This is a genomic window from Natronomonas gomsonensis, from assembly GCF_024300825.1.
Classification (GTDB): Archaea; Halobacteriota; Halobacteria; order Halobacteriales; family Haloarculaceae; genus Natronomonas; species Natronomonas gomsonensis.
Map to the genome: position 1 here is coordinate 1214115 of NZ_CP101323.1, position 56526 is coordinate 1270640.

Sequence of the window (56526 nt, forward strand, 5' to 3'; positions counted from 1 at the left end):
AGGGGAGGGCGGTGACCGTCGACGCTCTCTTCGAGCGCACCGTCGAGTCGATTCTTCGGGGCGCTCACGACCGCCTGTTGCACCCCGAATCGAGCGTCGAGATTGGCGACTTCCGTTCGGCGGTCGCCGCGCGAGCGCGAGCGTGGCTCTCGGAATGACGCTCCATCTCAGATGGGAAGCACCGAGAACCCGAAGACGTAGCCGGAGACGATGTCGGCGGCGAACAGCAGGAAGACGACGACGGCAGCGTAGTGAAACCAGCCGCTGTCGAAGCGCTGACTCCCGCGGTGAAACACGAGGGCGGTAAGCAGACTCACGGGGACGATAGCGAGCATCTCGCCGACCCAGATGCCGGGGTGGATGCCGTACTGGACGGCGAGGCTGATGGTGACGAGTTGGGTCTTGTCGCCGAACTCGGCGACACCCATCACCGAGAGCGCCGTGAGGTAGCCGCCGGCCTGCTCGACGACCCCTTCGTCGTCGAGACCCGGACCGTCCCCGGGAGGGCCGCCGTCGGTACGGGCCACCGGGTCCCCGGAGTCGCCATCACGGTGCAGTGAATAAAGAATCAGCCCAGCGAAGACGACGAACAGTCCGGCCGTGATGGCGTCGAGGTACATCTCCGGGAGCGCGTTCTTGAGCGCCTCGCCGAGCAGTATCTCGAGGGCCGTCCACCCGCCGAAGGCGGTGGCTGCTCCGGCGACGACCCAGTAGGGGTTGTACCGCGTTGAAAGCCCCGCAATGACGAACTGGCCCTTCTCGCCGGGAAGTGCCAGCAACTGCAGCAGGAATGCGGTCGTAAGTACCTCTATCCACCCGGCCATCGTCCGCGCTTCGAGACGACGCCGTATGAAAACACCGAGATGACGCAGGGGCAGTGTTCGGGGGCACTCGATCGCCTGTTCAGCAGTATTTAACCGGTGTCCTGAGAAAAGGACCCCATGGAAGTCAAGACGGTAGACGATGCGGGGTTCTCCTTCCGGCGAGCCGCGCTGTACACGGCCATCACGGCAGCGCTGGTCGCCATCGTTCTCGCCCCGACGCTCGTCTACAGCGAGTATCCGCGGTTCCTCAACACCCTGTTGCTGGTGGGGCTTCTCGGACTCGTCGGGCGGACGTTCCTCTCGGCGCTGCTGTCGTTTCGCGGCGCCAACACCCCCGAGTTGACGCGCTCCGACGAGGACCTCCCCGCAGTCAGCGTCGTCATCCCGGCGTACAACGAGGAGCCGGTCCTGCCCGACACCATCGAGGCCGCGAAGAACCTCGACTATCCGGCCGAGAAACTGGAGGTCGTTCTCTGCTATGAGGCCGACTCCGTCGACCGGACCGCCGAAATCTGTCGGGACGCCGCGGCCGACGACCCGCGTTTCAAGGCCGTCGAGCGGGACGAACCGGGCGGTGGGAAGGCCAAGGCGATGAACTACGCACTGCAGTACGCCAGCCACGACATCATCGCGATGATAGACGCCGACCACTGCTACAAGCCCGACGCCCTGCGGCGGGCGATTGCGTGGTTCGACTCCGACGACGACATCTGGTGTATCAAAGGGCGTTGTTACGGGACGAATCCGGACGATTCGATTCTCGCATTGCACGCGACCGTTGAGCGCCACATCGCCGAGAAGGCCGACCTCTTCGCCCGCGAGGTCATCGGCGGCTACACCATCTTCGGCGGCGGACAGGCGTTCTTCCGCCGTGAAGTGTTCGAGGAGTTGGGTGATTTCGACGAGGACATGCTCACCGAGGACATCGACATGTCCTCGAAGATTCACGCCGCCGGAAAACGGCTCGTGATGGACCCGAGCATCATCACCTTCGAGGAGAACCCACCGACGCTGGATGCGTGGTGGAGTCAGCGAAAGCGGTGGGCTCGCGGCTGGATGCAGGTCGCCGCTCGGTACCTGCTACGGCTCCCCCGGAACCCCCACGTGTCGGCGCGAGTCAAGGCCGATTCGATATACACGCTGGCGTACGCGATTCTGCCGGCGTTTATCGTCATCGGGCTGCCGCTGTTCCTCATGGGGTGGGTCCCGAGCGTCGAGACGGCGACGTACGTCCCCTACTCGGCGCAGCTGTGGACGCTCATCGGCATCTCGCCGATGGTCGTCGCTGCCATCGTGTTCTTTCAGGATTACCGCGAGGGACTCTCTCACCAACCCCGAGAGTACCTCGCGGCCGTCACGTTGTGGTTCTATCTGGTCTTCCAGACCGCGGTGTTCGTCACCGCGTTCATCGAGGAGTTCGTCGTCCACAAGCCGAGCGTCTACGTGACGACGACGCGAAGCGACGTGCCGTCCGACGACTGAGTTCGGTCGCTACTCGTGGCCGCGCCGTCGTGGCCGTCGAAGTCGCTCGCCCGACCGGCCTTCGCCGTCAGCGGTGACGTGGATGCGCCACTCGTTGGCATCGGAGCGAACCGCCTCGTAGGACCAGCCACGCTCCTCGAGTCGGTCGTACAACGGAATCGGCGCCGCCGCCGCAAGAATCAGGAGGTCCTCGCCCTCGGAGCGGTCTTCGAGAGCGTCGAAAACTGCCTCGACCGGCCGGTCCTCCCGCTCCCGCAAATCGACAACGTCCATCGACGCGATATTCTGTTCCGAGGAAGCCGCGGCATCAGACTCCGAATCCGCTCTCCCCCCTGCTTTCGTCCGCCGAGTGAGTGCTTGCATACGCGGAGGGTCGTCTGCGATACACATAGGAGAGGCCGCTGTGTCTCAGCCGCTGGGATGTGATTGACTGACTATTCAATCAGTTCACAACCCTTTTGACTGAACGGTCAGCTAGGTACGGTAGAAAATGTGCGGAGCCTCCACCGCAGAACCACACGATGACAGACGGGTGAGGTCCTGATGGACGACTCCCGCCTGGACCGACTGGTGGCGGCGATTCGCCGGCGAGTCGGGATGGTGTTCAAGAGCCGCGAGGAGTTCGACCTCACCTCGGGGAGCATCGGCAAGCCGCTGTTCTATCTCTCCTTGCCCATCGTCATCACGAACCTGCTGCAGACGGCGTACAACCTCGTCGACACCATCTGGTTGGGCCGCTACAGCACGGAGGCGCTGGCGGCGATTAGCTTCGCGTTCCCCGTCGTGTTCTTCCTCATCTCGCTTGGGTTGGGTATCTCCATCGCCGGAAGTATTCTCGTGGCACAGAACACCGGCGCCGGCGAGGACGCCCGAGCGGAGTTCGCCGCCTCCCAGACGGTGACGTTTGCCATCATCGCGTCGGTGCTGTTGGGCGGGTTCGGCTACTTCGCCGTCGGCGACATCCTCGAGTTACTCGGTGCCTCCGAGGAGGTGCTACCGGGGGCGACGGCGTACCTCGAAATCATCTCGCTGGGGATGGTGTTCATGTTCGCCTTTTTCGTGTTCATGTCGCTAATGCGAGGGTACGGCGACACCATCACCCCGATGCTCGTCATGCTGGTGACGGTGGTCGTCAACCTCATTCTCGACCCGTTTCTCATCTTCGGGTGGGGTCCGTTCCCGGAGTTGGGCGTCGTCGGTGCCGCCTACGCGACGATATTCTCCCGGGCGATGGCGACGGTCATCGGGATGGCAATCATGTTCCGCGGCACGCGAGGCGTCGAGATACATCTGTCCCAGATGGCCCCGGACTTCGGCTACTTCAAAAAGCTCCTCCGAATCGGGGTACCGGCGTCCGTCGAAGGCACCGGCAACGCCATCGCAGTCAACCTGATGTTGGTCATCGTCGGGACGTTCCCGACGGTTGTCGTGGCCGCATACGGCGTCGGCGTCCGGATGTTCTCGGTCATCTTCCTGCCAGCCATCGCCGTCGGCCGGGGCGTCGAGACGATGGTCGGACAGAACATCGGCGCGGGCGAAGAGGATAGGGCGGCATCGGCGTCGCACTTCGCGGCGCGCTCGATGTTCGTCGTCCTCGCGGGCGTCGGCGTGTTGACATGGCTCGGCGCCGGCAACATCGTCGCGGTGTTCTCCGACGACCCCGAGGTCGTCGAGGTCGGACGGCTGTTCCTCCGGTACGTCGCGCCGACGTTCGGCTTCACCGGCATCTTCCAGTCATACAAGGGCGGGTTCCGCGGAGCAGGACGAACTCTGACCGCCGCCGTCGTCTCCATCGCCATGCTCGGCGCCATCCGATTGCCCGTCGCCGCGTTGGCCTCCCAGCGACTCATCTACGAGGGGACACTGCTCGATGTCGTCGTCTCGACGCTGCCGGCAGTCGTCGCCGACCCAATCGGTGCGCTGTTCAGTGCCATCGCTACCTTCTCGATGGGATATGAGGGAATCTGGGTGGCGTTCGCCGTCTCGAACGTCGCAGGGGCGACCCTCGCGTTCGGGTGGTACATCCGCGGTGGGTGGCGCGATGCCGACCTCACCGAACGGGGCGGGCCGCCCACCGAATCAGCCGAATCGCCGGACCCGGAACCGCCTGTCGACGACTAATCGCTGCTGGAAACCGTCAAAGAATACGTCTGTCTCGTACGGCACCCCCGGCGACCGAGACGGCGGGTGCACCCCCGAACCCCCCGGACGAGGGACGCCGTCTCGCTCCGTAGCCCGACAGCCAGAATCGGCGGCAACGGTTCGACTGTGACTGTCGGGTGGCCCCACGCGGCGCTGTGGCCGCGTTTCCGTGCCGTTCCCAACCCTATCACGTCGACACGCGGCGACAGTCGCCGTCGACGCGTGCGATTACGACCCGATACCGCGTTTGGTCCCGAACAGTGACGGCCCCGATGCGCCGTCGTATGGGACTTCACACGAGTACATATGTTCTGCAGTAATATAAAATTTATGCTGCGCATAATCTCTTCGATTATATGCATTCAAATAATCAGTTTCGGACTGGCCACCCACAACGGTCGTTCCCATCGGAGAGCCAAAGAAAGCGTCTGGCAGCGACAAAATCGGCCGTTTTGGTTATTCGTCGTCGACGAGGTCTCCGAAGACGGCCTCCGCGTCGGCAGGCGTATCGAAGTCGTGGAAGTGTTCGCCGCGCTCTTTCGAGAGGATGTTCAGCGCTGCTGCAGCGCCGTCGCCGACGGAGATGGCGGCCTGCCACTCCTCGGGTCGGACCATCGCACCGGTCGCGTAGGCGTTCTCCACGCTCGTCTCCATGTCGACGCCGACATCGACCACGTCGCCGTCGAAGTCACAGCCCAGTGACTCCGCGAGGTCGCGGTTGGCGCCCGTCGCGAGGACGACGTAGCGAGCGTCGTAACTCCCGTCGTCGGTCTCGATGACGAAGCCGTCGTCGGTCGACTCGACGCCAGTCACTTCCTCGCCCTGCCGGCGGTCGACACCGAAATCGTCGACCTGCTGGCGCGCGGTGGCCATGAACTCGCTGCCGCCGACCGACCCGACGCCGAGGTAGTTGAACAGATGCGCTTTGTGCATCCACGTCTCGTCGGTGTCGAGCAGCGTCGTTTCCAGCCCGTTCTTGCTGGCGAACAGCCCCGCGCTCAGTCCCGCAGGACCGCCACCGACGACGATTACGTCAGAGTTTCCTGATTCAGTCATGATAATCTCCGGCCGAACGTCGAGCGGAGCGCCAAGCGCCACCGACGCCCGAAACCGTCCGATATCTCCGTCCCGTAGCAACAAAAAACCAGCAGGGAACTCCGTACAATCAGGTAACGGTCGAGTCACGTGGCGACGAAAAGCGACGGCGACAGACCAAGCACCCGAGATGGACGCTCCGGCCTACATCCGGGAGGCTTCCTTGGCCTCCTCGGCGTGTTCCAGCGCGAACGTCAACTGTGCGCGGTGGAGCGCTTCGAGTTCGTCAGCGTCCCCGTCGGGGAGTTGGGTCGTGACCTCGACCCCGGGGAGTTCGGTCTTCATCTTCGCGCCGCCGCTACCGTCGAGGAGGTCTTCGAAGTCGAAATCGGACATGGTCACTCGGAGGGAGGGCCCTCGTCGTCTTAGTTGGTGGTGTCCGACCACCTCGTGAGGGTCGGTTCGGTTTGAAACGGTGTCAATCAGATAGAGTAGGAGTGAAACAGCGGCTATCTGACACGGTTGGGTGTCGGGGGGAATCGAGGGGTCCCTCTGAAGCCTCCGCTTTTTTTATACAAGCGAAAGAGTTCTCTCACTATGGTCACAGCACCTGCCGGCACGGACCAAAGCGAGTCCCTCGACCGAGAGGCACTCATCCCCGATGTCGGTAGCGAGGTATCTATCCTTCACATCGAGGATGACGCCGCTTTCGCTGAGTTAGTCTCGAACTTCCTGCAACGAGAGCGTGACTCCTTCGAGGTCTTGACCGAAACGGACCCTCGGGATGGCATCAAACGGGTCGAAAACGAGCGCATCGATTGTGTCATCTCGGACTACGATATGCCCGAAATGAATGGGTTGGGTGTCTTGAAAGAAGTCAGGAAAAAGCACCCACAACTCCCGTTCATACTCTTTACGGGAAAAGGCAGCGAGGAAATCGCCAGCGAAGCGATATCAGCGGGAGTCACCGACTATCTACAGAAACGCAAAGGAACCGAACAGTACGGGATGCTTGCCAATCGCGTCGAGCAGGCCGTCGCTCGCCGGCGCGCCGAAAAGCAGGTCGAACGCGGGTTCAACGCTATCGAAACCGCAAACGAGGGAATCAGCCTATTGAACGACACCGGCGAATTCATCTACGTCAACGAGGCCTACGCGAAAATCGTCGGCTACGAGCGAGATGAATTGCTCGGCGAACACTTCGAGACGATTTACCCGGACAACGACATCGATTTCGTGTACGAAGAGATGATTCCCGAGGCAAAGGAGGGTGAGTGGACAGGAACGACGGTTTACGAGCGGAAGGATGGTGACGTGATTACCGTCGAGCATTCGATTTCCTACACCACGGGTGATACGATGATTTGTACTATCTCCGAGAGCGATGAGGAGGTGCGCGAAGCGCTGTCGCTCCGCGAACAGGCGATGGACGAAGCCCCGATTGGAATCGTCATCACCGATGCCGACCGTGAGGACAACCCAATCATCTACGCAAATGACGGGTTCGCGGAGGTGACGGGATACTCACGCGAGGAAACGGTAGGGCGGAACTGTCGCTTCCTGCAGGGTGAAGAGACTCGGGAGGAACCGATAGCCGAAATGCGAGACGCCATCGACGCCGCGGAGTCAGTTGCCGTCGAACTGCGTAATTATCGGAAGAACGGAGAGATGTTCTGGAACCGGGTGACGATTGCGCCACTGTTCGACGACAGTGGAGACGTCGATTACTTCGTCGGCTGTCAGGAGGACGTGACCGCGCGCAGAGAGATAATGGCGGAGTACGGCTCGCTTGGCTCAGTTCTCTCTCACGATTTGCAGAATCCGCTGCAGACCGTTCGTGGACGGCTGGAACTGGCTATCGAGACTGGCAACATTGACCACGTCGAGGAGGCGATACCGTCGGTGGACCGGCTGGAGGCGTTGACCAATGACATCGCGAGCGTGTTACAAACCGGGACTATCACCCCGAAACGCGATTACGTTAGTGTTGAGAGAGCCGCCGAGTCGGTTTGGGAGTCCCGTGAAGATTGTCACGACGAGAGTTCCCTCGAGGTTGTCGATTCCCCGGCGGTGACTGGCAATCGTGGCGCGATTGGCCGGATGATGGATAACCTGATTGGTAACTCAATCGAACACGGTGAACCACCGGTCACGATTCGAGTTGGCGGCTTAGAGGACGGATTCTACGTTGAAGACGATGGTCCCGGAATTCCCGAGGGGAACCGCGAGAAGGTGTTCGAGCAGGGGTTCTCGACGAAAGAGAGCGGCGACGAAACCGGCGTGGGGATGACGAGCGTTCGGCAAATCGTATTAGCACACGGCTGGCGGATTACTATCACGGATAGCGAAGCGTTGGGCGGCGTCCGATTCGAGATTCGGACGGAGTGAAACCGACCGGCTGAAAAGCCGTAACCATAGCTCCCTTATGGGAAAGTGATTCGGCTGTCGCTGTCTCGGCCGGCATATACTGATAGACGTGGGGGAACGCATCTGAAGTGGTTTCGGGGATACCGCTTCCGACCAGCAAGACGATTCGATGTCCGGCGGGAATCGCTGACGCAGTCGGGAAGCAACACATCGTCGGGCGGTATCACGTCGTAGGTCGCTTCGCTCCGTTCGAATGCTCCGTGTCGGCAGGGGGCGGGTCCTACTCGACGTTATGTTCGTCAAGCCGGTCGCGAACTATCGATTCGAGACCGCGGTCAGCCTCGATAGCAGTGATGAGTGCTCGGAGTAGACGATTGTACGCGGCTGGGCGCTCAATCATCGCGACGTGACCGGTGCGTTCCATCCGGCAGAACACGCTTTCGGGGAGCCGACTCGCAGTCCCGCGTGCCACATCGACCGGAACGATTCCGTCGGCAGGGCCGTGGATGACGAGCGTGGGTACATCGACTCGCTCGATGTCGGGGCGTCCGTCGTATCCCCAAAACGCCTCGGTAACGGTCGTCCACGCCGAGCGGTGTCGTGGCAAGGGGTTCGACTGCAGGAAGTCCTCAACGACGGCCTCGTCTGTTCCCTCGTGAAAGCCAACGCTGTAGGCCAACTGGCGAATGAGCGCGTCGCTCGTTGGGAGGCGATACAGGCGCAAAGCCAGAAACAGTCGTAACAGCGGCTTCTCCCATGCCGGCGTGAGGTCGTGGTCACCACCAGCGTGCAGAACGAGGCCAGCCGTCGGGTGGCGTTTGGCATACTCCAGAGCGATGGCTGTGCCGTAACTGTGGCCGTGGACGATGGGTCGGTCAATATCGAGCGTATCGAGCAGATGCCTGAGGTCGGCGACGTGCCCGGCGAGCGACTGTTCGGGACGCGTCGTGGAGTTCCCGTTTCCGGCCAGTGCATACGTCACCAATTCCTGCTCGCCCTCGAACGCATCCAGTTGCGGATACGGGTTCCACAGCGAGCCGAGGCCACCGTGAACGAACACGACCGCTGGACTCGAACCACCCATATGAACCGCCTCTAACTCGACCGATTCGGAAACCTGCACCCGACGCGAATCCGGTATCGAGTTCCGGACGTCAGCGAATCGGACGTACCCGGGAGGGAACGGTGACGTGGACATAGGTGGTTCAGAAGGAGAACTTGTCACGCACCGATTGAAGAGCGAGCCGAGAGAGCAGGCGAGCGGGGCCACGCTTGGGTAGTTCTCGAATCGTTTCGGTTGAGCCCGGTGGATTACCACCGCCGATGTGAAGCTCCCAGCCCGTCTCGTCGGCAAAGCGGTCGACCGCCGCTTCTACGTCTTTCTGTACCGCTTCGGCGTCCATCGTCATCGGTGTCCCATCCCGCATCACGAGTTCCCCGTCGACGATAACCGTCTCCACGTCGCCCGGCGCGGCGTTGTTCACGACGTGCGCAGGTACGTTCGTCAACGGTGTGAACTTCGGCTTGTCCACGTCGAGAAGGACGACATCCGCCCGCTTGCCCGGTTCGATGCTTCCGATCTCGTCGCCGACACCCAACGCACGTGCGCCTTCGATTGTCAGCATTCGCACCAGTTCCATCGACGAGTATTGGCCGGTCGTCCGTTTGACGTTGGCCGCAAGGCGGGCCTGTCGGGCCTCGCCGAACATGCTGTAGGAGTCGTGCCAGTAGTGGTCGTCGATGCCCAGCCCGACGTCGACACCCGCATCCCGTAGTTCCGGGACGGGCGTCCACTGCATCTCGGCGTCCGGGTTCCAGTAGCAGAACACCGACGGGCAGTGTGCCACGGACGCGTCCGCCTCGGAAATTCGTTCGATATCCGCCTCGTCGGTGACGCGGAAGTGAGCCGCAACCAGGCGTTCGTCAAGCACTCCAACATCATTGAGGAGGCCGAGCGAGTCCGGCCCCCCGTTTGCTCGTGCCATCGTATTGCTCGCTTCGAGTTCGAGCAGGTGAGTGTGGACGAGCAAGTCAGGGTACTCAGCAGCGAGATTGGCGGTACGCTCCCACAACTCGCGCGTACACGACCAGTCGTCGTGTGGGCAAATCGTCGCCCGGATTCGTCCATCGTAGGTATCGTGGTGCGTTTCGATGAACTCGCGAGCGCGGTCGAACTGCTCGTCGACGGGAACGTCCCAGAAGAGGTCCGTGACGGTCGGGCCGAAGAAGCCACGGAGGCCCGCTTCGCCAAACGTCTCCGCGCCCGCAGTTGGGCGCACGTCCATCGAATTAATCGTCGTGACACCTCCGAGGAGGAAATTCAGGGCGGCGAGTTCGTAACCGGCCTCAGCCAGATAGTCAAAGTCACCCTCGCCGAGACGACCAAAGATGGCCGTCATACTGCCCATCATCTCCAGCAAATCGAGGTCGCTGAACGCACCGATTAGCGGCGTCAGTTCGAGGTGGGTGTGGGCGTTAACCAGCCCCGGCATCACCAGTCTCCCGTCGCCGTCAATCGTGTGCGTGGCTTCAATCTCTCCATCGCCGTCCTCGGACGCTCGTACCTCAGTAATGCGGCCGTCGTCGATGAGTACCGTCCCGCGTTCGTACAGACAGTTGCGCTCGTCGACCGTGAGAACGAGCGCATTGGAGATGGCAATGTCAACGGTCATCCCGTGTCGTCCTTGAGGTGGCAGTCGCGTCAATGCTTGGTAATACGGTTTCGTTATTCTCCTTGACTCCGGGTCAATCGAGGCTGGAATCGGTTGATGTAGAACAGTCACTGATTGCTTGAGACAGCGTTGTGCTACGGGGAAGAATCACGTAGTGATGGACGAATGACGATATTCCATGCATCAAGGTCCAGCCAACTCATCTTGCTCCTCTCCACCTCGATGGGTCGAAACCCCGTGTCGATACTCATCTTGACGAGATTCGGGATTTTTCCAGTTATCGACCTTCTCCCAATCGGCAGGTTTCACTTCGTTTTTTGGCTTCCCGAGGCTCATGGAGGTGTACCCTTTCCATCGGTCACGACCTTCGGGAGAGAGGTCGTTATATCCGGATATCTGCTGGTAGTTCAAGCTCGCACTGTAGACCTTCTCGATTTCCTCCTCGGAGAACACGTCCTTGATGTTCCGCTTGCCGTTCGTACTCGGTATTTCGTACTTCGGCTCCCATTCCGGAGGATCTTCATCGAGGTGTCGCTGATACTTGAATAGCCGCTTAATGGCCTTCTGTGTCCCCGATGCGTGGCTCGCAGAACGGTCATCATCGAGCAGAATTCCCTCCATGTATTCGTTCGCTTCGGAGTGGGTAAACGAGGTTTTGAACTCGTTGTGATTCCACACGAAGCGTGCGAAGTGGTCCGTTCTGTATAGCGTGTCTTTCGCTGTGTGTTCGGAGTATCCTTCGAGGGATTTCGGATTCTTTCCGCGCTCTAACAGCCAGTTAGCGAAGCCTCGGCGGGTGACTTCCCACGTCTGGAGTTGTTTGTCACGCAGTACTTCGGCGTCGTCTCGCGTTGTCAGCGGCAGGTTTTCGAGGTCCATTTGTAAATTTTCCCTGACACGTTACAAAACCGCCAGAGGGTGGCGGAGTAGAGTTTACACCCTACTTTCTTGTCCTAACGTGTTCTGATTGACGCGGAGAGAAAACAGCCGAAAACCGCGATACGTGAGCGGGTTTTGAATGCTCCGTCAGGGATTCGAACCCTGGTCCTTGCCGTGAGAGGGCAAGATGATTGGCCGGACTACACCAACGGAGCGTTCGTCTGAACGCATCGAATCGTATCGGTGATGGACGTATAACCGTTACGTTTCACCCCTGCCGTGAGCCGGTTTCTCACTGAATCGTCACGGCATCGACCGCGTCGCTGACCGATTCGAACCCGACAGGTGTCGCGGGGGCGTTCGGGTCCGAAACGCTCATTGGCAACATTCCAGTAGGGACAGCCATCACCGAACGCGCCAGCAGTTCGAACGGAGGCGGTCAGTCGCTCTCATGAGGAGCTTCTCGCTCGATAGCACCGATTCGTCGACGACGGAGCGGCCGTTCTTCGATGGCCCCTCGAAGCAGACGCGGGCCGAGCGACACCTCACGGAGGCGACCGGAAGCGACACGACCGCGATTTCAGTCGACTTCGAGGCGGTGCCGACCGAACTGCTGGCCGCGATGCGACGGGTGAACACGGAGGCGAAGTCGTTCTCCGACGACGCCCGACGGCGATACAGACACGGCGACCACGACGGTGCGGCGCTGAACCGAAGCCGAAAAGAGGCGCTCTACGAGGTGAAGCGGCGACTCCTCTATACGCTCTTGCCGTACGCCTCCGGCGTCGAAGCCCAGACCATCGACAGCCGGGAGTACTACTCGTTCCGTTTCGACGCCGCCGACCACGAGCCGTATCACGAAACAAATCGTCCGGACGGGAACCATCACGCAGGATGGCCGGACGGACGCGTTCCCGGGTTGGGGTCGGTCGCCCTGGATGCGACGCTTTTGAACTACGAGTACGGCTTCCATACGCCCGTCGAGTCCTTCGACAGACTGTGTGCGGCCGCCCGCATCGTCCACGGTCACGACCGACGCGATGGCCTTCCCGGGAGAGAGGAATCCCGGTGGGCAGAGTACGAACCGAACACGGAACTCGAAACGGGGTACACCTTCGAGGACGCGGGTCGACTCCTCGCGTCGCTCGTCGACGACCAATACGACCCCGCAAACTATCTCCCCCGCGGAACGACGTTCCGGTGACGCCGCTCGATTACTGAGACCCGCTCTCGAAGGGGAGACGGACAGTAGACAGGCGGGACAGACAGCGAAGAGCAGTTCGGGGCGGGTGTGAGAGCGTGATTGGACGGCTCTACAGTGCCTACAGCGGCGGCAGTCCTCACAACGCTCTACGCGGGGCCGTCTCGACAGTTCTCGGCTGACGCCGTCGGTAAGCGAAAGGAACGACGAGGGGCCCGACGAACCGGAGTGTATCGCCAATCGAACCATTGAGTGTATTTGAAAGGCATTAAGATACATTCAGCGGTAAACTTATCTGTGTGGCGGTGTTACACACACATAGACGGCGAGTCGGGACGAGGCACCCACCGGGCCAGGATTCGACACGGCATAGGCCCTCGGTACCGACTCGAATCGGACGATGTGAACGCCCGAGCACACGACTCGGCCACGACGGAACGACAGTCATGAACACACACGATACGGAGGCCGCCGGTCGGTGCCCGTCCTGCGGCGCGACGGTACCGAACGCATTCGTGCTCATCGAATACGAGGCCGACGACGAACGTCGGATGTACGCCGAGTGTCCAGCGTGTGAGAACGTCGTTCGACCGCGGCCGAGCGACTCCAGCCGATAACACAGATGGTTACAGGACCACCACGGACGATACTGCGACTACTCGACGAACAGGGGCAACTGCCAGTCACGGCCATCGCTGAGGAACTCGAACGCCACCCGGTCACCGTCGACCGGCAGTGTTACGACCTCCAGCGGGATGGCCACATCAGGATGGCGACCAGCGGCGGGGCCTACACCCTGACCGAGAAGGGACGAAAACGGCTTTCAGAAAGTTCCAACTCCGCGGACCCGGTCCAGTAGCGCTATCGGACTTCCTCGAAGTCCTTGTGACCCCGGATGTCGACGCCGTCGTCGGTGACGGTGGCGAGGAAGACACCGTTACCGGAGCCGGTGTCGCGCTCGACGGCCGCCTCGACCGCACGGGCGCTGAGCGAGGTGGCTTCTTCTGTCGAAAGGTCCGGCGTGTAATCGTTCTCGAGAACACCGTACGCCAGTTGCATCCCGCTTCCGGTGACCGTGTAGTCGTCGGCCATCACGCCGCCGGCAGGGTCGATGGAGTAGACGTGACTCCCCTCGTCGTCGACGCCGCCGAGGATGGGCCGGATGGCCCGGAACGGCCCGCCGCGAGCGAGGTTGCCGGCAAGCGTCGACAACGCCGGAATGTCCATCGGTTTTCCACGGCGCGTCTCGTAGAGCGAGGATTCCGCCCGAAGCGAGCGGATAAAGGACTGGGCGCCGCCGACCGAGCCAACGAGCGTCAGGGCGGCCGTCGGGTGAATCTGTTTGACCTTCTGGACATCCTTGTTGGAGACGAATCGGCCGCCAAGGGAGGCGCGCATGTCGGTCGCGATGACGACGGCGTCCTCGGTTGCGATGCCGACGGTCGTCGTTCCGGTCTTGTTGACCGTCTCCTCGTCGCCGGGGGTTGACTCGAAGTCCCCGAGTTCGGGTTCGTACGGTGAACGAGCGTGGTCCTCGCCGGTTCGGGGGAGATCATTCATCGCTCTCACCGCCGATTTCGGCGAGGTGTTCTTCGACCGTCTCGGTCGATACGGTCTCGAAGGACTCCGTCTCGGCGTCGATGGTCGCGATTTCGACCCCGTCGGCCGAGAGTTCGTCGTTCGTGGCGGCCAGCCCGCGCAACGCCAATCCGATACCCTCCTCGAGGTCGAGGTCCTCACTGTAGCCCTCTTCGAGGACGGACTGAATCGCCTCACGGTCGCCGCCGACGGCGGTCGCCTGCCACTCGTAGGGCGTCCCGCTGGGGTCGGTCTCGAACAGTCGCGGCTCGCCGTCGGAGATACCGCCGACCAGCAACGCGACACCGAATGGGCGGGCGCCGCCAGTTTGGGTGTACTGCTGGATGTGGTCGGTGACCGACTTAGTCAGCGTCTCTATCGGTATGGCCTCGTCGTAGCGGAGGCGTTCGGTCTGTGCACGTCGCCGCGCGAAGTCGATGAGTTGCCGCGCGTCGGCGACGTGGCCGGCACTCGCGATGCCGACGTGGTCGTCCGCCTTGTGTAACTTCTCGACTGACGACCGTTCCATCAGCGGCGAGCGAACGCGCCGGACGGCGCCCAAGACGACGCCGTCGGGGGTTCGGACGCCGACGCTCGCGGTGCCGCGGGAGACGGCCTCGCGAGCGTATTCGACCTGATAGAGGCGCCCGTCGGGAGAGAAGATGGTGATTCCCCGGTCGTACGCCTGCTGCTGTGAGTTTCCTTGCATTGTGATAGAGGGCCACTGCGGCCTTCACCTCGGGTTATGGCACCGGGTATATATACGTACCTCATAAGAGGTCAGCCTTGCCCGGACTCGATTCGGCACTTAGGAACCTTTCGGCCGCGACAGTCGTCGCGGACTCAGTCTCGTCGTCGGAAGGTGAGGACGGTACGGACGCCGTCGGCACCGTCGGTCGTCTCGGTCGTGATGTTCGGCCCGAGAACGTCCTCCTCGTCGACGACGCCGTAAAGCACCTCACGAAGGGCGTCGGCCTCCGGTCGCTCCTCGAGGAGGGCAACCCTGACCTGGCCGCGGTTGTCGCTCACGTCGGCGACCTCGTAGCCGCCGGTTTCGAACGCCTCCCGGAGCGCATCCAGTTGGTCGGACATGCCACCCCCTTCGCCGTCGGTACACAAAAGCCTACAGGCCACACGGAACCGCTCAGCGACCCTCCGCCAACCGCTCGGCCGTTCGCTCGGGCAGTCCCACTCGCTCGGCGAACTCCTGTGCGCGCTCGACGGGATAGGCCACGCGACGCAACTCGACGGAGTCCGCATCGGTGTCGAGAATCGCATACGCCGCCCGCGGGTCGTTGTCCCGCGGTTGGCCGACGCTTCCCGGATTGACGACGAGACGACCGTCTACCGTCGCCTCGTGTTGGACGTGGGTGTGTCCGAGTACAATACCGTCGTAGTCGTCGAGATACGGCCGCATCTCCGGGAATTGCCGCGGACGGACGTACGAACCGCGGCGCTCCTCGTCGGGGTGGCTGTGAACGAGGAGGTAGTCGCCGCCGGCGATGTCGACCCGAAACGGGAGTTCCGCCAGCCACGCCCGCTGGTCGTCGTCCAGTTCCGACCGAGCGTGCTCCAGTCCGGCGTGGGCCATCTCGTTGTGAACGTATCGCTCGGGCGTCTCGACGTTCCGGTCGTGGTTTCCCTGAACAGTGACCGAAGCGACCGAACGGACGCGCTCGATACAGGCGGCCGGCCAGGCGTTGTACCCGACCACATCGCCTACGCAGACCACCTCATCGACCGACGGCATGTCTTCGAGGACCGCCTCCAGTGCTGGGAGGTTCGCGTGGATGTCCGAGACGAGTCCGATTCGCATGGCTGGGCCTACGACCGCCGTGCCGACAATCCTTTTGGACCCTTCGGCGCCGACTTTTGAACTCCTCGCCGCCGACAACGGTTTGTGGCGTTCCCGCGTACTGTAGATATGACCAATATCACTGCAAAGCCAACGCGGCTGGACGACGGCGACGACCTCGACGCGTTCGTCGCCGAACACGACATCGCCCTCGTCGAGTTCTACACGAAGGGCTGTGCGAAGTGTGCGGCGATGGAACCCGTACTGGGGAACGTCGCCAAGGCGACCGACGTGGCCGTCGGGATGGCGAATCCGGGCGACGACCTCGACCTCCTCGAGCGGTTCAACGTGCAGTCGGTTCCCACGCTCCTGTTGTTCCGGGACGGCGAGGTCGTCGCCCGAAAATCGAGCGGGTTCCAAGGGACGGAGGCCGTCGTCGGCTTCCTCGAATCGAACGCTCCCGGCGCCGTCGCGGGGCTGGAATAAGCGCCACCACCCACCTCGAATCTCGGCTCGCCGCCGTTTAAGAACGCCTCAAACAGTTCGTTTTCGCCGGCACGGTGCTGGTGGAGCGCCAGCAGCGAGACACCGAGGACATCGGCGTGTCGTCGACCGTTCTATCCCCCGTGGCACCGCCCATATCCGGGAACGGGCGTTGTCTGACACACAACGCCCGCCGACCTCGGAGGCGGGGTCAGTCCTCGTCGTCCTCGAACGGCGACCCCGCGGCGTCGGGTTCGTGGCCGGCAAGCGAGACGATGTTCTCTCGGCCGACGCGGAGTTTCGAGATGGTTCCCTCCTCTTCCATATCCGAGAGCAACATCGACACCTTCGATTTCGACCACCCGGTCTCCTCGACGATGTTCACCTGTTTCATGCGCCCACCGTTGTCCTCCAGCAGCGAGACGACCCGCTCGTCGTCGGGGATGAGTTCCTCTTCGGTGACGGTGGTCTCCGATTCGGCGTCGTCAGCGCTCTCCTCGGCTGCCGCCCCCGCGGCGGCGGCACCCGCCGCTTGGCCAGCGTCGCCGGCGTCACCATCGTCGTCCGCCGTCGCCGCCGCCCCGGGGTTGTCGTTGGAGAAGGCTCCCGAGCGGTAGGCGACCGCTCCGACGACACCCAGGAAGACGACGAAGACGAGAATCCCCACGGGAAGTAGCCATCCGGGGTCGCCGTCGCCGGCCGGGTCCGTCGTCACCTCAGTCGGCGTCGCCGTCGTCGCCGCCGATTCGGGGACGAGTTCGAGACGTGGGCGGTTGTCGGTGAACGTCCGTTCACCTTCCCACGTCACGGAATCGCTTTCGGCGAGCGTCTCACCCGACTGGATGCCGTCATCGGGCTGGACGGACTGGAACGCCATGCCGTCGCCGCGCTGGAACACCACGGTCTGGTTGGGACCGATGTACAGTCCGCCTTCGAAAGTGTCGCCGACGACGACGGTGTCCCCCTCGACGGGGGCGAACCCGATCCACGTGAACGACATCTCGACGATGCCGAACTCGTCGCCGGCGGGTCCGAACTGTTCGACCTGCGCGTCACGCCGGAACCCCTCGGCGGACATCTGCCGGCCGGTGGCGTTCGTGCCCGCGTCGGTCAGCGACTCCGCTCTGCTCTGGAAGTTCCGGTAGAGGTCGGTCTCGTTCGTGTTGAAATCCTCGGCGAACGCCTCGAAATCCGTGCGCTGTTGGTCGGTTTCGAGGCGCTGTTCGTAGCGAAACTGCCACTCCGCCGACCCGTTTCCGTAGACGGTGATGCGGAACTCGGTGCGGTCGGCGTCGAACTCCTGTGTGGCCAGCGTCTCCATGACTGCCGGCGCCGCGAGTTGCTGTTGGGTGGACTGGTCCCCGTAGACGGAACCGCCCCCGCCGGCCGTCGCGGGTGCTGCGAGCGCACAGACAAGCAGACTCACGACGAAGAGAGGGACGACCCACGTCCCGCGTGACCGTGCCATCAGTATCGTCCACCACGCCGGCGGCTTATAAAATCCCTCTGACTCGGGACACCCACGACCGAAAGTGCTGCCGAAGCAGACCGCATTCGCATTCGAGTGTTTCGACCGATATAGCGCTTTTGAGCGGCTGTATCTGACGGTTCAGTTTCGGCCACACCTCCGAAGTCGGCGACACGAGAGGGCGCCCGAAAGCCATCTTTGGGCGGGGGAACCTTCGCGGGTATCGGGCGCTGTCTCCCCGGTGTTTTTATCATCGCTGGGGCGAACATCGAACCATGTCTTCCGAGCCCTCCACCTCGGCGGCGGTCGACAGCGAGCAGTCCCCGGGCAGTTCGAACACCTACATCAACGCCTTGATTGGCGCCCTCGTCAGCGTCGTCAGCGGCTTTTTCATCCCGTTCGTCTCGCCGGTCATCGGCGGCGGCGTGGCGGCGTATCTCGACGGCGGCGACACCGAACACGGTGCCAAGGTCGGCGCGATATCTGGCGTCTTTGCCGCGGTACCGCTAATCTTCGTCGGGTTCTTCGTCATCGCGTTGCTCCTCGGTGCGCCGAACAGTCCAGCCGCACTCGGCATCTTCGGCTTCCTTATCATCGGCTTCGGACTCGCGCTTACGGTCGGGCTGAGCGCTCTCGGCGGTGTACTCGGTATCTACGCCAAAGACGAACTGTAGGCGGCTACGCCCGACGGTAGGTGACGAACGCCAACTCGCCGGCCGTCTCCCGGTCGACTTCGCGCCACTCCTCGCCGAACTCGGGAAACCGTGTGTCGCCGTCGGGCGACTCCGGGACCTCGGTCACGACCAGTTCCTCGGCGTCGTCGATGAACGCCTCGTAGACGGTCGCACCGCCGACGACGTACACCCACTCTCGGTCGTCGTCCAGCGCTTCCTCGGCCGCTTCGAGCGCCTCGTCGGTGTCGCGGGCATGGACGGCGCCCTCCGGTAGCGACAGCGACTCCTGCCGCGAGAGGACGACGTTCGTCCGCCCCGGCAGCGGCCCACCGAGTTGCCGCTCGATTGACTCGTAGGTCCGCCGACCCATCACGACCGGATGGCCCATCGTCGTCTCCTTGAAGTGGGCGAGGTCTGCGGGGTAGTGCCACGGCATCTCGCCGTCGGCACCGATGACGCCGTTTTCGGCGACGGCCGCGACCAGGGAGAGCCGAACCGTCATTCGGCGACCGCGAACTCCAGCCCGTCCTCGGGGTCGTACTCGTGTAACTGGATGTCGTCGTAAGTGAGGTTCTCGAGGGGTTTGTCGGCGACCTCGATGCGTGGCCTCTCGCCCGGTTGCCGAGTGAGTTGCTGTAGCAGTCCGGGAACGTGGTCGTAGCCCTCGTCGTCGGGTTCGGCAGGGGCTTCCGATTCGAGCCACGCCCGGATGTCGCCGTACTCCGAGCGCTCCGAGACGCCGGCGAGTCGCTCCTGTAGCCGCCCGAGATTGTCCGCGTACCACTCGCCGCGCTGTCCCTCCCCGCAGTAGACGTGGGCGTCGACGATGGTGTGGCCGAACGAGCCGACCTCGAAGTCGGTTCGGTTGGCGACGGCGTGAGCCAAGAGCGAGTACGCCGCGAGGTTGAACGGAACGCCCAAGGCGATGTCCCCGGAGCGCTGGGTGAGGTGGACGTTCAGGCGGTCGCCCTGAACGTTGAACACGTAGGTGTAGTGACACGGCGGCAGCGTCGAGACGGCGGCGTTCGCCGGGTGCCAGGCGTTGATGACCAATCGCCGGGAGTGGGGGTTCTCTTCGAGCGTGTCGAGGACGTACTGGAGTTGGTCGAACACTCGTCGTTCGGTGCCGTCGGGGGCCGTTTCCGTGGTCGTCCAGCGGTGGCCGTCGTCGGGCCAACTCTCGCCGGGGAGTCGAGCCGCGTCGTCGGGAACCGGGAACCGCCGCCAAAAGCGACCATAGGCGGTGTCGAGGTGGCCGTCCTCGTCGGCCCACGCGTCCCAGATTTTCGTCTCCTCGCGGAGGTTTCGGATGTGTTCCTCCCCGGAGAGATACCACATGAGTTCGTGGATGAGCGAGTTCCAGCGGTAGCCGTCCATCTTCTTCGTCGTCAACAGGGGGAAGCCCTCGGCGAGGTCGACCTCGTAGTGGTGGCTGAACGAGGCGACGGTGTCGACGCCGGTCCGGTTGGGTTTGTACGTCCCCTCGGCGAGCACGTCCGAGACGAGGTCGAGATACTGGCGCATTTACTACCAGTTCGTGGTGCACCGAGGGGGTAAAACCGTTCGGTCCGAACCGCTTTTCTCCCGGGCGAGCGAGGTCGGAGTCATGCCCTCCCCGGAACCGCAGGACCGTATCCAAGCCGGACCCGCCATCGTCGCCGTCGTCGCCGCGGTCGCACTGCTGTACAGCCTCCTCATCGCCCAACAGCTTCTGTTTGGGGCCGTCGTCGTCGGTCTCGTCTTCGTCGTCTATCTCCTCTGGCGACTCGTCCGCGCCACCGAGCGAATCGCGGCCGCAGTCGACCCCGACGAGTAACGCCTCACCGCTCGGCGAACATCCGGAGTGCAATCTGGAGGACGTGAACGAACACACCGGTAAAGGCGACGTAGATGCCGAGTGCGTGAATCAGCGCCGAGTTGGGGTCGTAGTTCGCCTTGACGTGCCAGATTTCGTAGCCGAGTCGCAACGCGAACCCGAGGAAGACGAACAGGAAGCCGACAGCGAGAACGACGGGGACGAACGACCCGACCAACACGAGGACGGCGCCGACGATGAACGCCCCGAACGACCACGTGCTCCAGTGGTCGAACTCGGCGTCACGGAGGTACACGTAGGCGGCGATGGCGACGGTCATCGCGACGGTGACGCCGAGCGTGACGGCCAACAGCGTCCCGCGAAGGTCCGCCGGCGCTCGGCCGAGGACGCCGCCGCCGAACAGGCTGTATGCGACCTGCAACAGCGCGGTACCGAACGCCGCCAGCGCCATCGAACCCGACCGGAGTCCGCGTTCGGCCGCGATGTTGCCGCCGGTCAAGGCGGCGCCGTAGACGACGAAACCCAGTATCGGAACCGAAAACAGCAGGTCGTTGACCGCCGACAGCGGCGTCGCAGCGACGACGTACATCAGGGCGACGTTGACGGCAACGAGCGCCGCCGCGGGCACCGCGACACTGCGGAACCGTGGGTAGGCGGTTCGACCCGGTGTCGAGTAGGTTTCCATACCCGGTCTGCTATCCGTGGTCGAATATACGCTTTGGCCCACGTCGTTTAATATCGGAGCGAACGAGGAGATGGTATGGACTACGAGACGGCGAGCACCGACGACATCGACAGCGTCGTTCCGGAGGAGTACGGCGGGATGTGGTTCTTCCGTGAGCCGCTTGACTGTGAGAACCTCGGCGTGACGCTGCTGGAGCTCGAACCCGAGGCGAAAGGGAAACCCCACGACCACGCGGGCGACGGCCAAGAGGAGGTGTATCTCGTCGTCGACGGCGAACTGACGGTCCAGTTGGGCGGTAGCGAGGACGAACCAGCCGAAACTGAGGCGACGCTTTCGTCGGGGGAGGCGATTCGCGTCGGCGCCGAAACGCGGCGGCAACTGCACAACCACGGCGACGAACGGCTCCGTGTCGTCGTCGCCGGCGCGCCCTAATCGGCGTCGGGTACGTATTTCACGCGGGCCATTCAAGCGGGGCGTATGTCAGGGCACTCCATCGATGCCCGGTCGGTGGCGAAATGAGGGGGTTCAATCGACGGTTCCTGCAGGTCGCCGTGTGCCTGCTGCCGTTTGCGGTCGCGTTGCTCCGCGACCGGCGGCGATTCATCTTCTTCGGTGGTTCCCGTCACGTCCCCGAAGAGACCCACCGACGGCGAGCAGAGCGGTTGGTCGAGACGCTCTTGGAGTTGGGCGCGGCGTTCATCAAGGCCGGTCAGGTACTGTCGACCCGTCCGGACATCGTTCCGCCGGTGTACGCCGAGGCGCTCTCGACGCTGCAGGACGAGGTTCCGGAGGAGACCGGACAGGATCCGGCCGAACTCGTCGCGGCAGACCTCGGTGATGCGGTCGACGCCGGGACGCTCGACCCGGTCGCGGGCGGGTCGTTGGCCTACGTCTACACCGCGGTCGTCGACGGCGAGACGGTCGCGCTAAAGGTGCGGCGGCCGGGGTTGAAACCCCGAATCGAGCGCGACCTCCGGGTCATCAGGCGACTCGTTCCCGTCGTCGGGTTCTTCGCCAGCGAGCGCCAAGAGTACTCGGTTCGGAACATCGCCGACGACTTCGAGCGCATCATCCTCGAGGAACTGGACTTCCAGCGGGAGGCCGGAATGATGCGGGACATCGGCGAGAACTTCGCCGACGACGACCGGGTGTACATCCCCGAGGTCGACGAAGCGCGGACGACAGAACGGGTGTTGGTCATGGAGCACGTCACCGGTCGGAAAGTGACCGACGAGGGCGCACTCGACCGCGTCGGCGTCGACCCCGAGGAGATGGCGCGTCGCATCGCCGACGTGTATCTCACGATGGGGCTGGAGCACGGCGTCTTCCACGCCGATCCCCATCCGGGGAACCTCGCGGTACTCGACGACGGCCGACTCCTCATCTACGACTACGGGATGAGCGAGCGACTCACGCCGGAGACGCAGGCGCGAATCGTCGACCTCTATCAGTCGCTGGCGCGTCGCGACGCCGACGGCATCATCGACGCCCTCGTCGCGCTCGACGTGCTCTCGCCGACGGTCGACCGAACGGAGGTTCGCCACGTCATCGAACTCGCGATGGAGAACCTCGAAGGGCGCTCGGACATCGACTGGCGCGACATCTTCACAGAACTGTTCGGGATGCTCCATGACTTCCCGTTTCGGATTCCGCCGAACGTGATGTTGCTCATTCGGGTGGGGACCGTCACCGAGGGGGTGTGTCGGCAACTCGACCCCGAGTTCGACTTCGTCACCTTCGTCCGGTCGTTCCTCCTCGAACACGGCCTCTTCCAGCGGGAAGTCCAAAACGTCGCCGGGGAGATTACCTCGGATATCCGGACCTCGGTTCCGGCGCTTGCTCGCCTACCGACGCGGGCCGACAGACTGTTGGACCGCATCGAGCGGAACGAACTGCGAGTCAAAACCGAACGCCGGGACGATTCGACGGGTCGGGCCGTCGGCTATGCGGTGGTGTCCGGCGCCCTGTTCGTCGCCAGCGCGATGTTGACGTTCCACAGCCAGCCCTACGAGTTCCTCGGCGTGGCCGTGGGGGTCGTCTTTCTGTTGCTGTTTTACAGAACCGCGTAGGGACACCCTTCATTGTCCCCGGTCTCGACTACCCGAGTATGTATCTCGGAGACGCGACTTGGCCGGAGGCTGGCGACCACCTCGCCGAGGAATCCCTCGCAGTCGTCCCCGTCGGGTCGACGGAACAGCACGGACCGCATCTACCGCTCTCGACGGACCACGTCATCGCGGAGGGACTCGCACGGGCGGCCGCCGACCGTGCCGACCTGCTGTGTACGCCGACCGTGAACGTCGGCGTCAGCCCCCACCACCGCCAGTTTCACGGGACGATGTCGGTCGACGCGCCTGTCTTTCGCGATTACATGGAGTCGCTGTCGCGAAGCCTCGTCTATCAGGGCATCGACCGAATCGTCTACGTCAACGCCCACGGCGGCAACGTCGAACATCTCCAGGAGGTCGGTCGACGACTCCACGAGGACGCCGCCGCCTACGCCGTCGAGTGGATGTGGGACGAGTCCATCCCGGAGTTGGTCGACGACCTCTTCGAACAGAACGGTCCCCACGCCGGCCCGAAGGAGACCTCGATGGTGTGGCACATCGCCGACCTCGTTCGGGAGGGCGAACTCGAAGCCGCCCGAGACGGCGGGTTGACCGATATCGAATCCGCGGCCACCCATCGAAACGGTGCGAGACTGTTCTACGATTCCATCGAGAACGCCGACAACGGCGCTTTCGGCGACCCGACCGACGCCTCCGCGGAGAAGGGCGAACAACTGTTCGAGGCCGCCTGCAAGCAGCTAATCGAATTGTGTACGTGGCTTGACGCCCAGCCGTGGGAGACGCTCGCCCCCCGAGACCACGTCCGCGAGCGGACCGAGGAACGATAGGCCAAAGTACCGGCCGGTCCCACCGACGGGTATGAGCGACGACCACGCAGACCACGAACACCACCCAGACGAATCGTCCGAGGAGCGAACCACCGCACCGCAGAGCGACTACACCGGCCGTGACGTGGCCATTGGGTTCGTCGTCGCGCTCGTCGGGATGGCCGTCGTCTTCGGCGTGCCGCTGCTTTTGGGTTAAGTCGACACGTTTCCCACCCCTCAGTTTTCGGCCGATTTGACGTACCGTCGGACGGCGTAGAAGCCGGCAGCGTAGATGCCGAACGAGAAGATGCCTATCGAGAAGATACCGATAGCGAAGACGCCGACCGAGAAAATCCCGGCCGCGAAGATGCCGACCGAGAAGACGCCTGCCGAAAGGACGCCCACGCTGAAGTTCCCGGCTGCGAGGTATCCGACCGCGGAGTCGCCAGCGGCCAACACATCGAATCCAGCTATCGTCTCGATGCCCGCGACGGTCAATCCAAGTGCGACGAGTAGCAGACCGACGACGACCACGCCAGTCACGTCTTCCCAATCGAAGCTCATGTACGGGCGTTTTTACCCATAACATATATATCACCCTGCCAATCTTAGTTGTTGGGACGGTCCGCTACGGAAGCAAATAGATGACGGACCACATCGCAGCGGCCCCGACAATCGGAATCGTGAGGTTGTCGTCGACGACGAATCCACGAACGATGGGTTTGACGCCGTCGGCGACCGTCGCCCCCGCGGCCCCCGCAACCGCGGCCGCGAGGGGAACGAACGGGACGGCCAACAGGAGGCTGGCGGTGAACATCCCGACGAGGACGCGGGGGCGTTTCACGGTTCGGAGCTCCCCCGACGAGAGTATCCCGCTGACGGGGTCCCCGAGCGTCAACATGAACAGCGCCGGAACCGCGATTCGTGGCTCGAACAGGAGGACGACGACGGTGCCACTGAGGACGTACAGCGCGTAGCCGGCGACGCTGTCCTCCTCGTACTCACGGGTGAGACGGTCGTAGAACGCGTGGTCGAGACCGCCGTAGAGGCGGGCGAATTCGAGCACGCCGGTCAGAATGAGCCCCGCGACGGCCACCGCCTGAACGAGCGGCCACGTGACGACGCCGGCCTCCAAGACGTGTTCGTCCAGCAGATACGCGCCGGGAATCACGGCGCCGGAGGCGTGAACGAGACGCCGACCCAACTCGAGCGACATACCCGTCCGTCGGTATGGGGGGACTTAGGTCCAACTTTCCGCAACTGCCGTGGGCTTTTCTACGCATCGGTCCCAACGTGGCGTGAATGGAAGATTCGGGAGGCGAACTCGGCATCGGGGGCGATGCCGCGTGGGTCGCAGCAGCGCTCGTCCTCGTTGCGAGTCTCGGCGGCGCCGTCGTCCTTGCGGAGTGGCCGCTGTGGGGTGTTTCCACAGCACAGCCGGCGGAACCACAACTGGTCGAACCGACTGACAACGGCACGGCGCTGTGGCCCTACACCGCGAGGCGCCCGGACCACAGCAGTCGAACCCTCGGCATCAACATCGTCTTCTACGGAAATCCCGACGACGTCCGCACGGCGCTCACAGAGCAGTCGGCCCTAAAGTGGGAGTCGGATGCGCGAGCCGACCGAGAGGCCGACAGCGAAACGGTGTCCGCCGAACGCGTCGACATCGACACGAACGCGAGCAACCTCACCGAAATCATCTCGTGGACGCCAGCGACGGGCGCAAACCGATACGTCTACGTCGAAACCGACGGCGGCGGCCGGTGGCTCGGCGAATCCTACCAACTCCACTCGGGGACGTACCTCGGGTCGCGAAGCCACATCCGCGCCTACGAGGACCCGAACGAGGAGTGGACCGCCATCCAGAGCCACGAGGAACACTGGGACTGGTTTCGACTCCGACACACCGTGACCGGAATCAGCGACTCCCAGCGAGCCATCGAGCGCGACTTCATGGACAAACCCTACGTCGAGGAGGTCGTTCGGATGCCGTACGGAAACGGCACCCTCGATGCCGACGGGTGGGTGACGGGAATTCGACTCGTCGGGGCGCTCCTGCCGTTGGCGTTGTTCGGCGTTGTCGGTCGGAGCCGTCGCATGAAACGTGACGCCGTACGGTTCTTCCGACAGCACCGCCGCGAACTCGGCCTCGGAGGCGGGTTGTTCGTACTGTATACGAGCGTTCGTCACGTCGGCATCCTCCTTGAGACGACGTTCCCAGGGCTCCCGCCGAAGGCCATCGCCGCGCCGCTGTACGTCGCACTCGTGGCCGGGACGCCAGCGATTGCGTACGTGCTAGGGAGGGACTCCGACCGCGTGTGGGCGTTTGCCTTCGCCGCGGTGGGACTTGGGGCCGCCTTCGTCGTCGATTTCGCCGCCATGGGCGTCTCGGTGCTACCGTTGCGCGTGGTGCTTCACCGAGGGTCGGTACTGCTCGCGGTCGGACTCGTCGCCGTCGGTGCCGCAATGCGCGAGGGTGTCGATGGGCGACCCGACGCGCTCGTCGTCGGGAGTGTCGGTTGGCTGTTCACCCTCGGGGCGCCACTGTTGGGGTATTTGTAACCCCAGACATCGACGGAGAACTTTATACGTATACATACGAGAACATAAGAACACGCATGGCGCCCGACTCAGCCCTCCGTCGCCGTGCGGTACTCGCGAGCGGTCTCGGGGCGCTCACGGCCACGAGTGGCTGTGTCAGCGAACTCCGGAGTATCGCCGGTCGGGAAGCCTCCGAACAGCTATCGCTCTCTATCTCGACGCTTCCTGCCTCTGAAGACCCCTATTCGGTTCGTATCGCCAACCGCCTTGCAACCAACCTCACTCGAGTCGGTGTCGACACGTCGGTCAGCCCGATGGAATCGAGCGAACTCTTCCAGAACGTCCTCATCAACCTCGATTTCGACATTTATGTCGCTCGCTATCCGGCCCAAGGGGCTCCCGACGAACTACGGTCGTTGTTGTACTCCAGTTACGGCGAAGAGGCGGGGTGGCAGAACCCCTTCGGGTTCAGCGACCTCGAGATGGACGACATCCTGGACCAACAGCGACACCTCTCGGGGACCGACAGAGCGGAGTTGGTTCGTGAGATTCAACGGGAGGTCGTCAAGAAGCAACCGTTCACCGTCGTCGCCTTCCCGGACCGAATCGCCGGCGTCCGCACCGACCGGTATCGGGGCTGGCCCAACGGCGGCATTCGTCGCCCGACCGACTACCTCCCGCTCGTTCACACCGGTGAGACTGACCGCCTGCACCTGCTCATCCGGGACCCACGGGTGACGGAGAACCGGAACCCGATAGCCGTCGAGTACCGCGACAGCGGTATCGTGACGGGCCTGCTGTACGAACCGCTGGCTCGAACGATAGACGGAGAGGCGATACCGTGGCTCGCACGCGAGGTCGAGTGGAGCGACGGCGACCGACTGACGGCGACCGTCACGCTTCGTGAGACGCCGTGGCACGACGGCGAGACGGTGACCGCAAACGACGTGGCGTTCACCTACGACTTCTTGGCCGACACGTCGCTCGGGAACTCCGAGACGGCCGTCCCGACACCGTGGCGACGGGGCCGTCTCTCGCTCGTCGAGTCCGTTCGAGCCAAAAACGACGAGGAGGTGCATATCACGTTCACGGCCTCGGAAATCGAGCCTGCACGGCGAGCGCTGGAGGTTCCCGTTCTCCCAGAACACATCTGGCGGGAACGGAGCGACACCGTCGACATCGCGGGCATCGACATCGCCGGTCAGACGACCGAGGCGCTGGTCTGGACCAACGAATCGCCCGTCGGGAGCGGACCGGTACAGTTCAGCGACGCCAGCGTCGACAGTTACCTCACGCTCGACGCCTTCCCGCAGCACTTCCTGCACGACGGCGATGCGACGGGAATCCCGGAGCGATTCGCCGACGGCGTTCCCTTCAGTCGACTCCGCATCACGGTCGTCCCATCCGACGACGCGGCCGTCGAACTGCTGGAATCGAACGATGCCGACGCGACGGTGAGCGGCGTGACCGCTTCGGTCGTGCCACGCATTGGCCGGAACGACGACATCGACCTCACGGTGGGCCGCTCGGAGACGTTCCACCACGTCGGCTACAACTGTCGACGGGCGCCGTTGTCGAACCCGCGGTTCCGCCGCACCGTCGCCCGGTTGCTCGACCGCGGCCACATCGTCAGAGACGCCTTCGAGGGGTACGCCAGCCCCTCGGAGACACCGTTGGGGGAGCCGTGGCAGCCCACTGAGTTGGAGTGGTCCGGTACGGCGTCGCTGCCGTTCCTCGGTGAGGACGGCAAACTCGACGTGCCGGCCGCACGGGAGGCGTTCCGTGACGCCGGCTACCAGTACGACGACAGCGACCGACTCGTCAGACGGGGGGCAGCGTAATGCTCGGCATCGTCCTCACACAACTGTTGCTTGTCGTGACGCTTTTGCTCGCCGCCGGGGCGGCGCTGTTCATCGGCCGAGATCGTCTTCAACAGACGCGTACGGAGTACCGCACGCGGCTCACGTCGATTTCGCCCTACATGGGACTGCTCGGCATCGTCCTCGTGGCGAACAAGGTCGCACGCGACATCGGCCCGGACATCTCGTGGGTCATCGGTTGGAACATCACGCCGTACATTCACGAACTCGACGGCCTGCTGTTGGCCCCGTTCTACCGAGGACAGGCCCCGCAGGTCGTCGTCTGGCTGCAGTCGATGGCGACGCCGGAGTTAACGCTGTACTTCACGTCCATCTACGTGTACGGCTACGTGTTCCTGTTGGCCTTCCCGGTGGTCGCGTACTTCGCGCTCCCGGACCCGCGGCCGCTCCGGCGAACCATCGTCGCCTACGGTGCGAACTACGTCATTGGCGTCACCTGCTACATCGTCTTCATCGCCTACGGACCCCGGAACCTCCTCTCGGAATCCGTCGAGGGACTGATGTTCAGCCACCACTCACAGTACCAGTTCCTCACGACGGCTATCAACTCCGAGACGAACGTGTTCCCCTCGCTGCACACGTCGATGGCAGTCACCGCACTCGTCCTCGCGTGGACGACTCACGACGAGTACCCGCGGTGGACACCCGTCGCCGCCCTTCTCGCCTCGAGCGTCGTGGTGGCGACGATGTATCTCGGGATTCACTGGGCAACGGACGTCATCTTCGGCATCCTCCTCGGCGTCGTAAGCGTCAAAATCGGACAGCGGATGGAGGAGAACCCACCGGAGTTCGTCCGACTACGTCGGTGGAGCCGAAGCCTTCAGAACCTCATGCCAACTCGCGCGAAATGACGGCTCGGAGGTCCGCGATGGCGTCGGCAGCGTAGTCGAGTTCGAAATCGCCGACGGTGAGTTCGAGTCGGCCCGTCTCCGTCGCTTCACCGAGTTTCTCGACCGGTGCGACGCCGTCGAAGCGCTCCCGAACCGACTCGGGGTCGGTCGTCTCGACGACGACGCGGCCGACGGCCTCCGAGAACAGCGCTTCGAGCGGCGACTTCTCCTCCGGTAGAGTCACGTCGGCACCGGCCTCGCCGACCATTTCGGCGAGCGTGACCGCGAGGCCGCCGTGGCTCACGTCGTGAGTCGAGTGCGTGGCGTCGTGTTCCGCCACATCCGCGATGGCCGCGACGGCATCGGCCGCGTTCTCGGGCACTGCCGGGAACCGGTCGGTGCCGCCGAACTGCGCCAGCAGTTCCGACCCGCCCAGCGAGCGGTCGTCGGAGCCACCAACGACCAAGAGCGTTCCCTCACTGTCGAGGGCGGAACTCGGCGCGTCGTAGCCGGCCTTCGTGCCCGCCATCGCGAGCGTCGGCGTCGGCGGAATCGGACCGGACGGGGAGTCGTTGTACAGCGAGACGTTGCCGCCGACGACGGGCACCTCAAGGTGCGAACACATGTCGGCGAGGCCGTCGACGATACCCTGAAAGCCGCCGTACACGTCCGGCTTTTCGGGGTTGCCACCGTTGAGACAGTCGACGGCCGCAAGCGGTGTCGTCCCCTTCGCCGCGAGGTTCGTAGCGTTCTCCAAGGCGATTGCACGGGCGCCCTCGTAAGGGGCGGTGTCGGTCCAGTTGGGGTCGGCACCCGACGTGAACCCGAGGCCGGTGCCGTTCTCTCGAATGGCCATCAGCGCCGCGTCGTCGCCGGGTTTCATCGCCGTCCGCGTGCCGACCTCGTGGTCGTACTGGCGGTACACCCACTCCTTCGAGGCGGTGTTCGGCGAGGCGACGATTGCCTCGAAGGCCTCGGTGGGGTCCACGTCGGGCAGGTCCCGTTCCGGTTGGGTCGGTTCGACGTGTGGTAGGTCGTTCATCGGCGCACCCTCCGCGAGGTAGTCGGCGTCGACATCGACGACGACCTCGCCGTCGAACTCACAGACGTAGTTGCCCTCGGTCACCTCGCCGATGACCGAACAGCCGAGGTCGTACTTTGCGGCGATTTCGGCGACGCGGTCGACGTCCTCCGGGCGGACCTCGTAGCACATCCGCTCTTGGGATTCCGCGAGCAGGATTTCCAGCGCGTTCATGTTCGGCTCGCGCTGGTGGACCGCCTCGAGGTCGATGTGAGCGCCGAGACCGCCCTTGGCGACGAGTTCGGAGGAAGCGCCGCCGAGCCCCGCCGCACCCAAATCGCGTGCAGCCCGCAACAGTCCCTCGTCGACCAACTCCTCGTTGGCCTCGATGAGTCGCTTTTCGGCGTAGGGGTCGCCGACCTGAACTGCGGGGCGGTCTTCGGTTTCGGCGTCCTCGGCGAGGTCCTCGCTGGCGAAGGAGGCGCCGCCGAGGCCGTCACGGCCCGTCGCGTTGCCGACCAAGACGAGTTTGTTGCCCGGCGTCTGGGCTTCGGCGGTGACGAGGCGCTCTTCGTTGGTCAGGCCGATGCAGGCGACGTTGACGAGCGGATTGCCCTCGTAGTCGTCGTGAAAGGCGACCGACCCAGTCACCGTCGGGACGCCAATACAGTTGCCGTAGTGGGAGATTCCCTCGACGACGCCCTCGAAGAGATATCGGGAGTGTTCGCGGTCGAAGTCGCCGAAGTAGAGGCTGTCGGCGAGCGCGATGGGATAGGCGCCCATCGACAGCGTGTCGCGGACGATGCCGCCGACGCCCGTCGCCGCGCCGTCGAACGGGTCGACGTAGGAGGGGTGGTTGTGGCTCTCGATACCCATCGTGATGTACGTCTCGCTGTTCTCGCCGGTTTCTGGGTCTGGAAGCGCGACAACGGCGGCGTCGTCGCCCGGCCCCACGACGACCTGGTCGCCCTCGCTGTCGAAGGCCGACAACAGCGGCCGCGAGGAGCGATAGGCACAGTGTTCGCTCCAGAGGTTCTCGAACAGCGTTTCCTCAGCGGGCGTTGGGTCTCGGCCCAGTTCCTCGACGACGAGTTCGCGGTCCGACGGCGCGAGTGGCATTCATCCGTATGCTTCTTTCGGGTGGATAAATCGCTTTTCATGTGCACGTTCGTGTATTACGATAGCCAGCCGAACGTCGTGTTAATCGTTAACGGTAGTTAGGAGACTAAATATTCTCGTCGACGTACCCCGACGGACATGACGACGCTCGCTCCGGCGAAGGCGGCCTGTGCCGACCGGGTTATCCGATTGGCACTCCTACAAGAAACAATGACGAACCGGGACGGAACCGACGGCGAGCGCCACCGAACGGCCGACCGGAACGGCCAGCCCCAGCAGTCGGTAGATGCTGCGGTTGCGGAGACCGAGGAGTTTCCGACGGCGACCGAACCCAAACACGGCACGTCGGAACGAGCGGCGTCACGGGAGACGGCAATCACGGTCGAGGGGTTGACGAAACGCTTCGGTACGGACGCCGACTCGGTGCTGGCGGTCGACGACGTGCGTTTCGAGGTCGAAACCGGGTCGGTCGTCGGTCTGCTCGGCCCCAACGGTGCCGGGAAGACGACGCTCATCAAATCGGTGCTCGGGATGGTCGTTCCCGACGAGGGGTCGGTTCGGATAGCCGGTATCGACGTTGCCGAGCGACCGAAAGCGGCGTACGCGAACGTCGACGCGATGCTGGAGGGGGCACGCAACGACTACTGGCGGCTGACCGTCCGCGAAAACCTTCGATACTTCGCGACGGTGAGCGGCGTCGACCCCGATTCGGTTACCGACCGCCACGACCGCCTGCTCGAACGGCTCGACCTGACCGAGTGGGCCGACACGCCCGTCCGGAAGCTCTCGCGGGGCATGAAACAGAAAGTCTCGCTGGCGAGCGTGCTGGCCGGCGGTGCCGACGTCGTCTTTCTCGACGAACCGACGCTGGGTCTCGATGTCGAGAGTTCCCGAACCCTTCAGGGTGAGCTTCGACGGCTCGCCGAGGAGGAAGGGCTGACCGTCCTCATCAGCAGCCACGACATGGGCGTCATCGAAACGGTCTGTGACCGGGTGCTCGTCATGTCCGAGGGTCGTATCGTCGCCGACGACGCCGTCGACTCGCTGCTCCGCGGTGCCGAAAGCGGGACAGTCGCCATCGAGAGTTCCGATATCGACGGTGACGCGATAGCGGCCATCCGAGAGCGGTTCGACATCACCGACATCGAGGAGTTAGAGCGGGGAGCGCGAATCGAAGTCGTGGCGGCCGGCGACGACCTCTACGCGCTGATGGATGTGCTATCGGCCACTGGCGTGACGCCGGAGCGAATCCGGACGGTCGAACCCGACCTCGAAGACATCTTCGTCGGCCTGACCCGGGAGGAGAACCGATGACCGCAGACGAAGCCTCCGGGCCGCGGAAGGCAGGCTACTACCACCTCGCACGCGCCGTCCTCTACCGGGAATTCCTGCTGTTCGTCCGGTATCCAGCCAACGCCATCGGAGGTATCGTCATCTCGCTTTTCTTCTTCGGCGTCCTGTTCTACGGCGGGCGGATGCTCGCGGGACAGGCGCTCACCGACTCCATCGAAGGTATCATCGTCGGCTACTTCCTGTGGACGCTTTCGGTCGGAGCCTACTCGTCCATATCGAACGACATCGGCAGCGAGGTCCAGTGGGGGACGCTCGAACGCCACGTGATGACTCCGTTCGGATTCGCGCCCGTCGCTTTGCTGAAGGGCGCCGCCAAGGTGGTTCGGACGTTCCTCATCTCGTCGATTATCCTCGCGGCGATGTTGCTGATTACCGGTACCAGACTGGAGTTACACGTCGGTACCATCGTCGTCGTCGCGTCGCTCAGCATCCTCTCGGTGCTGGGGTTGGGCTTTGCGGCCGGTGGCATCACCGTCCTGTACAAACGAGTCGGCAACTGGCTGAACCTGCTTCAGTTCGGCTTCGTCGTGCTGATTTCGGCACCCGCCTTGGAGGTGCCGTGGCTGAAGGTGCTGCCGCTTGCACACGGAAGCGACCTCCTCCAGCGGGCGATGGTCGACGGCGTCCGACTCTGGGAGTTCCCGCCAGCCGACGTGGCGCTGTTGGTGGCGGTCGCTGTCGGGTATCTCGGTCTCGGCTACGCAGTTTTTCAGGCGTCGACGCGACGGGCACGCCGGCTGGGCGTTCTCGGTGACTACTGAGTGTCGTCGGGAGTGGAGTTCCCGAGCAGGGTACAAAGGTAAGTGCCTTTGTCGTGGATAGGGAGTATGGCCGAGGAGGACATCGACGACGTCGACAGAGCGATTCTGTACGCATTACAAGAAGACGCCCGAAATATGTCGTCCGGAGACATCGCAGAGCGGACCGGCACCTCGGACAGTACTGTCCGCAAGCGCATCCAGCGTCTGGAATCCGACGGCGTAATCAAAGGTTACAGCGCCAGCGTCGATTATCAGAAATCGGGCTACCCACTCAGAATGTTGCTCTACTGCACCGCTTCGATACCCGAACGCGGTGACCTCATCCCCGACATTCTGGAAATCGACGGCGTCATATCGGTCCAGGAGTTGGTCACCGGTGAACAGAACCTCCTCGTAACTGCTGTCGGCGAGTCGGACGATGACATCACGCCCGTGGCACAGGAACTCCTCGATATGGGGCTCACCGTTGCCGACGAGGTACTCGTGCGAACCCACCAGACGACGCCCTTCGGCAAGTTCGATTCCAATCGGACGGAAGACGACACCTAAACGAGGGCGCGTTTGATGTCCAGTTCGGTCGCACGCCGGGCGACTGCACGCACCGGGTCAACCGAGCCAGCTAGATTGTCCGAGTCACCGTCGAAGACGACGAGTGCTCCCGGTCGTCCGGGGGCGATGACGCCGCAGTCGAGACCGGCAATCTCGGCACCGGCCGAGGTAGCCATCCGTAACACCTCTCTGGCGGTCACGTCGAACCGTTTCGCAGTGTATGCCATCTCTCGGAGCATCGACGGGGGATTCAACATCACGTTGTCAGTCCCGAGTGCGACGGTCGTGTGGTCGAGTAGTTGCCGTATCGGCGGCTTCCCAACGTCGAGAACGGTGTTCGCGCGCGGACAGACCGCAATCGGAACCGACTGGTCTGCGACGCGTTCCAGATGCTCCCCTTCGGCGTGTACCATGTGGACGAGCAAGTTCGGCTCCAAATCGAGCGCCGGATGGATGTCGGTCGCGTCCGGTTCGCCGGCGTGAATCGCGAAGGGGCGGTCACGTTTCTCGCACGCAGCACGCTGTTCGGTGAAATCGTTGTCGTTCGCACCGGAGGCACCGTAGCCATCGGCAACGTCGAGGACGGATCGGTCGTCACTCCCGAAGATGAACGGGTCGATGTCGAGGGGCGCTGCTGCCTCGCGAAGCGCGCGTGCCCCGTCGGTTCCGAACTCCCGGAAATCGAGACAGGAGACGGTGCCGGTTCGCTGCATGAATCGGAGCGTACGCCGCATCGCCGACACGAGTTCGGAGCGGTCGGCCGCCTTCAGGCGTCGGTGTTTCAGGCTGTTGGGCGGTGCCACGGCCTCGTCGAGCGAGAGCCCGACAGCCGCTTCTTTCGCAACGGAATCCCCCAGATGCGTGTGGGCGTTGACGAACGCCGGACAGATGATGTCGGTCGAGGTCGTTTCTGTCTCCTCGATGTTCGCTATCCGACCGTCCTTGACGACGACACGTCCACGAATCGGTTCGAACGACTCCCCGACGAGGACGGTCCCAGTGAGCTCTTCCATGCCAGCACTCCGAATCTAGTACCGATATGGGTTTCTAAACGAAAGAAGCGAACGTTGCGGTAATAGAAGGCGGTGTAGGCGACCGATATGGGGCATGCGATTTCCCGACAGGCGGTCTCTGGTCGCCCTCGACGGTGTGACGGGACCGACGCCGGTTCTGGCGTGTCTCACCGAGGACACGGCTTCAGGTCGTGAATCTACTTACCTCCGCGATGGGAATTTAGCCGCAAATTCTGCAAAACCATAATGTTCTTTAATTACTGATTTGCGAACAGTTCGTGAATATAGATAGATTTAATAGTCAAACTGTTCTCTCTTGAGCCAGAGACGACCAGAATCTGATTCCGGGCACGTCCCGGATACCGAGAGAGGTCGTACGACGAGCTGAACGATGTCAGGACGCACCTCGAAACCGACGGTCGGAGCACTCCCGGACACGGCGGTGGAATCACCGTTCGTGCCCGTTGCACTAACGTGGCTCGTGTGGTCGCTGTTCGCTGCGAGTATCGCCGTCCTCATCGCCCGAATCCGGCTCGGCGGCGCCTGGGAGATTCCCGGCGTGGTCGCCATCGACGGTCTGACCGTTCTCATGTGGGTGGTGGTCACGTTCTTTAGCGGAATCGTTCACAGTTACTCGCGCCGCTACATGGCTGGTAGCGCCCACGAAACCGGCTTCTTCCTCGCCGTGTTCGGCTTCACGGCTGCCGTGATGGGCCTCGTCGCGGCCGACCACATCGCGCTGTTCTGGCTGCTCTGGCTGGCGATGGGCCTGCTGATGGCGAACCTCATCGGTACCGTCGACGGCTGGACGCAGGCACGGGCCGCCGCGAGCGTCGCCCGCAAGTACTTCCTCGCAAGCAGCGCGCTCCTCGGCGTCGCACTGACAGCGCTGTGGTGGACGACCGACGCGACGACGGCCTCCGGTATCGCCGCGGCCGCCGACAGCCTCGGCGGGCCGGTGTGGCTCGTCGCCGCGGCCGCACTCGTCTTCGCAGCGATGATTCAGTCCGCCCTCGTCCCGTTCCACGGCTGGCTGCTCTCCTCGATGACCGCCCCGACGCCCGCCTCGGCGCTGATGCACGCCGGGTTCGTCAACGCGGGCGGCATCCTGTTGACCCGTTTCGCACCGGTCGTCACCGTCGACACCACACTCATGCTCGGTATCGTGGCCGTCGGCGCGGCGAGTGCCCTGCTCGGAAAACTGCTCAAGGCCGTCCAGCCGGACGTCAAGAGCGAACTGGGCTGCTCGACGGTCGGACAGATGGGCTTTATGATTATGCAGGCTGGTCTCGGCTTCTTCGGCGCCGCCATCACCCACCTCATCCTGCACGGCTTCTACAAGGCGTATCACTTCCTCGGTTCGGGGGGGCAGGTCGAACACGCCAGCCCGACTGAGAGCGAACCCACCGGGATGAACGTCGCAGGCACAGCCGCCGTCCTGATGACCGGACTGGCAGGTGGTGCGTTGTTCGCTCTCCTCACGGGGAAGGGCACGAGCGTCGACAGCGGACTGCTGCTCGTGTTGTTCGTCGTGCTCACGACGCTGCATGCGGCCCGCAGCGCCGTCCAGCACACACCCCTGTCGGCGGCGGCTCGCTACGTCGCGGTCCCGCTGGTGTTCATTCCGGCCATCACCGTCTACGCACTCGTCTACCTGGCTATTTCGAGTGTCCTCTCCGGGCTTCCGCTCGTCTCGGCCCCGACCGAGCTGAGTGCGCTCCACGCGCTCGTCGCCGTCGTCTTCCTCGCGGTCTACGTCGCGATAGAGACCGGCGCCCACGAGCGAAGCCAGCGCCTCTACGTCGCGTTGTTGAACGCCAGCCAACCCGCTTCCAGTACCGTGCTAACCGCCACGGAGGACTACAATGAGTACTGAACACACTACCGAAGACAGCATCGACAAAGCAGCGACCACCGTCGGGTCGGTCTGGCCGATTCACTCCTTCGTGACGGCCAACCCACTCTCGGGCTTCGAGGACATGCCGTTCAGCGAGGCCGTCACCCAGGCTGGGGACCTCCTCGGCGGCCGCGGCTATCCAAGTCCGGAGACGTTCCAGACAGCCCTCGACAACGGGCAAATCGACCCCGAACTCCTCGATTCCGAACTGGCCGAACGCGGCTACGAGCAAGACCCCGAGACCCTACTGGAGCGCATGGAAACCAGCGTCGAGACGGAGCGTCCGAACACCGACGCCGAGCAGGTCGACCACGTGCTGACGAAGTGGCTGTCGGCGTTCCTCGATGAAGGGCAAGCGCAGTGGTCGATGCCGAACCGCGAGGACGGGTTCTACAGCGCCTTCCGGTCGGTGGCCGCATACGACGGCCAGATACCCGACGAGGAGGTCGTCGCCGACCTACCTGAGTCGCCACTCGAAGCCATCGAGACCGTGTTAGAACCGTACCCCGAGAGCCAATGGGTCCCCATCTTCGAGGAGCAGTTCGCCGCACTCCCTGGGTGGAGTGGCTTTATCAAACAACGCGTTGCCGACGACGGGGCGTGGCAGTCCACGTACCCCATCACGCTCGAGGGGTATCTCGCGGCCCGTCTCACGCTGCTGGAGGCCTTCGGCGCCGGTGTCGAGCCGTCGACCGGTCCCGACAGCGCCGACGATGAGGCGGCCGACGAACTCGCCGAAGCGTTCCTGAATGCGTGGGAGGCGAGTTACCGCAGCGAGGTCGTCGAGTCCGTCGCCTCCGAAAGCGAGGCCCTCGCCGACAGCGACCCCTTCGGCCGCCCGGACGCACAACTGGTGTTCTGTATCGATACGCGTTCGGAGATTATCCGCCGCCACATCGAAGACGCTGGCGACTACGAGACCCACGGCTACGCTGGCTTCTTCGGTATCCCGATGGAGTACCAGGGATACGATTCCGAAGTGTCGGTCGATGCCTGTCCCCCTATCCTCGATGCACAGCACCGCATCTCCGAGATTCCAACCGACAGGGACACACAGACGAGTCACGACCGCTGGTCGCGTCTCCGCGAGGCCACAGGCGAGGTAATCGAGACGCTGAAAACGAACCCCGCCACCGCCTTCGGCTTCGTCGAGAGCGCCGGCAGTGGGTACGGACTCGCGCTTGCGGCCCGGACGCTCGTTCCTGGCCGCGTCTACGACTTACTCGAAACCACCGACGATGCGGTGGCCGACGACCACGAGTTCTGTGAGCCAATCGTCCACCACCAGCACACCTACGCCGGTGACCTCCCAGTTGGACTGACTCACGAGGAGAAAGTCGAGTACGCCGCGTCCGCCTTCGAATTGATGGGTTGGGAGGAGTTCAGCCGCCTCGTCGTCTTCACCGGCCACGCCAGCGAGACGGCCAACAACCCCTATGACTCGAGTCTGGACTGTGGCGCCTGTGCCGGCAACCCCGGGGGCCCGAGTGCTCGCGTCCTCGCGACGATTTGTAACGACGCCGAAGTCAAGGCGGCGCTGCGCGAACGCGGCTTCGACATTCCCGACGACACCGTCTTCCTCGCCGGCGAACACAACACGACGACCGACGAAGTGGAACTGTTCGCCGACGGCGTGCCCGAAAGCCACGCGGACGACCTCGAGCAGTTGCGTGCAGACCTCGAAACTGCCCGCGAGAACGCGACCGCCGAGCGCGCCGAGTCGATGGGGGGCGACGACTCGAAGGGTGTCAGTGAGACGGAGCGCCGTGCCGCCGACTGGGCCGAAACGCGTCCCGAGTGGGGACTGGCCGGCAACGCCGGATTCGTCATCGGTCCCCGCGGTCTGACGAACGACCTTGACCTCGATGGCCGCGCCTTCCTCCACTCCTACGATTGGTCGACCGACCCCGACGGTGACGCACTCGAAGCGATTCTCACCGGCCCGATGGTCGTCACCCAGTGGATTAACACCCAGTACTACTTCTCGACGGTCGACAATTCGGCGTACGGCGGTGGGTCGAAGGTGACTCACAACCCAGTCGGAAACGTCGGCGTCTACCAGGGCAACGGCGGCGATTTGATGACCGGTCTTCCGCTCCAATCGGTGATGGCCGCCGACGACAAACCGTATCACCAGCCGCTTCGCCTCTCGACGGTCATCCACGCGCCGGTCGAGCGCGTCACCGGCGTCTTGGCCGCCCACGAGGAGTTGACCGAACTGCTTGACAACGACTGGCTCTCACTGACGGTCGTCGACCCGACGCAGAATCACCGCGCCTTCCACTACGAGGAGGATTTGGAGTGGACACCGGTGTCCGAACAGCCCGAAGCCCACCCGGAGATGCCGAACGCGCCCGCCGTCGCGGACGACTAACGGTGGCCTCGGGACGAAACTGGGCCGAACGGAACGGCACCGGGACTCGGTCGCTATCGGTGTCTGATTGCGCTGGTCGGAACAAGATGTCCCTTGCGAGAGGCGTCTCGTTGAGAACTGCTGTGGGCTTTATTGTGTTGCCAGTGAAACCACTGGTATGGCGCTCGATATAGAGGTCCCGGAACCACCAGACCTGTCCAACCGAGGAATGCCGCGTGAGTTCGAGTGGCAAGAAGAGACGCTCGGGTCGGAGGACTTCTACCGTGAGGACATCGAAGATTTGCTCCAAGTGGGTGCATGGAAGGAGGGGTTCAACGAGTGGGCCGAGTACACGAACCTCGATGAAGAACACGTTCGAATTATCAGCGACCTCGGCCTGTTCCAAACGTTCGACTTCTACTGGGACCCAACCGAAGACCGCCTTCGGTTCGACGCCCCAACGATTTCGGACGACTGGCGGAAGCAAGACGCGACTGAGTCCCTCGATTCGAGCACGGTCTCGATGATTAACGGTGAGTTAACGGACCTCGGCCGAGCGGTACTGGAGATACTGGAGGACTACATCGAACGGAACGACGAAGCGTCCGACTATGGGTGGGGTGAGGAAACGTACGGCAAACGCGAGGAGTGATTCCAGTCACTCCACCTCATCAGTAGCATCTAGCCGCTTGCGGCGACGTCTATACTCCTCTTCATCGATTTCTCCTCGCTCATAGCGGTTCTGGAGGACTTCTCTCGCCGAATCGTGGGTTTTCGAGCGAGTGCTGCTTCGGTTTCCAAGCCAGTAGAGTGCGCCGCCGAGAACACCCAGCACTCCGAGCGCCCCGCCGACGAAGGGAATACTCCAGATTCCGCCTCCAGTGCGGCCGTTCATCATCCCGTGGTCGCCCCCCCACCAGGTGTCTCGATTCGATACCCCTCGTTTGCTGATACGTTGAGAGCCCTGACTGCTCAGACGGTCGTTTTGGGCGCGACCGGCGTGTCAATCGCGATGGTAGCACCTGAAATCACGGTATCCCCAGAGTGGGTTTCGATTCGCATTCAGTGGTCGTGGCTTGTCACCTGTGGGCTTTGACCGGCAAACGCCGTCGGATTCTCCTCGAACCGTCGCTTGCAGGCACTAGAGCAGAAGTAGTACGTCGTTCCCTCGTGAGACGCGCTCGGCCCATCATCGTCGGTCCGCATTCCACAGACGGGGTCGCGGTACTGGCCGGGCGCACCGAGGCCACGGCGGTACACGTACAGGAGAAACCCGGAGAGTCCGAAGGCGATGAGGTTGAGGTAGAACGTGTAGTTGAGTTCGAAGTACGTCTGTTCGGTCGCCGTCTCCCCACCGGCCAAATCGGGAACGATACCGAGTGCGTCGAACAGCAACTCCATGAGAAAGCCGGTGAACGCCATCGTCACGAAGAAGACGCCGAGGATGTACAGCATGATTTTCCAGCCGTAGTACTTCCGGTAGACGTTCAACACGGGAATCGTGATGAGGTCGGCATAGACGAACGCGATGACGCCGGCGAAGCTAATTCCACCACCCCACAGCGCAACGGCGAAGGGGACGTTGCCCATACTGCCGACGAAACTGATGACGGCGATGGCGACACCCATAATCGCGTTCTCGGCGGTCACGAGCAGGCCGTCGCCCTGAATGAACAGGGTGTTCCAGACCCACTGGGGAACGAAGACGATGACGAACCCGGAGATGAGAAAGCCCGCGATGACGTCCTTCCAAATCATCGACCACTCCTTGCGATACTGGTTTGCGACCTTGTACCAGCCACCCCACGACAGCAGTTCGTCGCGCCACCCGCCGCTGCTCGATGTCTCCTGGAGATAGGTCTCCATACAGCCTTCCGAGCAGAACTGCAGCGTTTCACCCCCGTCAGTCGTGAGCGTGTACTCCTTTTTGCCTTCCATCCCGCAGGTTGGGTCCTCGGTAACACCAGCCTCACGGTCGCGTTCGTTGAGTGTCTGTCTGACCTCACCGAAGAGGTTCTCGGGGAGCGTAAGGTGGACGATGACGGCCATGACGGCGATGAGAATGAGGCCGCCGAGCAGTTCGGCGAGGAGGAACTCCCAGCCCAGCAGAATCAGAATCATCAACCCGAGTTCGACGATGAGGTTCGTCGACGCGAACATGAACGCCAGAAAGTTCACCGCGTGAGCACCTTTCTTGAACAGACCCTTCCCGATAGCGACGGCACCGAAACTACACCCACTGCTTGCCGCCCCGAATGCGGTTGCCTTGGTGAGGCCGCCCAGGTCGCCATCACCGAGAACCTTCGCCATTCGCTCCTTGGAGACGTAAACCTGGACGAGACTCGTAACCGTGAGGCCCATGATGATTGCCCACGCCGCCGTCCAGAGAAATCCGACCCCGATGCGGAGGGCTTCGCGGACTCCATCGAGTACCGTCGCCTGCATAGATGTATCATCGTAGGGGTCATCTAATTCAGTTGCCCCTAGGAGACCGCGGCTCAGAGAGCACCTCCACCACGGATTTGCGGACTGAAAGGCCCGGATTTCAAAGAATTCCAAAGCGACCTCACAGGAAACGTCGCTCAGCCGCTACGTATCAGTATTTTGTTAATTGAGGCTACCGTCTTTCACCGTTCCGTGGCTCGCCGATTCTCTGTCCGTATTCAACTGCTCTCTGCGGTCGTGTTCTCAGCAGCGAGTTCTCGGGCCGTCTCGACCCAGTCGTGTTCCGGGAATGGGGCTGGGCCGACGTTGTACGTGTACTGGTAGCTCGTTCCGTCATCCTCGATTGTGATGTCGAAAGCGTAGATGACTCCGTCATCGAGGCCGAGCCGAAGTGTTCCATTGCTGGCCGGGGAGGCATTCGATGCGTTCGCTCGCGTGCCGGTTACCTGATACGTGATGACGGGCACGCCGTGGTGGGTTGTCGTGTTGACGGCTTCCCACGTGTACCGTTCAAGCATGTTGGTGTGCCGGCCGATGTTCGTGGGTGCGAGGTTGCCGTACTGTGGGTCATAGCGGTAGTACGCGTCGGTGTCGTTGTCGTAGACGAACGAATCGTCCGATTCGAACTCCTCTCGTTGATGCGAATTCGGGATGCTCTCGGCGGGTTGGAGGAACGCGTAGATACTCCCGTTTCGGTAGACCTCAGCGTCGTACCATCGCTCGGCAAGTATTTCTCCCGTCTCGGCGTTGATGTAGTACTCACCCTCGACGATTGGCCGTTCGGCCGGTGCGTCGTACTCGATTGCGTAGGAATCCCAGTGTTCACGCGGCGTGTGTGAAACGTTCGAATCAGTGGCATCGAGCGCCGTGAAGTTGATATGGTCCGCTCCTGTGCCTGCGGGATACTCTTGATCGGGACCCAGCGGGCTGGACCCGGCCGGGCCAATCGTGGCGAGTGCAACGCCGATAGCTACGATAGCTACGACCGCAACGAGTCCGCCGAACAAGTACCGTCGTTCCATACAACGGCTACATTCGCTTTTGGTTAAGTACTGAGGAAGGCTCAAACCAGTGTTTGTGTGTCAATTCGAATCACACTCAGGAAGCGAAGGGGTTCCGGTTGCCGAACGAATCCATCGTGCAGTCGTGCCGCCACCGACTGTCGAGGAGGACGCCTACTTCGAACCGTCTCAGATTTCGAACTCGAATCGTGCCCCACCGTCAGTACCCTCCGTGACGGACACGCTCCAGCCGTGTGCCTTCGCGATATCGGCTACAATCGAGAGGCCGAAGCCGGTTCCGCCCTCCGTCGACGTGACGCCGTGGTCGAAGACCTTCGTTCGGTTCTCCGGTGGAATCCCCTTGCCGTCGTCTTCGACGTAGAAGCCATCGCCGCCATCGAGTTTCCCGACGGTGATGGTGACGTCGGAACCGCCGTGTTCGACTGCATTCCGAAAGAGGTTCTCGAAGAGTTGTGTCAGACGCCCCCCATCAGCAGTCACGGTCTGGATCTCATCGGCAACGGTCAGCGTTGCCTCAGCGGTATCGACGTACCCCCACGCCTCCGTCGTTACTGTTCTGAGGTCGACCTCTCCCGTGTCCGTAACTATCGATTCGCCGCGTGCAAGCGTCAGGAGGTCGCGGATGAGTCGCTCCATGCGGTCGTGTGCCGACTCGATTCGCTCCAGATGGTCGTGGTCGCCCGTTTCCTCGACGATTTCGAGAAATCCCTTGGCGACCGAAAGCGGGTTCCGGAGGTCGTGGGCGACGACACTGGCGAACTCATCGAGCCGTTCGTTCTGCCGCTGGAGTTCCGCTTCCCGACTCGAGCGGGCGAATGCCGCCTCGACGGTCGCACCGAGTATCTGGAACAAATCGATATCCGTATCCGAGAATTGCTGTTCGTGGGACGCACCGACTCCGATGAGTCCGAACTCACCCAAGGGGACGAACAGACCACGTTGGAGGTCCACGTCGGACTCCGAAAGCGCCGTCTTACTCCGAATATCGTCGTATACACGCATTTCGGAGGCCTCGAAGGCGTCCCATGCAAGACTCTCTCCGGGCTGTAGCCGCGGCAATTCCCCGAGTATCTCACCTGTACGCTCACTGGCAGTCAGTGGGACGAGAGCCTCGCTTTGGCCGGAATATTCCCAGATACCAGTGAGTTCGAATCCGAGAATCTCGACAGCTGCCTTGACAGCGATATCGCCGACTTCTTCGTTCGACTGTGCGCCGCTGAGTCGCTGGGCGGTCCCCTGAAGCGAGCGGAGTTTCGTCTCCAGTTGTTTCTGGTCGGTAATGTCCTCTAAGACCGCGAGTATGCTCGTTATTTCTCCATTCGCGTCGGTAATCGGGGCGACCGACAGGAGCAAGTCCAGTTCAGTTCCGTCTTTCCTTTTCCGTTTTATCTCTTGGCTACGAATCCGTTCGCCGTTCAGGGCTCGCTCTCGATGTGATGTGAACTCGTCCTGTTTGTCTTCGGGTACTATCGGATTGAACTCGCCAAGGACTTCCGCCCGCGACCAACCGAACATTTTCTCGGCCTCATCGTTCCATCGGGTGACGTTGCCGTCAGTGTCGATTTCCATCACGGTGAGGGGTGTGGCTTCGATGAGGGATTCCAACCGCTGGTTCGTCGTCTCGAGGTCGTGTTCTCGATTGACCTGTTCGGTCACGTTCCGAGCGATGCCGACGATTCGGACGGTTTCGCCGTCAACGATGACTGGCGCGAGACTCGTCTCCCAGAACCGTGCATCCGCAGCGATATCTAACTCCTCGCGATAGGAAATCGGCCCGCCCTGCTCGACGCAGCGACGGTAATTCACTTCGATTTTCCCACCCCGTTCCGCACCGAATACCTCTCGCGGTGTCTGCCCCAGGACCTCCTCAGTCGTGAGTCCCGTCTGTGTTTCGTATCCGGGACTGAGTCGGGCGAACTCGAATCGGGGGTCATCACCCGTTGTATCGACATCGAGTAAGAATATCGCATCCCCAGAGGTCTCAAGCAGTGCCTCGTATTCCTCCGCGAGTTCTTGATATTCCCGTTCTTGGGCTGTTCGCTCCGTCACATCTTGAAATACGCCTCGAAGAACGGGCGTATCGTGTCGTCGGCTGTCGACACGCTCGCCCCACGCCCGCACGTTACGAGTTTCACCGTCGGCTCGAATCAATCGGAGGTCGAGGTCGTAGGGCTCCCCGTCCTCGATTACTTGGTTGACTGCTGCGGTAATCGTTCCGCGGTCGTCAGGATGATAAAACTCGATAGCATCCTCCAGAGAGGGTTCGTAGTCGTCACCGACGCCGTGAATCCGACGGACACCATCGGACCACTCGAGGTCGCCCGTCGACGAGAAGTACTCCCAGACGCCGATGTCTGCGATATCCTGTGCATGTTCGAAGAGGAAATCGCGCCGTTCGAGTTTCGCTCGGTCCACACTTCGTGTTACCTCGGCACTCACGAGTTCCGATAGCAGTTCGACAAACGTTCGCTCGAACGCCCCGAAGGAGTCCGAGCGGGTGGTCGGACTGGAGAAGTTGACCGTCCCGTAGCGGTCGTCGTTTACGACGAGCGGCACGCCGATGTACGATTCCAGCTCGAATTCAAGGTAGGCCGGATGGGCCTGTTTCCCGTCGGCGACGGCGTCGGTGAACGAACAGACCGTATCGCTTTCTATGACCTCCTCACAGTATGTCGATTCGAGGTCGAACGTGTCTCCGGTTTCGATATCGGAATCCGGCGCGTGAACCGCACGAACCGTGTAGTCGCCGTCGTGGATGTGTGAGACGATTCCGATTTCCAGCCCCAGAGTCCGACAGCCGACTTCCAGCAGTTCCCGAAGGCGAGTATCGGTGGAGACGCTGCTTTCGGCCATGATGCCCTGGAGTTCCCGGAGTGCATCGCGCTCTCGTTGTAATTGTCGTTTGATGTCGCTTTGTTCCGTGACATCCCGGGCGACGACGAGCACTTGTCGACTTCTGCCGCTCCGAAACGGCGTAAAGCGCACGTCGAACGTCCGCTCTCCACGACCAGTTTCGATGTCGAGTTGCAGGTCCGAATCGTACGGCTCGGTTACGCCCCCATCACTCTCCACCTCATCAAGCGTCGATTCGACTGCGTTCCGGAATCGCTCTGCGTTGGGGGCAGTAACGCGGTCACCCACGACCGCTTCGAGGGGTTGTCCTTCGAGTTGCGTCGACTGACCACCACCGACGAGCCGTCGGGAGGCCGCATTCGTAAACTGGACGATACCCGCTTCGTCGACGACGAACACGATATCGTGGATGTTCTGCAGAATCGTTTCACTGCGTTGTAGCTGTATGTCTTGCTGACGCTCGGCTGTAATTTCCCGTGAAAAGACGGTCAGACCGTTATCGTCGGGGAACACCCGTATCTCGACCCAGTAATCGAGCGGGGGGCCGAGACGCTGCTCGAACGACGCCGGTTCACCGGTCTCCATTGCGGTTCGATATCTGTCTTCGAGTTCGGTACCGACAATCGAGGGGAATTCCTCCCAGAGGATGCCTCCGACGACGGCATCGCGGTCGCAGCCGACACGTTCGGCCATTTTTTCGTTTAGGTACTCGATGCGCCACTCCTCGTCGACGGCGTAAATCGCGTCAGTCGCGCGTTCGAGCGTCCGCTGGAAGCGGTCGGACATCCGCTCGGCGAACGCTTCTTTGCGGGCCGCCGCAACGAGGGTCCGAATGCGGCGTGCGAGTAACTCGAAGTTGTCCTGTCTCGCGTCGACAGGGATGTAATCGGAGACGTCCGCCTGCATCGCTTCACTCGCGATCCGTTCGCTCCCACGACCGGTAAATAGGATAGTCGGAAGGTCGTACTGTTCGGCTCGGATTCGTTTCAAGAAATCGATGCCGGTACCCTCGGGCAGCGAATAGGCGGTCACCACACAGTCGATTGGAGACGTCGAAAGCTGTTCGAAGGCCGCTTCCGGAGTTTCGACGGTCGTAACTTCGAGCACCGACGAGGCGTTCAGAAGCTTCGTCTCTGCCAATTCGGCAAAATCGGTGTCGTCGTTCACATACAGAACGTGAATAGCCTCGGAATCCCCGTCATCTGCATGACCCATTACCATAACTAGGCGGTGCGGTCTTATCAATCGTTTGTCCCAGCGCGTGTTCGTGGTGGAATCGGTGGGGCCGACGTCACAGCGATGGGAACGGAGTCAGTCGGAGTCGAACCCCGAGCGCTGCATCTCGCCCCACGACGTGTCCCCGCGCAGGTATTCATAGAGACCGCGCCACGCGATTAGCGTCTTCCACTGTCGGAAGCCGAAGTTTTCGAGGATGCCATACCCCAACAGACGGAGGACCTGCTTCGGGCGGTCGTACCGCCTGAAACTCCAGACTTCGCTGAGAATCCCGAACCAGGACAGAAACACGCCGAATCCGACCGTCAGCCCGAAATACAGGAGGACGAACGACGCGTCGGCGGCCCCGATGAGGAACGCCAGCGGAACGAGTACGTATCCGAACCCCTCGACGAGCGGTCCAAGCACCTCAGCGAGCAGGAAGGCCGGGTACCCGAACACGCCGGGCGACCCGTATCGTCGCCTGCCAATCATCTTCCGATGGCGAGCCATCGTATCGAGGAGGCCCCGATACCAGCGGCGTCGCTGTCGGCTGAACGTGGCGGGTGATTCCGGTACCTCCGTCCAGACGACGGGTTCGGGGACGAATTCCACGTTGTACGCTCTGTCCTGTTCCCGGAGGTATCGGTGTAGCCGAAGCGTCAACTCGAAGTCCTCGGTTATGCTTTCGGTCTCGTAGCCTCCGACTTCCCGGACGAGGTCGGTCCGAAAGACGCCGAATGCGCCCGATATCAACATCAGGGCGTTCAGCCGGTCGAGACCCAATCGACCCGAGTAGAAGGCCCGCAAGTACTCCATCGTCTGGAGACCGGCGAGACGATTATCGGGGAGGTTCACCGACTTGATTGTGCCGTTCTCAATCGTACATCCGTTTGCGACGCGGATGGTCCCACCGGTCGCGACGGTCTCCTCCGGTCGTTCCAAAAACGGTTCGACCGCCTGCAAAAGCCCATCCCTGTCGATAATCGAATCGGCGTCGATTGTACAGAAAAGCGGCTGCTCGGCCAGCCAGATACCGGCGTTGACCGCGTCAGCACGCCCCCCGTTTTCCTTATCGACGACCCGAAGTCCGGGCGCGTCTTCGGAGCGATACACCGCTTCAATCGGTTCGCTCGGGATTTCGAACGGGACGTCCGCGTCTATCGGGTGGAGGTCGAACGCCGAACGAAGCCGAGAGAGCGTCTCGTCATCCGACCCGTCGTTGACGACCACGATTTCGAGTTCGGGATAGTTGAGATTCAACAGTGACTGAACGCTTTCGACGATGACTGCTTCCTCGTTGTATGCGGGAACGACGACGGTCACCCCCGGGAAGAACGGGGAAGAAAACCGCTGATACATCGTTCCTGCGGCTTGCCGTTTCAGGTCCGAACGGAGTTCGAACAGGGCGGCGATGTGGACGGTCAGATACATCCCGTTGACCAACAGGTAATACCCCAGAACGAACCACCCGATGACGAGCAACGCCTCGGCGATGGACGTCATTGTTCCGTCTCGCTTCGTGTCGGTTCAGTCGAGGCGAGAACCCAGTCTCGCGCTGCCGAACTCGCAGGGGTGAGTTCGCTCTCGGGGATGGACGTCGCCCGCTCGCCGAGGGCGGAAATCGCATCGATTGCGGCCCGCGTGTTCGATTCCGACCGGAGGGCGTTTCGGAGCGCGTTCACCGACGCCTCGTCATCCCAACTTCCGAGCATCTGATACACCGCCTGTCGGACAGGTGGGGAGTCGTCCGTTCGTACTTGCTCGATTTCGATAGCGGAGCGAACGCCGTCGTGCCAGCCGTACCCGACGAGTGCGTTCGCTGCCGCCACCCGGACGTTCGGTGACTCACTCACGAAGAGAAAGCCAATCCAATCGAGAGGCGTATCCGGACTCGCCGGGCCAGCGGTACCGATTACCCGCAGGACCTGAATGAGTCGCGACTCGGACCACTCGTGGTAGGACTCCTTGGTGCGTGTGAACAACAGGTCTGGTGAGAGTTTGTTGAGTTGATACAGTGTGTCCATGCCCAGTACCGACAGTGGCCCCGTACCGCGCAGTAATAGCTCGGTCCCCTCTTCGGTCGCGTTCGCGCGGTCCTGCTCGTAAAGCACCCGAGCGGCCGCCGCTCTCGTTTCCGGATGGCCCCCACACGTCGCTTCGAGCGTCTCGATGGTGACATCGATATCGAGGCGAGCAATCCAGTGAAGTGCCCGGCGGCGTTCGAGGTGGTCTCCCTCGTGGAGTTTCCGTCGGGCTTTCTCGCCGATTCCGAGCGCGTAGCCGAGTTGCTGGAGCGACTCCCGGTCGCCGCCACGTATTCGGTGTAGATATTCCTCTAACAGGTCTTCTGCGACACGTCGCTCAGTCCCACTCAGGCCGCCGACCCACGCTTCCCACTCGGGGTCCGTCGCCTCCATTCGGCTGAGAAGTGCCTGCCGGACCTGTGGCCGTACGTCCGCAAGTCGGTTATCCCGTCGCGCCGACAGAACCGACCGGGCGACGGTCGATGTGCCGACGACGGCCAGTAGACCCGTTATGAAAGCGCCGATGAGAGATAGTGTCTCGAAGGAAACCGCCGAGGCGTTACTCATCCAAGCACTCGCTGAATTCGGGCGACAAGTTCGTTCCCCGAGAACGGTTTCGTCATGTAGTCGGTCGCTCCGGCGTCGAGTGCGCGAACGATGTCGTCTTCTCTCCCGCGTGACGTGAGCATGATGACTTCGACATCGTCGAAGCGTTCGTCATCTCGCATCCGGTCGAGAATGCGATACCCGCTCAGTCCGGGCATCATAACGTCGAGTACCATCAAATCAGGAAGGTCGTCCGCGTTCTCGTCAAGATAGCGCCAACACTCCTCCCCGTCGGCGACGGCCGTAACGTCGTACCCGTTTTGTAATTTGAATCTGAGGAGTTCTCGCATTTCCTCGTCATCATCAGCGATCAAGATAGAATACATACGTTCAATCGAGGGCTACCGATTGTAGTGGGTCTGTTATATTAGGTGTTCGGAACTTTGGCGACGAACACCGCATCCAGCAGTTGGTACATGGGTTGCCGCGTGCGATTCGTTCGTCGACATTCCATGAGGCCATCCAGAGTCCGGCTGGCCATCGTCGCCCGTTCGAATCGGCTCAGGAATACGTTTCCTCCGGGAGGCAAAAGGAGAATACCTTTCAACGGATAGGATAGGGTATGGTGTTTACGACCGAAGCAATCCACCCTCGACATGGGTTTTACGCGTTAGGGTGGCTCTGTTTCGGGTTCGGAATCGGCCACGGCCTGCTCGAAGCCAACGGATTGGAATCGGTCCTTGAAATGCTCATAATCGTCGGAGTGTCCACAATCGTGTTCCATACAGGCTACGGACTTCACGAGCGACCGATTTCACAAGCCGGCCAGTGGCGAGCGTTACTGGAGGGTGTGGTCATAGCCGGGTCGTTTACACTCCTCGCGGTTGCCGTCTGGGTGACGTGGTCGCTGGACGGAATCAATACCGAACTGAGCTTTCTCCTTGCGTTTGCGGCCTCACTCGGTGCAGCAGTCGGTACTCGGGGGAGTCTCTATGCGGTCCAATCGAACGAGCAACTGGCCGAGACGGACGACCTCACCAAACTGCTCCGAATCAATCAGCGAGTCCTCCGACACAATCTTCGGAACGAACTCTCAGTCGCGCTTGGACACCTCGAAAACATCGAGAACGCTGCCGAAACGGACGACTTCGCCCACGACATCGACCTGATTCGCGACCACCTCGAGGCGCTTCTCGAAACCACCACTCGGACTCGGAAGATCGTTGCCATCTGGGACGACACCGATTCGACCACACTTGAACTGACATCGATAATCGAGAGTCAGATACAGCAGGTTCGAGAGGACCACCCAACGGGAACGCTCTCCTCGAGGCTGCCGGCGGAGTGTCGGGTGACCGCCCACTCGGCACTCCCACTCGCGATTCGTGAGGCACTGACGAACGCAATCGAACACAACTCGGCCGATGTTTCGGTTACCGTGACGGTTGAGTGTCACGACGAGTCGGTCCACCTCACAATCGCAGACACGGGGACTGGAATCCCGGAAACCGACCGAGAGGCGATAACTCTTCCCGAAGAGACGCCGCTCACCCACACCCGTGGACTCGGACTGTGGATTCTCTATTGGACAGTCCGAATGTCTGATGGCACGGTCGCCTTCGAGAACAACGAGCCAAGCGGGACCGTCGTTCGCATTACGCTCCCGACCGCATCGTCGTAATCCTCAGGTCGAATCCAGTTGATACGTCGACCGCCACCGGCGGCAATCACCGCCACGGCCAAGTCCCACCACCAGAACGTCGTGTACAGCGGTATCGTCGCGGTCGACGAGTCCGTGTACGTCCCCCTCGACCGGTTTGAGTATCCCGTCGCAGCAGTTTGCCGTCGGGCTGGCAGAAGGACTCGGAACGCCCGTCACGCTCGAAGGGACGGCTGCGGCCGATGACCGCGCGAGTATCTGCTCACCTATCGGTGGGGCGAAGCCATCACCGATGACTGAAGCACCGAATCCTATCGCGGTGAACAGTTATTTCCCGGATAGGGCTCGTGTCTGCATATGGTCGAAGAGCAGGCCGTCTCGCTTTTCGTCAATCTCGCTGCGACCGGAATCACTGCGGGGTCTGGGGTGGCGTCACGGAAGGCACGGGACGTGATTCGGCAACGGGTCCATCGAGAGGACCTCGAACATGTGGCAACCGAGTTCAGCAAATCACTGCGGCAGTCGATTGCCGACGTGGATGCACGGACGGAGACGAACGAACTCACAGAAGTCTCCGACAACTGGGAGGCCGTCATCGCCGAACTCGCGGGGCTGCCGGGGGACACCAGCCAGCCGGTCGAAAAGCAACGAGAGCGAGACCAACTCGAAGTTCTGTTCCGGTCCGATAACGGGACGGACGCAGTACAGGAAATCGTCGAGGCAATCGCGACGGCGAAAGGCTTCGATATCGCAAACACTCCACAACTGCGGGAGGCACTGACCGACGCCGTCGCCGAGGCGTACCGTGAGGCGCTGGTCGACTTCCAGCACCGCATCGCTGGAACTGACCTCGCTGACGTGTTCCAACAAGAGTTAGGACTGCATCTCTCGGACCAACTGGAGGGCGCCCAGCAACGACTGACGACACTAACCGAAATCGGCGAGCAGTTGCTCACACAGGACGCTCGCAACGAGGGGTTCCGCCAGCTGTCACCCGCGTACTTCCAGCGGGCACCGGTCACCCCCGAGTTGTCTTGGCGGACGACGTTCAGTCTCGCAGATGTCGCGGCAGATATCCCGGCACAGCGGACAGGTATCGAAGCGGACACTGCCAGTAGCGAACTGTTGGATTCGCTCGAAACAGGGACGAACCGACTGGTCATCGGTCGGGCCGGCAGCGGGAAAAGCACGCTCTGCAAGCAGGTCGCAATCGAGTGGTATCGCGATGACGAGACCGGGCCGGTGTTCTACCGTGACACAGACCGCGCGGGGAGGCGATTCGAGAGTCGCGACGCCCTTCGACGGGCTATCGAGCAGGGACAGGGTCACGCCCTCGTTGTCGTTGAAGATGTCGTGCGTTCGGACGCGAGAGCCGTACTGCGGGTGGTGGAGGAATACGAAGACGACCCGGATGTGAGCTTCCTTTTGGACGCTCGCGTCTCGGAACTGGACGATGAGATGGGGGCACGTGCCTACGACGAATCCATGACACGCCGGACGCGTGCGATTATCGACGACGTGACGTCATACACCCTGCCGGTGGTTTCAAAAGCAGACGTACAGCGGGTCGTCGATGCGTTCGAGGACGCCACCGGACGAACGGTCTCACAGTCGGTCACTGACCTATACGAGACGGTCCGCAGCGAGGATGTCGAAGGCTTCGGCGCGTTCATGCTCCTGGCATTTCACTTGCCACTGGGCATCGATTCGATAGAGAACGACGGCCGGGCAGCGACCGGCTTGGAGGGACACGTTCGGTCGCGGTACGAAACTATCGAACGGCCGGCCGATGAGCAGTCTCTCCGGGACCTCACACAGTTCAATCCCAACCTACTGGCAGACGTAGCCGTGATGGTGAACCTGTTGAACGCCAGTGGAATCGGCATCCATCCCGAGTTGGTCCACGCACTCGGGTACGAGTACGGACACGATATCGACACCCACGATGAGATTGCCGCGATTCGCGAGGCGCTGACGGGGTGGTTCCTCTATCCGGTCGAGACGGGGGAGCAAACACGCGCAACCCATCCCCTGTGGTCGACGCTGTATCTGCGTGTGCTGGCCCAAGACCATGCTGACCAGCAGGCCGACAGCCGACGGCGGAGTCGCTCTGAGCCACGGACCGGTCGGTGTCTGGAGGCCCTGTTTCGGCTCTTCGATGAACTCAACCACCGCGAATCGACGGCGCGGGAGTTTCCGCAGTCATCGGTGGTGGCGGAGATTGAAACCCACTCGACCGAGACGGCCGACGACTACGTCAGGTCGGTGATGGACCTCAGCCGTGAATGGCCGATTTTGGGTCCACTCGTTGGAACATCGGCGACGGCTCGCTATGCGTTGCCGGAGTGTTGTCCGGACAGCACCCGACAACAGACCCGCCTCAGTCGGGCGTGGGCACACCTCCAGAACGGCTCGATAGATAGCGCAAAATCGGAGTACGAGGCGGTCCTAGAGCAGTCACAGAACCTCACCGAAAGAGCCAAGGTTTCCGCTCTTGCGGGACTCGGAACCATCGCCCACCAACGGGGCGACCCGGAGAAGGCAAAAGAGATTCACGAGGAGCGTCTCGATATTTGCCAATCGGCCGGGTACCCCGTCGGTGAAGCCGGTGCTTTGGACAGCCTCGGGAACATCTCACTCGTGCTCGGAGAGTATCAGACAGCCGAAAAGCACTACCAACAAAGCCTCGAACTGGTCCAGGACATCGGATTCTCCCTCGGGGAGGCACAGAGCCTCAACAATCTGGGCGCACTCGCACAGGAGATGCGCGAGTACCGGAGGGCCCGAGAATACCACCAGCAAAGTCTCGACATCTATCGTGAGTCTGGGTCCCGTCGAATGCAGGCCCGCGTCATCACCGCACTCGGAAGCGTTGCCCACTCTCTCGGAGAGTTTGAGTCGGCCCGAGAGTACCACCAGCAAAGCCTCGCCATCTGTCGTGACATCGGTGACCGCTTGGGTGAAGCGAAAAGTATCGAAGGGCTCGGAACAGTGAGTGAACAGGCCGGGGACCGCCAGCAAGCCAAGCAATACTACGAACGAAGTCTCGAACTATTCGATGCGATTGATGACCCTCGCGGGAAAGCCTCTAGTCTCACAAACCTCGGCGATATCGCCAAGGAGCGCGAGAACATCGAGCAAGCCGAAGCGTACTACCGGGAGAGTCTGTCTCTCTGTCGTGAATCCGGTGACCGCCGAGGTGAGGCGGGAACCCTCAACAGCCTCGGTATTATCGCGCGATCACGCGGGGACCTCGAGGCAGCAAATGAGTACTATCACGAGAGTCTCGAAATCGTCCGTGACATCAATAAGCGCGGAGACGAGGCGATGGTACTCACCAATCTCGGAAATCTCGCGCAAGAACGCGGGAATCTTGAAGAAGCTACGTCCTACCACGAACAGCGACTCGACATCTACCGCGATCTCGACGACAGCCGAGAGGTAGCGGCGAGTCTTAGCAATCTGGGCGATATTGCACACAGTCGTGGGGAGTTCGAAACAGCCACTGAGTACTACCAGCAGAGCCTCGATATTCTCCGTGACCTCGAGGACCGCAAGGCCGAAGGGGCACTCCTTGAGCGTCTCGGTGAGATTGCCGGAGACGGTGGCCAGTTTGTGCGTGCCAGACGCTACTACCAAGAGAGTCTCGAAATTTTCCAGGACATCGGTACCCCAGCCGATACGGTATCCATTCGAGTCCCCCTCGGGACCCTCGCGCTTCTCTTGGGCGAGTACCACCAAGCGAGAACACATACCGAACAGAGTCTTGAAATCGCGAGAGATCTCGACCACGCTCCTGTAGAGAGTCTCTGCCTCAATCTTCTCGGGGAAGTCGCCCACCAACTGGGCGACTACGAGGCGGCGACCGAATATCTCAACCGGAGTCTGGACATCGCTCGAGAGATCGGACACAGCCAGGGAGAAGCCAGAGTGCTCAAAACGCTTGGAGAGGTGGCTCGGAGCCAACAGGAGTACGAGGACGCCACGGAGCACTACATACAGAGTCTCAACAGCTTTCGAGACCTCGACGATAAACGGAACCAAGCCGAGGTGCTGAGGGATTTGGGAACGGCGCTGCTACTGTGGGGTCGTCTCACCGACGCCCGGACTCGCTTCGAGGAGAGCCTCGATATCGACGTGGAAGTCGAGAATCCTCGGCAAGAGGCTCTGTATCGGGGTACATTCGCGGCTATCGATATCGCTGAAGGAGAGACTGAGACCGCACGAAACAAACGGGATGAAGCGCTTTCGTCGCTTCGCGAGATGGACCTCCTCCCTGATGAACTCCGAGTGCTCCGTCTCCACGTCCAAATCGAACGCGAGTATGGCGACGATGAGGTCGCCAGAACGCTCTACCAGCGGGCTCGTGGTCGAATCGAAGATTCGAGCCTGCCATTGGACCACCACCGCGAACGACTCGACGATGTCTCTCCACAGTGAATATCTTGATTTTCTATATCGACGGCTCCCAACACCAGACGTTTATAATCGGTCGTCGTCTGTCGATTTGGATATGGTGTCTCGCTGCCGCAATCTACAGGAGAGTGTTTGGCGTCTCGATTTGATTGTTAGAGGGCCGCTTGAATGCGAGTCCAAGAGATAGCGAATATTCGGGTGTCACTGTGTCGGGAGCCTAGTGAGTTTTCACAGACGATAACAGCCACTGTGCGGATGTTCGGGCCGATCATGAAACTTGAGGCTCTGTCGAAATTCTCATCTGAAACAGCCGGTCGCTGACGCCTGCGGACCGACAGATAATCAATCACAGTTCATCCACTCGCGGAGAGTTGTTGTTCAACAGACATTCGATTTCTCTGTTCAGGAACAATTATTTTGGTGACTCGGCTACGGAAGACTATGGACTGGGAGAAGGGAGCAGACGTGTGTGTTGCTGTCGGGATGCTACCCTTCGTAGTCTGGATGGCACTTACAAGCCGTTCCATCGCCGCAGTTGGCTGTCTCCTATTTACTTTGGCTGCCGTCTTCCGACTTCGCTCGCCACGGGTGCGGCGGTGGACAGACGAAAACCAGTGGCAATTTCTGGTAATCATGCTCCCGGCGCTCCTGCTTACCGTGTTCGGAGCAATGCCGACCAGATAATCAATACAGCGCCTGCGTTAACTGGTAACTCCGTCTCCCATACCGAGCGATCGAGAGTGCGCGGAAACTATCGGTGACGGTGGTTTCTACGGGCCAAAATTGCGGGTTGGGCGGGGGCCGTACTGGGACCGCTCGGTAGGTGTGAAGCACTAGTCGTAGTAGCTGAGTCGCTCGGTAACCTCTGCGAAGGCGACGTTCTCTCGGACATCGGTGATTTCGATGGTGACGCGCTCGCCGGGGTCAGTGTCGGGGACGATTACGACATACCCCCGCTCGACGCGTGCGATGCCATCGCCCTGGTCGCCGAGGTGCTCGATTTCGACGTTGCGTGTCTCTCCCTCTGTTACCGGTGGGGTCGGCGC

Annotated in this window: 52 protein-coding genes and 1 tRNA gene (2 of these 53 running past the window's edge); 25 read left to right on the top strand and 28 right to left on the bottom strand. The window is 62.1% G+C overall.

The window, feature by feature from the left end; all coding sequences use genetic code 11:
- Positions 1-158, top strand: the 3' end of a protein-coding gene (locus tag NMP98_RS06690) for a hypothetical protein (protein WP_254860753.1). It extends 676 nt beyond the left edge of the window; the window shows 158 of its 834 coding nt (coding positions 677-834); the start codon falls outside the window, past its left edge; the stop codon is at positions 156-158.
- 9 nt (positions 159-167) lie between these two features.
- Here NMP98_RS06690 and NMP98_RS06695 read toward each other — a convergent pair whose 3' ends face one another.
- Positions 168-824 carry a TMEM165/GDT1 family protein gene (locus NMP98_RS06695; RefSeq protein WP_254860754.1) on the bottom strand — a complete coding sequence of 219 codons (657 nt, stop codon included), beginning with the start codon at positions 822-824 and terminating at the stop codon, positions 168-170.
- A 117-nt stretch (positions 825-941) separates the two neighbouring features.
- Here NMP98_RS06695 and NMP98_RS06700 point away from each other — a divergent pair, with 117 nt between their 5' ends.
- Complete coding sequence (locus NMP98_RS06700) at positions 942-2306, top strand: glycosyltransferase family 2 protein (RefSeq protein WP_254860755.1); 1365 nt, start codon at positions 942-944, stop codon at positions 2304-2306.
- A gap of 9 nt (positions 2307-2315) precedes the next feature.
- On the opposite strand, the gene NMP98_RS06705 is transcribed toward NMP98_RS06700, so the two are convergent.
- On the bottom strand, positions 2316-2669 hold the full coding sequence (locus NMP98_RS06705) for a DUF2249 domain-containing protein (protein ID WP_254860756.1): 354 nt from the start codon (positions 2667-2669) through the stop codon (positions 2316-2318).
- A gap of 180 nt (positions 2670-2849) precedes the next feature.
- On the opposite strand from NMP98_RS06705, the gene NMP98_RS06710 reads away from it, so the two are divergent.
- Positions 2850-4427 carry an MATE family efflux transporter gene (locus tag NMP98_RS06710; RefSeq protein ID WP_254860757.1) on the top strand — a complete coding sequence of 526 codons (1578 nt, stop codon included), beginning with the start codon at positions 2850-2852 and terminating at the stop codon, positions 4425-4427.
- A 477-nt stretch (positions 4428-4904) separates the two neighbouring features.
- On the opposite strand, the gene NMP98_RS06715 is transcribed toward NMP98_RS06710, so the two are convergent.
- Both NMP98_RS06715 and NMP98_RS06720 read right to left on the bottom strand, forming a co-directional pair.
- Positions 4905-5504 (bottom strand): NAD(P)/FAD-dependent oxidoreductase, encoded by a 600-nt coding sequence (locus NMP98_RS06715; protein ID WP_254860758.1) that lies wholly within the window; start codon positions 5502-5504, stop codon positions 4905-4907.
- Positions 5505-5687: 183 nt separating this feature from the next.
- Complete coding sequence (locus tag NMP98_RS06720; protein ID WP_178916802.1) at positions 5688-5879, bottom strand: hypothetical protein; 192 nt, start codon at positions 5877-5879, stop codon at positions 5688-5690.
- A 201-nt stretch (positions 5880-6080) separates the two neighbouring features.
- Here NMP98_RS06720 and NMP98_RS06725 point away from each other — a divergent pair, with 201 nt between their 5' ends.
- Positions 6081-7871 carry a PAS domain-containing protein gene (locus NMP98_RS06725; protein ID WP_254860759.1) on the top strand — a complete coding sequence of 597 codons (1791 nt, stop codon included), beginning with the start codon at positions 6081-6083 and terminating at the stop codon, positions 7869-7871.
- A gap of 259 nt (positions 7872-8130) precedes the next feature.
- On the opposite strand, the gene NMP98_RS06730 is transcribed toward NMP98_RS06725, so the two are convergent.
- The 4 genes from NMP98_RS06730 to NMP98_RS06745 all read right to left on the bottom strand — a co-directional run bounded on the left by NMP98_RS06730 (position 8131) and on the right by NMP98_RS06745 (position 11616).
- Positions 8131-8934: an alpha/beta fold hydrolase gene (locus NMP98_RS06730; protein ID WP_254860760.1), complete on the bottom strand. Its 804-nt coding sequence runs from the start codon at positions 8932-8934 to the stop codon at positions 8131-8133.
- Between the two features lie 121 nt (positions 8935-9055).
- Positions 9056-10522 (bottom strand): amidohydrolase family protein, encoded by a 1467-nt coding sequence (locus NMP98_RS06735; RefSeq protein ID WP_254860761.1) that lies wholly within the window; start codon positions 10520-10522, stop codon positions 9056-9058.
- Between the two features lie 183 nt (positions 10523-10705).
- Positions 10706-11401, bottom strand: a complete 696-nt coding sequence (locus tag NMP98_RS06740; RefSeq protein ID WP_254860762.1) for a site-specific integrase — start codon at positions 11399-11401, stop codon at positions 10706-10708.
- Positions 11402-11541: 140 nt separating this feature from the next.
- A tRNA-Glu gene (locus NMP98_RS06745) sits at positions 11542-11616 on the bottom strand.
- 236 nt (positions 11617-11852) lie between these two features.
- On the opposite strand from NMP98_RS06745, the gene NMP98_RS06750 reads away from it, so the two are divergent.
- The 3 genes from NMP98_RS06750 (at position 11853) to NMP98_RS06760 (ending at position 13461) form a co-directional block, all read left to right on the top strand.
- Positions 11853-12605 (top strand): hypothetical protein, encoded by a 753-nt coding sequence (locus tag NMP98_RS06750; RefSeq protein ID WP_254860763.1) that lies wholly within the window; start codon positions 11853-11855, stop codon positions 12603-12605.
- Between the two features lie 443 nt (positions 12606-13048).
- Positions 13049-13219: a DUF7837 family putative zinc-binding protein gene (locus tag NMP98_RS06755; protein ID WP_254860764.1), complete on the top strand. Its 171-nt coding sequence runs from the start codon at positions 13049-13051 to the stop codon at positions 13217-13219.
- Positions 13220-13224: 5 nt separating this feature from the next.
- The gene (locus NMP98_RS06760) at positions 13225-13461 is read left to right on the top strand and encodes a helix-turn-helix domain-containing protein (RefSeq protein WP_254860765.1); all 237 of its coding nucleotides are present in this window, start codon (positions 13225-13227) and stop codon (positions 13459-13461) included.
- A gap of 2 nt (positions 13462-13463) precedes the next feature.
- Here NMP98_RS06760 and psmB read toward each other — a convergent pair whose 3' ends face one another.
- The 4 genes from psmB to NMP98_RS06780 all read right to left on the bottom strand — a co-directional run bounded on the left by psmB (position 13464) and on the right by NMP98_RS06780 (position 15996).
- Complete coding sequence (psmB, locus tag NMP98_RS06765) at positions 13464-14162, bottom strand: archaeal proteasome endopeptidase complex subunit beta (RefSeq protein ID WP_254860766.1); 699 nt, start codon at positions 14160-14162, stop codon at positions 13464-13466.
- On the bottom strand, positions 14155-14889 hold the full coding sequence (gene psmA / locus NMP98_RS06770) for an archaeal proteasome endopeptidase complex subunit alpha (protein ID WP_254860767.1): 735 nt from the start codon (positions 14887-14889) through the stop codon (positions 14155-14157). The genes psmB and psmA overlap by 8 nt, the downstream gene beginning before the upstream one ends.
- A 134-nt stretch (positions 14890-15023) precedes the next feature.
- Positions 15024-15272 carry a hypothetical protein gene (locus tag NMP98_RS06775; protein ID WP_254860768.1) on the bottom strand — a complete coding sequence of 83 codons (249 nt, stop codon included), beginning with the start codon at positions 15270-15272 and terminating at the stop codon, positions 15024-15026.
- A gap of 52 nt (positions 15273-15324) precedes the next feature.
- Positions 15325-15996, bottom strand: coding sequence for a metallophosphoesterase family protein (locus NMP98_RS06780; protein WP_254860769.1), 672 nt, complete (start codon positions 15994-15996; stop codon positions 15325-15327).
- 108 nt (positions 15997-16104) lie between these two features.
- Here NMP98_RS06780 and NMP98_RS06785 point away from each other — a divergent pair, with 108 nt between their 5' ends.
- Positions 16105-16461 carry a thioredoxin family protein gene (locus tag NMP98_RS06785; RefSeq protein ID WP_254860770.1) on the top strand — a complete coding sequence of 119 codons (357 nt, stop codon included), beginning with the start codon at positions 16105-16107 and terminating at the stop codon, positions 16459-16461.
- A gap of 208 nt (positions 16462-16669) precedes the next feature.
- On the opposite strand, the gene NMP98_RS06790 is transcribed toward NMP98_RS06785, so the two are convergent.
- Positions 16670-17926 carry a helix-turn-helix transcriptional regulator gene (locus NMP98_RS06790; RefSeq protein ID WP_254860771.1) on the bottom strand — a complete coding sequence of 419 codons (1257 nt, stop codon included), beginning with the start codon at positions 17924-17926 and terminating at the stop codon, positions 16670-16672.
- Between the two features lie 275 nt (positions 17927-18201).
- Between NMP98_RS06790 and NMP98_RS06795 the strand changes: the two genes are divergently transcribed.
- Positions 18202-18600, top strand: coding sequence for a DUF5518 domain-containing protein (locus tag NMP98_RS06795; protein WP_254860772.1), 399 nt, complete (start codon positions 18202-18204; stop codon positions 18598-18600).
- A 4-nt stretch (positions 18601-18604) separates the two neighbouring features.
- Here NMP98_RS06795 and NMP98_RS06800 read toward each other — a convergent pair whose 3' ends face one another.
- Together NMP98_RS06800 and thyA are read right to left on the bottom strand one after the other, a co-directional pair.
- Positions 18605-19102, bottom strand: coding sequence for a dihydrofolate reductase (locus tag NMP98_RS06800; protein WP_254860773.1), 498 nt, complete (start codon positions 19100-19102; stop codon positions 18605-18607).
- The gene (gene thyA, locus NMP98_RS06805) at positions 19099-20124 is read right to left on the bottom strand and encodes a thymidylate synthase (RefSeq protein ID WP_254860774.1); all 1026 of its coding nucleotides are present in this window, start codon (positions 20122-20124) and stop codon (positions 19099-19101) included. Before thyA ends, NMP98_RS06800 begins: the two co-directional genes overlap by 4 nt.
- 82 nt (positions 20125-20206) lie before the next feature.
- Between thyA and NMP98_RS06810 the strand changes: the two genes are divergently transcribed.
- The gene (locus NMP98_RS06810) at positions 20207-20416 is read left to right on the top strand and encodes a DUF8066 domain-containing protein (protein WP_254860775.1); all 210 of its coding nucleotides are present in this window, start codon (positions 20207-20209) and stop codon (positions 20414-20416) included.
- Positions 20417-20420: 4 nt separating this feature from the next.
- Here NMP98_RS06810 and NMP98_RS06815 read toward each other — a convergent pair whose 3' ends face one another.
- A complete protein-coding gene (locus tag NMP98_RS06815; RefSeq protein WP_254860776.1) occupies positions 20421-21101 on the bottom strand; it encodes a Bax inhibitor-1 family protein in 681 nt (226 codons plus the stop codon).
- A 75-nt stretch (positions 21102-21176) separates the two neighbouring features.
- On the opposite strand from NMP98_RS06815, the gene NMP98_RS06820 reads away from it, so the two are divergent.
- The 4 genes from NMP98_RS06820 (at position 21177) to NMP98_RS06835 (ending at position 24193) form a co-directional block, all read left to right on the top strand.
- Complete coding sequence (locus NMP98_RS06820) at positions 21177-21533, top strand: cupin domain-containing protein (protein WP_254860777.1); 357 nt, start codon at positions 21177-21179, stop codon at positions 21531-21533.
- A gap of 83 nt (positions 21534-21616) precedes the next feature.
- The gene (locus tag NMP98_RS06825; protein WP_254860778.1) at positions 21617-23170 is read left to right on the top strand and encodes an ABC1 kinase family protein; all 1554 of its coding nucleotides are present in this window, start codon (positions 21617-21619) and stop codon (positions 23168-23170) included.
- A gap of 38 nt (positions 23171-23208) precedes the next feature.
- Complete coding sequence (locus NMP98_RS06830) at positions 23209-23997, top strand: creatininase family protein (protein ID WP_254860779.1); 789 nt, start codon at positions 23209-23211, stop codon at positions 23995-23997.
- A gap of 31 nt (positions 23998-24028) precedes the next feature.
- On the top strand, positions 24029-24193 hold the full coding sequence (locus NMP98_RS06835) for a DUF7550 family protein (protein ID WP_254860780.1): 165 nt from the start codon (positions 24029-24031) through the stop codon (positions 24191-24193).
- Positions 24194-24213: 20 nt separating this feature from the next.
- On the opposite strand, the gene NMP98_RS06840 is transcribed toward NMP98_RS06835, so the two are convergent.
- Positions 24214-24540, bottom strand: coding sequence for a hypothetical protein (locus NMP98_RS06840; RefSeq protein ID WP_254860781.1), 327 nt, complete (start codon positions 24538-24540; stop codon positions 24214-24216).
- 64 nt (positions 24541-24604) lie between these two features.
- Positions 24605-25192 carry a diacylglycerol/polyprenol kinase family protein gene (locus tag NMP98_RS06845; protein WP_254860782.1) on the bottom strand — a complete coding sequence of 196 codons (588 nt, stop codon included), beginning with the start codon at positions 25190-25192 and terminating at the stop codon, positions 24605-24607.
- Positions 25193-25278: 86 nt separating this feature from the next.
- Here NMP98_RS06845 and NMP98_RS06850 point away from each other — a divergent pair, with 86 nt between their 5' ends.
- Genes NMP98_RS06850 through NMP98_RS06860 form a run of 3 tightly spaced genes read left to right on the top strand, consistent with a single transcriptional unit; the run spans position 25279 to position 29251 of the window.
- Positions 25279-26541, top strand: a complete 1263-nt coding sequence (locus tag NMP98_RS06850) for a hypothetical protein (protein WP_254860783.1) — start codon at positions 25279-25281, stop codon at positions 26539-26541.
- A gap of 56 nt (positions 26542-26597) precedes the next feature.
- Positions 26598-28361: an ABC transporter substrate-binding protein gene (locus tag NMP98_RS06855; protein ID WP_254860784.1), complete on the top strand. Its 1764-nt coding sequence runs from the start codon at positions 26598-26600 to the stop codon at positions 28359-28361.
- On the top strand, positions 28361-29251 hold the full coding sequence (locus NMP98_RS06860) for a phosphatase PAP2 family protein (RefSeq protein WP_254860785.1): 891 nt from the start codon (positions 28361-28363) through the stop codon (positions 29249-29251). Before NMP98_RS06855 ends, NMP98_RS06860 begins: the two co-directional genes overlap by 1 nt.
- Here the strand turns inward: NMP98_RS06860 and purL are convergent.
- Positions 29229-31370 carry a phosphoribosylformylglycinamidine synthase subunit PurL gene (gene purL, locus NMP98_RS06865; RefSeq protein ID WP_254860786.1) on the bottom strand — a complete coding sequence of 714 codons (2142 nt, stop codon included), beginning with the start codon at positions 31368-31370 and terminating at the stop codon, positions 29229-29231. The genes NMP98_RS06860 and purL overlap by 23 nt on opposite strands.
- A 210-nt stretch (positions 31371-31580) precedes the next feature.
- Between purL and NMP98_RS06870 the strand changes: the two genes are divergently transcribed.
- The 3 genes from NMP98_RS06870 to NMP98_RS06880 all read left to right on the top strand — a co-directional run bounded on the left by NMP98_RS06870 (position 31581) and on the right by NMP98_RS06880 (position 34033).
- Positions 31581-32684: an ABC transporter ATP-binding protein gene (locus tag NMP98_RS06870; protein ID WP_254860787.1), complete on the top strand. Its 1104-nt coding sequence runs from the start codon at positions 31581-31583 to the stop codon at positions 32682-32684.
- Positions 32681-33484, top strand: a complete 804-nt coding sequence (locus NMP98_RS06875; protein ID WP_254860788.1) for an ABC transporter permease — start codon at positions 32681-32683, stop codon at positions 33482-33484. Before NMP98_RS06870 ends, NMP98_RS06875 begins: the two co-directional genes overlap by 4 nt.
- 66 nt (positions 33485-33550) lie before the next feature.
- Entirely contained in the window at positions 33551-34033 is a 483-nt protein-coding gene (locus NMP98_RS06880; RefSeq protein WP_254860789.1) for an Lrp/AsnC family transcriptional regulator, read from the top strand.
- Here the strand turns inward: NMP98_RS06880 and NMP98_RS06885 are convergent.
- Entirely contained in the window at positions 34030-35046 is a 1017-nt protein-coding gene (locus tag NMP98_RS06885) for an amidohydrolase family protein (RefSeq protein ID WP_254860790.1), read from the bottom strand. The two genes, NMP98_RS06880 and NMP98_RS06885, sit on opposite strands and share 4 nt — an antisense overlap.
- A 391-nt stretch (positions 35047-35437) precedes the next feature.
- Between NMP98_RS06885 and NMP98_RS06890 the strand changes: the two genes are divergently transcribed.
- The 3 genes from NMP98_RS06890 to NMP98_RS06900 all read left to right on the top strand — a co-directional run bounded on the left by NMP98_RS06890 (position 35438) and on the right by NMP98_RS06900 (position 39948).
- Positions 35438-36922: a proton-conducting transporter transmembrane domain-containing protein gene (locus NMP98_RS06890; RefSeq protein ID WP_254860791.1), complete on the top strand. Its 1485-nt coding sequence runs from the start codon at positions 35438-35440 to the stop codon at positions 36920-36922.
- Positions 36912-39317, top strand: a complete 2406-nt coding sequence (locus tag NMP98_RS06895; RefSeq protein WP_254860792.1) for a DUF2309 domain-containing protein — start codon at positions 36912-36914, stop codon at positions 39315-39317. The genes NMP98_RS06890 and NMP98_RS06895 overlap by 11 nt, the downstream gene beginning before the upstream one ends.
- A gap of 157 nt (positions 39318-39474) precedes the next feature.
- Entirely contained in the window at positions 39475-39948 is a 474-nt protein-coding gene (locus NMP98_RS06900) for a DUF7992 family protein (protein ID WP_254860793.1), read from the top strand.
- A 6-nt stretch (positions 39949-39954) separates the two neighbouring features.
- Here NMP98_RS06900 and NMP98_RS06905 read toward each other — a convergent pair whose 3' ends face one another.
- The 7 genes from NMP98_RS06905 to NMP98_RS06935 all read right to left on the bottom strand — a co-directional run bounded on the left by NMP98_RS06905 (position 39955) and on the right by NMP98_RS06935 (position 49790).
- Positions 39955-40191, bottom strand: a complete 237-nt coding sequence (locus tag NMP98_RS06905) for an SHOCT domain-containing protein (RefSeq protein WP_254860794.1) — start codon at positions 40189-40191, stop codon at positions 39955-39957.
- 167 nt (positions 40192-40358) lie between these two features.
- On the bottom strand, positions 40359-41741 hold the full coding sequence (locus NMP98_RS06910; protein ID WP_254860795.1) for a permease: 1383 nt from the start codon (positions 41739-41741) through the stop codon (positions 40359-40361).
- Positions 41742-41959: 218 nt separating this feature from the next.
- Entirely contained in the window at positions 41960-42763 is an 804-nt protein-coding gene (locus NMP98_RS06915) for a hypothetical protein (protein ID WP_254860796.1), read from the bottom strand.
- Between the two features lie 168 nt (positions 42764-42931).
- Complete coding sequence (locus NMP98_RS06920; protein WP_254860797.1) at positions 42932-46831, bottom strand: PAS domain-containing protein; 3900 nt, start codon at positions 46829-46831, stop codon at positions 42932-42934.
- Positions 46832-46927: 96 nt separating this feature from the next.
- Entirely contained in the window at positions 46928-48337 is a 1410-nt protein-coding gene (locus tag NMP98_RS06925) for a glycosyltransferase family 2 protein (RefSeq protein WP_254860798.1), read from the bottom strand.
- Complete coding sequence (locus NMP98_RS06930; protein WP_254860799.1) at positions 48334-49425, bottom strand: HEAT repeat domain-containing protein; 1092 nt, start codon at positions 49423-49425, stop codon at positions 48334-48336. The genes NMP98_RS06925 and NMP98_RS06930 overlap by 4 nt, the downstream gene beginning before the upstream one ends.
- Positions 49422-49790 (bottom strand): response regulator transcription factor, encoded by a 369-nt coding sequence (locus NMP98_RS06935; RefSeq protein ID WP_254860800.1) that lies wholly within the window; start codon positions 49788-49790, stop codon positions 49422-49424. The genes NMP98_RS06930 and NMP98_RS06935 overlap by 4 nt, the downstream gene beginning before the upstream one ends.
- Before the next feature lie 236 nt (positions 49791-50026).
- Between NMP98_RS06935 and NMP98_RS06940 the strand changes: the two genes are divergently transcribed.
- The gene (locus NMP98_RS06940; RefSeq protein WP_254860801.1) at positions 50027-51085 is read left to right on the top strand and encodes a sensor histidine kinase; all 1059 of its coding nucleotides are present in this window, start codon (positions 50027-50029) and stop codon (positions 51083-51085) included.
- Between the two features lie 336 nt (positions 51086-51421).
- Positions 51422-55504, top strand: coding sequence for a tetratricopeptide repeat protein (locus NMP98_RS06945; RefSeq protein ID WP_254860802.1), 4083 nt, complete (start codon positions 51422-51424; stop codon positions 55502-55504).
- An 809-nt stretch (positions 55505-56313) separates the two neighbouring features.
- Here the strand turns inward: NMP98_RS06945 and NMP98_RS06950 are convergent.
- Positions 56314-56526 carry the 3' portion of a TRAM domain-containing protein gene (locus NMP98_RS06950; protein WP_254860803.1) on the bottom strand. 201 nt of this gene lie beyond the right edge of the window, so 213 of the gene's 414 nt are visible here — the last part of the coding sequence; its start codon lies beyond the right edge, outside the window; the stop codon is at positions 56314-56316.

Coding starts and splice junctions, on each gene's coding strand:
- NMP98_RS06715 (WP_254860758.1), bottom strand. CDS start 5,504: ATGACTGAATCAGGAAACTCTGACGTAATCGTCGTCGGTGGCGGTCCT.
- NMP98_RS06910 (WP_254860795.1), bottom strand. CDS start 41,741: ATGCAGGCGACGGTACTCGATGGAGTCCGCGAAGCCCTCCGCATCGGG.
- NMP98_RS06880 (WP_254860789.1), top strand. CDS start 33,551: ATGGCCGAGGAGGACATCGACGACGTCGACAGAGCGATTCTGTACGCA.
- NMP98_RS06830 (WP_254860779.1), top strand. CDS start 23,209: ATGTATCTCGGAGACGCGACTTGGCCGGAGGCTGGCGACCACCTCGCC.
- NMP98_RS06760 (WP_254860765.1), top strand. CDS start 13,225: ATGGTTACAGGACCACCACGGACGATACTGCGACTACTCGACGAACAG.
- NMP98_RS06930 (WP_254860799.1), bottom strand. CDS start 49,425: ATGAGTAACGCCTCGGCGGTTTCCTTCGAGACACTATCTCTCATCGGC.
- psmA (WP_254860767.1), bottom strand. CDS start 14,889: ATGCAAGGAAACTCACAGCAGCAGGCGTACGACCGGGGAATCACCATC.
- NMP98_RS06940 (WP_254860801.1), top strand. CDS start 50,027: ATGGTGTTTACGACCGAAGCAATCCACCCTCGACATGGGTTTTACGCG.
- NMP98_RS06905 (WP_254860794.1), bottom strand. CDS start 40,191: ATGAACGGCCGCACTGGAGGCGGAATCTGGAGTATTCCCTTCGTCGGC.
- NMP98_RS06775 (WP_254860768.1), bottom strand. CDS start 15,272: ATGTCCGACCAACTGGATGCGCTCCGGGAGGCGTTCGAAACCGGCGGC.
- NMP98_RS06810 (WP_254860775.1), top strand. CDS start 20,207: ATGCCCTCCCCGGAACCGCAGGACCGTATCCAAGCCGGACCCGCCATC.
- NMP98_RS06720 (WP_178916802.1), bottom strand. CDS start 5,879: ATGTCCGATTTCGACTTCGAAGACCTCCTCGACGGTAGCGGCGGCGCG.
- NMP98_RS06700 (WP_254860755.1), top strand. CDS start 942: ATGGAAGTCAAGACGGTAGACGATGCGGGGTTCTCCTTCCGGCGAGCC.
- NMP98_RS06785 (WP_254860770.1), top strand. CDS start 16,105: ATGACCAATATCACTGCAAAGCCAACGCGGCTGGACGACGGCGACGAC.
- psmB (WP_254860766.1), bottom strand. CDS start 14,162: ATGAATGATCTCCCCCGAACCGGCGAGGACCACGCTCGTTCACCGTAC.
- NMP98_RS06890 (WP_254860791.1), top strand. CDS start 35,438: ATGTCAGGACGCACCTCGAAACCGACGGTCGGAGCACTCCCGGACACG.
- NMP98_RS06790 (WP_254860771.1), bottom strand. CDS start 17,926: ATGGCACGGTCACGCGGGACGTGGGTCGTCCCTCTCTTCGTCGTGAGT.
- NMP98_RS06705 (WP_254860756.1), bottom strand. CDS start 2,669: ATGCAAGCACTCACTCGGCGGACGAAAGCAGGGGGGAGAGCGGATTCG.
- NMP98_RS06850 (WP_254860783.1), top strand. CDS start 25,279: ATGGAAGATTCGGGAGGCGAACTCGGCATCGGGGGCGATGCCGCGTGG.
- NMP98_RS06870 (WP_254860787.1), top strand. CDS start 31,581: ATGACGAACCGGGACGGAACCGACGGCGAGCGCCACCGAACGGCCGAC.
- NMP98_RS06840 (WP_254860781.1), bottom strand. CDS start 24,540: ATGAGCTTCGATTGGGAAGACGTGACTGGCGTGGTCGTCGTCGGTCTG.
- NMP98_RS06945 (WP_254860802.1), top strand. CDS start 51,422: ATGGTCGAAGAGCAGGCCGTCTCGCTTTTCGTCAATCTCGCTGCGACC.
- NMP98_RS06820 (WP_254860777.1), top strand. CDS start 21,177: ATGGACTACGAGACGGCGAGCACCGACGACATCGACAGCGTCGTTCCG.
- NMP98_RS06750 (WP_254860763.1), top strand. CDS start 11,853: ATGAGGAGCTTCTCGCTCGATAGCACCGATTCGTCGACGACGGAGCGG.
- NMP98_RS06825 (WP_254860778.1), top strand. CDS start 21,617: ATGAGGGGGTTCAATCGACGGTTCCTGCAGGTCGCCGTGTGCCTGCTG.
- NMP98_RS06835 (WP_254860780.1), top strand. CDS start 24,029: ATGAGCGACGACCACGCAGACCACGAACACCACCCAGACGAATCGTCC.
- NMP98_RS06755 (WP_254860764.1), top strand. CDS start 13,049: ATGAACACACACGATACGGAGGCCGCCGGTCGGTGCCCGTCCTGCGGC.
- NMP98_RS06920 (WP_254860797.1), bottom strand. CDS start 46,831: ATGGGTCATGCAGATGACGGGGATTCCGAGGCTATTCACGTTCTGTAT.
- purL (WP_254860786.1), bottom strand. CDS start 31,370: ATGCCACTCGCGCCGTCGGACCGCGAACTCGTCGTCGAGGAACTGGGC.
- NMP98_RS06730 (WP_254860760.1), bottom strand. CDS start 8,934: ATGGGTGGTTCGAGTCCAGCGGTCGTGTTCGTTCACGGTGGCCTCGGC.
- thyA (WP_254860774.1), bottom strand. CDS start 20,124: ATGCGCCAGTATCTCGACCTCGTCTCGGACGTGCTCGCCGAGGGGACG.
- NMP98_RS06900 (WP_254860793.1), top strand. CDS start 39,475: ATGGCGCTCGATATAGAGGTCCCGGAACCACCAGACCTGTCCAACCGA.
- NMP98_RS06915 (WP_254860796.1), bottom strand. CDS start 42,763: ATGGAACGACGGTACTTGTTCGGCGGACTCGTTGCGGTCGTAGCTATC.
- NMP98_RS06710 (WP_254860757.1), top strand. CDS start 2,850: ATGGACGACTCCCGCCTGGACCGACTGGTGGCGGCGATTCGCCGGCGA.
- NMP98_RS06815 (WP_254860776.1), bottom strand. CDS start 21,101: ATGGAAACCTACTCGACACCGGGTCGAACCGCCTACCCACGGTTCCGC.
- NMP98_RS06895 (WP_254860792.1), top strand. CDS start 36,912: ATGAGTACTGAACACACTACCGAAGACAGCATCGACAAAGCAGCGACC.
- NMP98_RS06875 (WP_254860788.1), top strand. CDS start 32,681: ATGACCGCAGACGAAGCCTCCGGGCCGCGGAAGGCAGGCTACTACCAC.
- NMP98_RS06935 (WP_254860800.1), bottom strand. CDS start 49,790: ATGTATTCTATCTTGATCGCTGATGATGACGAGGAAATGCGAGAACTC.
- NMP98_RS06885 (WP_254860790.1), bottom strand. CDS start 35,046: ATGGAAGAGCTCACTGGGACCGTCCTCGTCGGGGAGTCGTTCGAACCG.
- NMP98_RS06800 (WP_254860773.1), bottom strand. CDS start 19,102: ATGACGGTTCGGCTCTCCCTGGTCGCGGCCGTCGCCGAAAACGGCGTC.
- NMP98_RS06925 (WP_254860798.1), bottom strand. CDS start 48,337: ATGACGTCCATCGCCGAGGCGTTGCTCGTCATCGGGTGGTTCGTTCTG.
- NMP98_RS06740 (WP_254860762.1), bottom strand. CDS start 11,401: ATGGACCTCGAAAACCTGCCGCTGACAACGCGAGACGACGCCGAAGTA.
- NMP98_RS06725 (WP_254860759.1), top strand. CDS start 6,081: ATGGTCACAGCACCTGCCGGCACGGACCAAAGCGAGTCCCTCGACCGA.
- NMP98_RS06795 (WP_254860772.1), top strand. CDS start 18,202: ATGTCTTCCGAGCCCTCCACCTCGGCGGCGGTCGACAGCGAGCAGTCC.
- NMP98_RS06845 (WP_254860782.1), bottom strand. CDS start 25,192: ATGTCGCTCGAGTTGGGTCGGCGTCTCGTTCACGCCTCCGGCGCCGTG.
- NMP98_RS06855 (WP_254860784.1), top strand. CDS start 26,598: ATGGCGCCCGACTCAGCCCTCCGTCGCCGTGCGGTACTCGCGAGCGGT.
- NMP98_RS06860 (WP_254860785.1), top strand. CDS start 28,361: ATGCTCGGCATCGTCCTCACACAACTGTTGCTTGTCGTGACGCTTTTG.
- NMP98_RS06735 (WP_254860761.1), bottom strand. CDS start 10,522: ATGACCGTTGACATTGCCATCTCCAATGCGCTCGTTCTCACGGTCGAC.
- NMP98_RS06695 (WP_254860754.1), bottom strand. CDS start 824: ATGGCCGGGTGGATAGAGGTACTTACGACCGCATTCCTGCTGCAGTTG.
- NMP98_RS06780 (WP_254860769.1), bottom strand. CDS start 15,996: ATGCGAATCGGACTCGTCTCGGACATCCACGCGAACCTCCCAGCACTG.